This window comes from Streptomyces sp. NPDC085944 (genome assembly GCF_040686295.1).
In the GTDB taxonomy this organism is placed as follows: Bacteria; Actinomycetota; Actinomycetes; order Streptomycetales; family Streptomycetaceae; genus Streptomyces; species Streptomyces salinarius.
Window position 1 is genome coordinate 1 of the sequence record NZ_JBFBJX010000013.1, and the last position, 54,814, is coordinate 54,814.

53 protein-coding genes and 5 pseudogenes (1 of these 58 cut by a window edge) are annotated in these 54,814 nt (G+C 73.1%); 39 read left to right on the forward strand and 19 right to left on the reverse strand.

From position 1 onward, the window contains the following. The first annotated feature begins 101 nt into the window (after nt 1-101). Complete coding sequence (locus tag AB0P07_RS24460; RefSeq protein WP_365553942.1) at nt 102-497, forward strand: ankyrin repeat domain-containing protein; 396 nt, start codon at nt 102-104, stop codon at nt 495-497. A 33-nt stretch (nt 498-530) separates the two neighbouring features. On the opposite strand, the gene AB0P07_RS24465 is transcribed toward AB0P07_RS24460, so the two are convergent. Further along, a complete protein-coding gene (locus AB0P07_RS24465) occupies nt 531-1,310 on the reverse strand; it encodes an NAD(P)H-dependent oxidoreductase (RefSeq protein WP_365553945.1) in 780 nt (259 codons plus the stop codon). A gap of 144 nt (nt 1,311-1,454) precedes the next feature. On the opposite strand from AB0P07_RS24465, the gene AB0P07_RS24470 reads away from it, so the two are divergent. The 22 genes from AB0P07_RS24470 to AB0P07_RS24575 all read left to right on the forward strand — a co-directional run bounded on the left by AB0P07_RS24470 (nt 1,455) and on the right by AB0P07_RS24575 (nt 30,391). Then, nucleotides 1,455-2,303: a helix-turn-helix transcriptional regulator gene (locus AB0P07_RS24470; RefSeq protein ID WP_365553948.1), complete on the forward strand. Its 849-nt coding sequence runs from the start codon at nt 1,455-1,457 to the stop codon at nt 2,301-2,303. Nucleotides 2,304-2,767: 464 nt separating this feature from the next. After that, nucleotides 2,768-4,231, forward strand: coding sequence for a sugar transferase (locus AB0P07_RS24475; protein ID WP_365553951.1), 1,464 nt, complete (start codon nt 2,768-2,770; stop codon nt 4,229-4,231). 70 nt (nt 4,232-4,301) lie between these two features. Further along, a complete protein-coding gene (locus tag AB0P07_RS24480; RefSeq protein WP_365553954.1) occupies nt 4,302-5,627 on the forward strand; it encodes a nucleotide sugar dehydrogenase in 1,326 nt (441 codons plus the stop codon). Beyond that, on the forward strand, nt 5,617-6,900 hold the full coding sequence (locus AB0P07_RS24485; RefSeq protein WP_365553957.1) for a glycosyltransferase family 4 protein: 1,284 nt from the start codon (nt 5,617-5,619) through the stop codon (nt 6,898-6,900). Before AB0P07_RS24480 ends, AB0P07_RS24485 begins: the two co-directional genes overlap by 11 nt. After that, nucleotides 6,897-8,264 (forward strand): Wzz/FepE/Etk N-terminal domain-containing protein, encoded by a 1,368-nt coding sequence (locus AB0P07_RS24490; protein WP_365553960.1) that lies wholly within the window; start codon nt 6,897-6,899, stop codon nt 8,262-8,264. The genes AB0P07_RS24485 and AB0P07_RS24490 overlap by 4 nt, the downstream gene beginning before the upstream one ends. After that, entirely contained in the window at nt 8,261-9,820 is a 1,560-nt protein-coding gene (locus AB0P07_RS24495) for a Wzz/FepE/Etk N-terminal domain-containing protein (protein ID WP_365553963.1), read from the forward strand. Before AB0P07_RS24490 ends, AB0P07_RS24495 begins: the two co-directional genes overlap by 4 nt. A 3-nt stretch (nt 9,821-9,823) precedes the next feature. Further along, the gene (gene asnB, locus AB0P07_RS24500) at nt 9,824-11,758 is read left to right on the forward strand and encodes an asparagine synthase (glutamine-hydrolyzing) (RefSeq protein WP_365553966.1); all 1,935 of its coding nucleotides are present in this window, start codon (nt 9,824-9,826) and stop codon (nt 11,756-11,758) included. Between the two features lie 71 nt (nt 11,759-11,829). Beyond that, nucleotides 11,830-14,016, forward strand: coding sequence for a bi-domain-containing oxidoreductase (locus tag AB0P07_RS24505; RefSeq protein WP_365553969.1), 2,187 nt, complete (start codon nt 11,830-11,832; stop codon nt 14,014-14,016). Further along, nucleotides 14,013-15,974, forward strand: a complete 1,962-nt coding sequence (locus AB0P07_RS24510; protein WP_365553972.1) for an alginate lyase family protein — start codon at nt 14,013-14,015, stop codon at nt 15,972-15,974. Before AB0P07_RS24505 ends, AB0P07_RS24510 begins: the two co-directional genes overlap by 4 nt. Nucleotides 15,975-16,015: 41 nt before the next feature. Next, nucleotides 16,016-17,551: a right-handed parallel beta-helix repeat-containing protein gene (locus AB0P07_RS24515; protein ID WP_365554563.1), complete on the forward strand. Its 1,536-nt coding sequence runs from the start codon at nt 16,016-16,018 to the stop codon at nt 17,549-17,551. A gap of 1 nt (nt 17,552) precedes the next feature. Next, nucleotides 17,553-18,791 (forward strand): O-antigen ligase domain-containing protein, encoded by a 1,239-nt coding sequence (locus tag AB0P07_RS24520; protein WP_365553974.1) that lies wholly within the window; start codon nt 17,553-17,555, stop codon nt 18,789-18,791. A gap of 2 nt (nt 18,792-18,793) precedes the next feature. After that, nucleotides 18,794-20,038 (forward strand): glycosyltransferase, encoded by a 1,245-nt coding sequence (locus AB0P07_RS24525; protein WP_365553977.1) that lies wholly within the window; start codon nt 18,794-18,796, stop codon nt 20,036-20,038. Then, nucleotides 20,035-21,285, forward strand: a complete 1,251-nt coding sequence (locus AB0P07_RS24530) for a class I SAM-dependent methyltransferase (protein ID WP_365553980.1) — start codon at nt 20,035-20,037, stop codon at nt 21,283-21,285. The genes AB0P07_RS24525 and AB0P07_RS24530 overlap by 4 nt, the downstream gene beginning before the upstream one ends. After that, complete coding sequence (locus AB0P07_RS24535; RefSeq protein ID WP_365553982.1) at nt 21,282-22,091, forward strand: glucose-1-phosphate cytidylyltransferase; 810 nt, start codon at nt 21,282-21,284, stop codon at nt 22,089-22,091. The genes AB0P07_RS24530 and AB0P07_RS24535 overlap by 4 nt, the downstream gene beginning before the upstream one ends. Then, nucleotides 22,088-22,735, forward strand: coding sequence for a PIG-L deacetylase family protein (locus AB0P07_RS24540; protein WP_365553986.1), 648 nt, complete (start codon nt 22,088-22,090; stop codon nt 22,733-22,735). Before AB0P07_RS24535 ends, AB0P07_RS24540 begins: the two co-directional genes overlap by 4 nt. A 6-nt stretch (nt 22,736-22,741) precedes the next feature. Continuing rightward, nucleotides 22,742-23,767 (forward strand): SDR family oxidoreductase, encoded by a 1,026-nt coding sequence (locus tag AB0P07_RS24545; protein WP_365553989.1) that lies wholly within the window; start codon nt 22,742-22,744, stop codon nt 23,765-23,767. Beyond that, entirely contained in the window at nt 23,764-25,038 is a 1,275-nt protein-coding gene (locus AB0P07_RS24550) for a DUF4910 domain-containing protein (protein WP_365553992.1), read from the forward strand. The genes AB0P07_RS24545 and AB0P07_RS24550 overlap by 4 nt, the downstream gene beginning before the upstream one ends. A 5-nt stretch (nt 25,039-25,043) precedes the next feature. Beyond that, entirely contained in the window at nt 25,044-26,333 is a 1,290-nt protein-coding gene (locus AB0P07_RS24555) for a hypothetical protein (protein WP_365554566.1), read from the forward strand. Further along, a complete protein-coding gene (locus AB0P07_RS24560; protein ID WP_365553995.1) occupies nt 26,330-27,280 on the forward strand; it encodes a glycosyltransferase family 2 protein in 951 nt (316 codons plus the stop codon). Before AB0P07_RS24555 ends, AB0P07_RS24560 begins: the two co-directional genes overlap by 4 nt. Beyond that, the gene (locus tag AB0P07_RS24565) at nt 27,277-28,509 is read left to right on the forward strand and encodes a polysaccharide pyruvyl transferase family protein (RefSeq protein ID WP_365553998.1); all 1,233 of its coding nucleotides are present in this window, start codon (nt 27,277-27,279) and stop codon (nt 28,507-28,509) included. The genes AB0P07_RS24560 and AB0P07_RS24565 overlap by 4 nt, the downstream gene beginning before the upstream one ends. Continuing rightward, the gene (locus tag AB0P07_RS24570) at nt 28,506-29,057 is read left to right on the forward strand and encodes a dTDP-4-dehydrorhamnose 3,5-epimerase family protein (RefSeq protein ID WP_365554002.1); all 552 of its coding nucleotides are present in this window, start codon (nt 28,506-28,508) and stop codon (nt 29,055-29,057) included. The genes AB0P07_RS24565 and AB0P07_RS24570 overlap by 4 nt, the downstream gene beginning before the upstream one ends. 8 nt (nt 29,058-29,065) lie before the next feature. Next, the gene (locus tag AB0P07_RS24575) at nt 29,066-30,391 is read left to right on the forward strand and encodes a glutamate-1-semialdehyde 2,1-aminomutase (RefSeq protein ID WP_365554005.1); all 1,326 of its coding nucleotides are present in this window, start codon (nt 29,066-29,068) and stop codon (nt 30,389-30,391) included. Between the two features lie 94 nt (nt 30,392-30,485). Here the strand turns inward: AB0P07_RS24575 and AB0P07_RS24580 are convergent, their stop codons facing one another. Beyond that, a complete protein-coding gene (locus AB0P07_RS24580) occupies nt 30,486-31,241 on the reverse strand; it encodes a phosphatase PAP2 family protein (protein ID WP_365554008.1) in 756 nt (251 codons plus the stop codon). Between the two features lie 231 nt (nt 31,242-31,472). Between AB0P07_RS24580 and AB0P07_RS24585 the strand changes: the two genes are divergently transcribed. Beyond that, nucleotides 31,473-31,907, forward strand: coding sequence for a VOC family protein (locus AB0P07_RS24585; RefSeq protein WP_365554011.1), 435 nt, complete (start codon nt 31,473-31,475; stop codon nt 31,905-31,907). Nucleotides 31,908-31,924: 17 nt separating this feature from the next. On the opposite strand, the gene AB0P07_RS24590 is transcribed toward AB0P07_RS24585, so the two are convergent. Then, the gene (locus AB0P07_RS24590) at nt 31,925-32,740 is read right to left on the reverse strand and encodes an SAM-dependent methyltransferase (RefSeq protein WP_365554014.1); all 816 of its coding nucleotides are present in this window, start codon (nt 32,738-32,740) and stop codon (nt 31,925-31,927) included. A 98-nt stretch (nt 32,741-32,838) separates the two neighbouring features. Here AB0P07_RS24590 and AB0P07_RS24595 point away from each other — a divergent pair, with 98 nt between their 5' ends. The 3 genes from AB0P07_RS24595 to AB0P07_RS24605 are packed head-to-tail and all read left to right on the forward strand — an operon-like array spanning nt 32,839 to nt 35,323. After that, nucleotides 32,839-33,513 (forward strand): HEAT repeat domain-containing protein, encoded by a 675-nt coding sequence (locus AB0P07_RS24595; RefSeq protein ID WP_365554016.1) that lies wholly within the window; start codon nt 32,839-32,841, stop codon nt 33,511-33,513. 3 nt (nt 33,514-33,516) lie between these two features. Beyond that, a complete protein-coding gene (locus AB0P07_RS24600) occupies nt 33,517-34,605 on the forward strand; it encodes a MerR family transcriptional regulator (RefSeq protein ID WP_365554019.1) in 1,089 nt (362 codons plus the stop codon). Next, complete coding sequence (locus AB0P07_RS24605) at nt 34,577-35,323, forward strand: class I SAM-dependent methyltransferase (protein WP_365554022.1); 747 nt, start codon at nt 34,577-34,579, stop codon at nt 35,321-35,323. Before AB0P07_RS24600 ends, AB0P07_RS24605 begins: the two co-directional genes overlap by 29 nt. 43 nt (nt 35,324-35,366) lie before the next feature. Here the strand turns inward: AB0P07_RS24605 and AB0P07_RS24610 are convergent, their stop codons facing one another. After that, nucleotides 35,367-36,458 (reverse strand): NAD(+)/NADH kinase, encoded by a 1,092-nt coding sequence (locus AB0P07_RS24610; protein WP_365554025.1) that lies wholly within the window; start codon nt 36,456-36,458, stop codon nt 35,367-35,369. Nucleotides 36,459-36,607: 149 nt separating this feature from the next. Between AB0P07_RS24610 and AB0P07_RS24615 the strand changes: the two genes are divergently transcribed. Further along, entirely contained in the window at nt 36,608-36,847 is a 240-nt protein-coding gene (locus tag AB0P07_RS24615) for a hypothetical protein (protein ID WP_362345518.1), read from the forward strand. Further along, entirely contained in the window at nt 36,847-37,230 is a 384-nt protein-coding gene (locus AB0P07_RS24620; RefSeq protein ID WP_365554029.1) for a toxin Doc, read from the forward strand. Before AB0P07_RS24615 ends, AB0P07_RS24620 begins: the two co-directional genes overlap by 1 nt. Nucleotides 37,231-37,246: 16 nt before the next feature. Here the strand turns inward: AB0P07_RS24620 and AB0P07_RS24625 are convergent, their stop codons facing one another. Continuing rightward, a complete protein-coding gene (locus AB0P07_RS24625) occupies nt 37,247-37,849 on the reverse strand; it encodes a GPP34 family phosphoprotein (RefSeq protein ID WP_365554032.1) in 603 nt (200 codons plus the stop codon). Between the two features lie 40 nt (nt 37,850-37,889). After that, nucleotides 37,890-38,198, reverse strand: a pseudogene (locus tag AB0P07_RS24630) (RNA polymerase subunit sigma-24); the annotation flags it as partial. A gap of 9 nt (nt 38,199-38,207) precedes the next feature. On the opposite strand from AB0P07_RS24630, the pseudogene AB0P07_RS24635 reads away from it, so the two are divergent. Beyond that, nucleotides 38,208-38,423 (forward strand): annotated as a pseudogene (locus AB0P07_RS24635) (hypothetical protein); the annotation flags it as partial. A 20-nt stretch (nt 38,424-38,443) separates the two neighbouring features. On the opposite strand, the gene AB0P07_RS24640 reads toward AB0P07_RS24635, so the two are convergent. The 3 genes and pseudogenes from AB0P07_RS24640 to AB0P07_RS24650 all read right to left on the reverse strand — a co-directional run. Beyond that, nucleotides 38,444-39,034: a DUF998 domain-containing protein gene (locus AB0P07_RS24640; protein WP_365554034.1), complete on the reverse strand. Its 591-nt coding sequence runs from the start codon at nt 39,032-39,034 to the stop codon at nt 38,444-38,446. Between the two features lie 51 nt (nt 39,035-39,085). Beyond that, nucleotides 39,086-39,832 carry a DUF1838 domain-containing protein gene (locus AB0P07_RS24645; protein WP_365554037.1) on the reverse strand — a complete coding sequence of 249 codons (747 nt, stop codon included), beginning with the start codon at nt 39,830-39,832 and terminating at the stop codon, nt 39,086-39,088. Nucleotides 39,833-39,933: 101 nt separating this feature from the next. Next, nucleotides 39,934-40,278: pseudogene (locus AB0P07_RS24650) on the reverse strand (CDP-glycerol glycerophosphotransferase family protein); the annotation flags it as partial. On the opposite strand from AB0P07_RS24650, the pseudogene AB0P07_RS24655 reads away from it, so the two are divergent. After that, nucleotides 40,276-40,416: pseudogene (locus AB0P07_RS24655) on the forward strand (zinc-binding dehydrogenase); the annotation flags it as partial. The pseudogenes AB0P07_RS24650 and AB0P07_RS24655 overlap by 3 nt on opposite strands. Nucleotides 40,417-40,454: 38 nt before the next feature. Here the strand turns inward: AB0P07_RS24655 and AB0P07_RS24660 are convergent. The 3 genes and pseudogenes from AB0P07_RS24660 to AB0P07_RS24670 form a co-directional block, all read right to left on the reverse strand. Beyond that, a complete protein-coding gene (locus AB0P07_RS24660) occupies nt 40,455-41,471 on the reverse strand; it encodes a homoserine dehydrogenase (RefSeq protein WP_365554040.1) in 1,017 nt (338 codons plus the stop codon). Nucleotides 41,472-41,501: 30 nt separating this feature from the next. Further along, a pseudogene (locus tag AB0P07_RS24665) lies at nt 41,502-42,241 on the reverse strand (cupin). Beyond that, nucleotides 42,235-43,221, reverse strand: a complete 987-nt coding sequence (locus tag AB0P07_RS24670) for a PmoA family protein (RefSeq protein ID WP_365554043.1) — start codon at nt 43,219-43,221, stop codon at nt 42,235-42,237. The pseudogene AB0P07_RS24665 and the gene AB0P07_RS24670 overlap by 7 nt, the downstream one beginning before the upstream one ends. Before the next feature lie 227 nt (nt 43,222-43,448). Between AB0P07_RS24670 and AB0P07_RS24675 the strand changes: the two genes are divergently transcribed. The 3 genes from AB0P07_RS24675 (at nt 43,449) to AB0P07_RS24685 (ending at nt 45,154) form a co-directional block, all read left to right on the forward strand. Next, entirely contained in the window at nt 43,449-43,679 is a 231-nt protein-coding gene (locus tag AB0P07_RS24675) for a hypothetical protein (protein ID WP_102928589.1), read from the forward strand. An 82-nt stretch (nt 43,680-43,761) separates the two neighbouring features. After that, on the forward strand, nt 43,762-44,598 hold the full coding sequence (locus AB0P07_RS24680; RefSeq protein ID WP_365554047.1) for an alpha/beta hydrolase: 837 nt from the start codon (nt 43,762-43,764) through the stop codon (nt 44,596-44,598). A gap of 22 nt (nt 44,599-44,620) precedes the next feature. Continuing rightward, a complete protein-coding gene (locus tag AB0P07_RS24685; protein ID WP_365554569.1) occupies nt 44,621-45,154 on the forward strand; it encodes a TetR/AcrR family transcriptional regulator in 534 nt (177 codons plus the stop codon). A 47-nt stretch (nt 45,155-45,201) separates the two neighbouring features. On the opposite strand, the gene AB0P07_RS24690 is transcribed toward AB0P07_RS24685, so the two are convergent. After that, nucleotides 45,202-46,146, reverse strand: coding sequence for an aldo/keto reductase (locus tag AB0P07_RS24690; protein WP_365554050.1), 945 nt, complete (start codon nt 46,144-46,146; stop codon nt 45,202-45,204). A gap of 84 nt (nt 46,147-46,230) precedes the next feature. Here AB0P07_RS24690 and AB0P07_RS24695 point away from each other — a divergent pair, with 84 nt between their 5' ends. After that, nucleotides 46,231-46,854, forward strand: a complete 624-nt coding sequence (locus AB0P07_RS24695; protein WP_365554053.1) for a TetR/AcrR family transcriptional regulator — start codon at nt 46,231-46,233, stop codon at nt 46,852-46,854. 13 nt (nt 46,855-46,867) lie between these two features. Here AB0P07_RS24695 and AB0P07_RS24700 read toward each other — a convergent pair whose 3' ends face one another. After that, complete coding sequence (locus tag AB0P07_RS24700; protein WP_365554056.1) at nt 46,868-48,196, reverse strand: SGNH/GDSL hydrolase family protein; 1,329 nt, start codon at nt 48,194-48,196, stop codon at nt 46,868-46,870. Between the two features lie 295 nt (nt 48,197-48,491). Here AB0P07_RS24700 and rpmF point away from each other — a divergent pair, with 295 nt between their 5' ends. Then, on the forward strand, nt 48,492-48,662 hold the full coding sequence (gene rpmF / locus AB0P07_RS24705) for a 50S ribosomal protein L32 (protein ID WP_365554059.1): 171 nt from the start codon (nt 48,492-48,494) through the stop codon (nt 48,660-48,662). Nucleotides 48,663-48,681: 19 nt separating this feature from the next. Here the strand turns inward: rpmF and AB0P07_RS24710 are convergent, their stop codons facing one another. The 4 genes from AB0P07_RS24710 to AB0P07_RS24725 all read right to left on the reverse strand — a co-directional run bounded on the left by AB0P07_RS24710 (nt 48,682) and on the right by AB0P07_RS24725 (nt 52,127). After that, nucleotides 48,682-49,707, reverse strand: a complete 1,026-nt coding sequence (locus AB0P07_RS24710) for a DUF2891 domain-containing protein (protein ID WP_365554062.1) — start codon at nt 49,705-49,707, stop codon at nt 48,682-48,684. Then, a complete protein-coding gene (gene pcp / locus AB0P07_RS24715; protein WP_365554065.1) occupies nt 49,707-50,357 on the reverse strand; it encodes a pyroglutamyl-peptidase I in 651 nt (216 codons plus the stop codon). The genes AB0P07_RS24710 and pcp overlap by 1 nt, the downstream gene beginning before the upstream one ends. A gap of 79 nt (nt 50,358-50,436) precedes the next feature. Then, complete coding sequence (locus AB0P07_RS24720) at nt 50,437-51,411, reverse strand: DUF979 domain-containing protein (RefSeq protein ID WP_365554068.1); 975 nt, start codon at nt 51,409-51,411, stop codon at nt 50,437-50,439. Continuing rightward, complete coding sequence (locus tag AB0P07_RS24725) at nt 51,408-52,127, reverse strand: DUF969 domain-containing protein (RefSeq protein ID WP_061440564.1); 720 nt, start codon at nt 52,125-52,127, stop codon at nt 51,408-51,410. The genes AB0P07_RS24720 and AB0P07_RS24725 overlap by 4 nt, the downstream gene beginning before the upstream one ends. Before the next feature lie 217 nt (nt 52,128-52,344). Between AB0P07_RS24725 and AB0P07_RS24730 the strand changes: the two genes are divergently transcribed. From AB0P07_RS24730 to AB0P07_RS24740, 3 genes are read left to right on the forward strand one after another with little or no spacing between them, the layout of a single operon-like run. Next, complete coding sequence (locus AB0P07_RS24730) at nt 52,345-53,097, forward strand: 5-oxoprolinase subunit PxpA (RefSeq protein ID WP_365554071.1); 753 nt, start codon at nt 52,345-52,347, stop codon at nt 53,095-53,097. Further along, the gene (locus AB0P07_RS24735; protein ID WP_365554074.1) at nt 53,094-53,831 is read left to right on the forward strand and encodes an allophanate hydrolase subunit 1; all 738 of its coding nucleotides are present in this window, start codon (nt 53,094-53,096) and stop codon (nt 53,829-53,831) included. The genes AB0P07_RS24730 and AB0P07_RS24735 overlap by 4 nt, the downstream gene beginning before the upstream one ends. After that, nucleotides 53,828-54,685: a biotin-dependent carboxyltransferase family protein gene (locus tag AB0P07_RS24740; protein WP_365554077.1), complete on the forward strand. Its 858-nt coding sequence runs from the start codon at nt 53,828-53,830 to the stop codon at nt 54,683-54,685. The genes AB0P07_RS24735 and AB0P07_RS24740 overlap by 4 nt, the downstream gene beginning before the upstream one ends. Here AB0P07_RS24740 and AB0P07_RS24745 read toward each other — a convergent pair. Then, nucleotides 54,672-54,814: the 3' portion of a DUF2809 domain-containing protein gene (locus AB0P07_RS24745; protein ID WP_365554080.1), read on the reverse strand. Its footprint extends 256 nt past the window's final position; the window shows 143 of its 399 coding nt (coding positions 257-399); the start codon falls outside the window, past its right edge; its stop codon occupies nt 54,672-54,674. The genes AB0P07_RS24740 and AB0P07_RS24745 overlap by 14 nt on opposite strands.

The window sequence follows — 54,814 nt, forward strand, 5'->3', positions numbered from 1 at the left end:
GTGGGGGGTGGGGGGGGCGAGGATGCCGCCCCCGCCCCCCCGGGGGCGGGCCCCCCGGTGGGGCCCCCGCGCCGGCGGGGGCGTACCGCCACGGAGACTTCATGGACAAGCACAACAGCGGTGGGCTGACCGCCGAGCAGACGGAGCGCGTCGTCGCCATCGCCATGGACCTGGCACGGGAGGGCGACACCGGGCAACTGGTGGAGTTCGTGACCCACGGGCTGCCGGTGGACGTGCGCGACCCGGCCGGCAACACCCTGCTCATGCTCGCCGCGTACCACGGTCACGCCACCACCGTTCAGGCCCTGATCGGGCACGGCGCCGACCCCGACCTGCGCAACGACAGGGACCAGTCCCCCGTCGCCGGGGCCCTGTTCAAGGGCGCCGACGACGTGGTGGCCGTACTGCGCGAGGCCGGCGCGGACCTGGACTCGGGCACCCCGACCGCGCGCGCCGCCGCGTCCATGTTCGGCCGGACCCACCTGCTGACGAGCTGATCCCACCACCGGGAGCCGCACCGCCCCCGCCTCCTAGCTCCGCACGTGCAGGCCGAAGCCCTGGCGGCCCGGCGCCTCCAGGCCCTGCTTCAGGCGCAGTGACGGGATGTCGTAGTCACCGAGGTTCTGGGGACGGAAGGCGATCGGCTCCGTCGTCTCCAGGGACAGCAGCCGCTCCCTCCACGCCTTGGCGGCGTCCTCGAAGCCGCCCTCGGTGAGCCGGTCGGCGCCGTGGAGCACGAACGGCGGCAGCACCTCCAGGCCGGGGTAGTACAGGATCCCGTGGTGGATCGGGAACAGCAGGTCCTCGATCGGGCCGTTGATCCCCCGGTCGGTGTAGTGGGACTCGGGGCCGCCGACCGTGACCGACAGGATCGCCCGCCGTCCCCGCAGCATCCCCTCCCCGAAGCGCTCGCCGTACCGGGTCTCGTCGTGCACTCCGACGCCGTACGCGAATCGGTGGGTGAACACGCGGTCCACCCAGCCCTTCAGGATCGCCGGCATCGTGTACCACCACAGCGGGAACTGGAAGATCACCGTGTCGGCCCACAGCAGCTTCTCCTGCTCGGCCGCCACGTCGGGCGTGAGCGCGCCGGCCTCGAACGCCCGGCCGGAGTTCTGCACCACCTGCAGCGGGCTCGTGGCATGCTCGCCGTAGTCCGCCGCGTCCACCACGGCCTTCCAGTCCATCGCGTACAGGTCGCTCACCCGCACCTCGTGTCCGCCGGCCTCGAGCGTGGACACGGCGAGGTCCTTCAGCGAACCGTTCAGTGAGCGCGGCTCCGGGTGGGCGTGGACGATGAGCGTCTTCATGGCTGTTCCCTTCGACGGCGTCGGTCGCCACCGATGTTCGGCCGGCCCGTCCGCGTTGTTCAGGGGCGCCGCTTCCGTCGGACGGGACTTCCTGGTATCGGCAGGGCCACCCTCACGCGCGGTGCCGGAGCCATACTGAGGGCCATGGACGATCTCGCGGGCTTCCTGCGCACCCGGCGCTCCCGGGTCGACCCCTCCTCCGTCGGTATCCCCGTCGACAGCCGTCGCCGTGTCGAGGGGCTGCGCCGCGAGGAGGTCGCTCACCTGTCCGGGGTCAGCGTCGACTACTACGTACGCCTGGAGCAGGGGCGCGCCACCCAGCCCTCCGAGCAGGTCCTCGACGCCCTCGCCCGGGTACTCGGCCTCGACGAGACCGAACGCGGGCATCTGGGCCGGCTCGCCTGCCAGCGCCGCCGCGCGAAGTCGCCCGGCGGACGCCTGCGCCCCGAACTGCTGCGTGTGCTGGACCTGGTCGCCGACGCACCCGCCTTGATCATGAATCACCGCCTGGACGTGGCCGCCGGGAACCGTCTCGCCGGGCTTCTCTACGGCCGTCGGCCGCAGGGGCTGAACACCGCCCGGCACATCTTCCTCGAGGAGACCGAGCGCGGCCTGTACGCCGACTGGGAGACCTGCACCCTGGACGTGGTCGGACACCTGCGTCTCGCGGCCGGCAAGTACCCCGACGACCCGCGCCTGGCCTCGCTCATCGGCGAGTTGGCGATGGGCAGCGACCGCTTCCGCCGCCTGTGGGCCCGCGCGGACGTACGCGCCCGCACCCATGGGCGCAAGGCGTACCGGCACCCGCTGGTCGGGCTGCTGGAACTGCACCAGGAGAACTTCGCGCTGCCGGACGAGTCGGGCATGGAGCTGCTGGTGCTGTCCGCGGCGCCCGGGAGTCCCACGGAGGACGGGTTGCGTCTGCTGGAGACGCTCGGCGGTGACGTCGCGCCCGGTACCGGGAGCCGGGCCTTCGGTCCCCACATGGCGTGATGCCGCGCCGGCTCGGGCCGTCCGCCGTGGCTTGATCCATCGGTGCGTGCGCGCAGGAGAAGCGGAAAGCGGGCGCCGAACTCGCCGCACTGAAAGGGGTGTGGCGCAAAGACATCCATGGGCTTTCACGAGTTCATTGATCAACTCCCAAAGCTTGACCATGAATTGCACACATTCCCTCTACACGGTGGCCGCGATGGTCTAGATTGACCGTGCTTCAGCTGTTCAGGCATGAGGCCACCAAGAATGATCTTTAGGTCGGGGGCAGGGGGGTCTGCTGCTACCACTGCGAGCTGTTCACGTTTCTGTGACACGTCCAGAACGCCGTGCGCGGGCAGGCGGGGGCCGCCCGTGGGGAGGAACAGCGCGGCGCGGGAGGCGGGGACCTCCCGAGGGGGAGGAACAGTGCTAGGCGAACACGTCGAACCACTGGGAACCTGGGGGGTTCTGTGCGGCAAGGGGGATTGGTCAGCGCGTTTCCGTCGACACGCGAGCAGCTGGCGGAGGGGGCCATCGACCGGCCCGCGATCGACTGGGAGCAGCGGTACCGCCGTACCGTGATCACCAGCGATACCGTGGCCACGGCCGTCGTGGTGGCGGGCATAGGAAATTTCTTCGGGGTTCGGGACGCGGCCAACTGGCACGAGAAGTGGGGAATTCTCGCGTTCGGCACCGAACTGCTGGTGCTGGGGGCACTGGCGGTCAGCCGGTCGTGGTCCCCGGCGGTACTCGGTCAGGGAGCCGAGGAATTCCGCCGGCTCGGACGCTCACTGTTCATGGCAACCGTCGTACTGGCGCTCGGCGGAATCGCCCTCACCTCGCGCAACATCAAATTGTGGATCTTCGTCGCCGTCCCCGCGATCGCGATCGTGACCATGATCGCGCGGTATCTGCTGCGTCTGTGGCTGCACCGGCAGCGCAAGGAGGGACGCTGCCTGAGACCGGTGCTCGCGGCCGGCAGTCCTGCCACCGTGCGCGACCTGATCACCCGCACCCGGCGTTTCCCGCACCTCGGTTGGCGGGTGGACGCGGTGTGCACCGACGGCGCGGAACCGGAGGACGGTGACCAACTGGACGGCGTGCCGGTCGTCGGTCCGCTGTCGGACGTCGCCGACCACGTCCGCCGCGACGGCTACCGGGTCGTCGCCGTCACCCCGGACCCGCACTGGTCACCGCACCGGCTGCAACGGCTGGCCTGGAACCTGGAGGGCAGCGACGCCGAGATGGTCGTGGCACCGGTGCTGATGGAGGTGGCCGGACCCCGGCTGCACGTCGACGCGGTGCTCGGGATACCGCTGCTGCGGGTCAGCATGCCGACCTTCACCGGAGGCCGCCGGGCGGTCAAGGCGGTCGTCGACCGGATGGGCGCGGCGATCCTGCTGACGCTGTTCATGCCGCTGATGGTGTTCGTCGCCCTGCTCATCCTGGTGGACAGCCGGGGCGGGGTGCTCTACCGCCAGCGCAGGGTCGGCAAGGACGGCCGCGAGTTCACCATCGTCAAGTTCCGCACCATGGTCGCCGGGGCCGACCGGGCGCGTGCCGCGCTGGCCGACCGCAACGAGGGCGCGGGCCTGCTGTTCAAGCTGCGCCGGGATCCACGGGTGACCCGGGTGGGCACGGTGCTGCGCCGGTACTCGATCGACGAGTTGCCGCAGCTGTTCAACGTGCTCACCGGATCGATGTCGCTCGTCGGTCCGCGACCGCCGCTGCCCGAGGAGTCCGCGGCCTACGGTCCGGACATCCGAAGACGGCTGCTGGTCAAGCCCGGCCTCACCGGCCTGTGGCAGATCAGCGGGCGCAGCGACCTGCCGTGGGAGGAAGCGGTCCGGCTGGACCTGCGGTACGTGGAGGACTGGTCGCTCGCCCTGGACACGGTGATCTTGTGGAAGACGCTCCGTGCGGTGCTGCACGGGCAGGGGGCCTATTGATGCGCGGTGGTCGTCGGACCGGCGTGCGGACGGCAGGCCGTCGGGGCCTGCCCGGGGGGAGGAACGGGTCATGAGGGTCAGTGTTTTCGGCCTGGGCTATGTGGGCTGCGTGTCGGCCGCGTGCCTGGCCGGCAAGGGGCACGAGGTCATCGGGGTCGACGTGAACCAGGTGAAGGTCGACCTGGTCAACGACGGCAAGGCCCCGGTGGTCGAGGAACGGATCGGCGAACTGATCGCCGAGGTCGTGGACAGCGGTGCGCTGCGCGCCACCCGTGACGTCCGCGAGGCGATCACGGACAGCGACATCTCCCTGATCTGCGTGGGCACGCCGTCGGAGCCCAACGGCAGCCTGTGCACGACCTACTTGGAGCGGGTCACCGAAGAGATCGGCGCCGCGCTGGCGGAGCGTGGCGGGAGCGGCGGGCGGCACACCGTGGTGTTCCGCAGCACCATGCTCCCGGGCACCTGCGCCAACCTGCTGATACCGATCCTGGAGAAGTACGTCGGCGGCACCGCCGGGGTCGACTTCGGGGTCGCGGTCAACCCGGAGTTCCTGCGCGAGGGCACCAGCGTGCGGGACTTCTTCGACCCGCCCAAGACCGTCGTCGGCGAACTCGACCCGGCGAGCGGCGACGCGGTGCTGGGGCTGTACGAGGGCCTGCCCGGCGAGGTGTTCCGGGTGCCGGTCTCGACGGCCGAGGCGATCAAGTACGCGGACAACGCCTTCCACGGCCTCAAGATCGGTTTCGCGAACGAGCTGGGTGCGGTGTACCGGGCGCTCGGGGTGGACTCGCACCAGGTGATGGACGTGTTCCTGGCCGACCGCAAGCTGAACATCAGCCCCGCCTACCTGCGGCCCGGCTTCGCCTTCGGCGGCTCCTGCCTGCCCAAGGACCTGCGCAGCCTGGTCCACGCGGCGCAGCGGGCCGACGTCTCGGTGCCCATCCTCTCCCACGTGCTGCCTTCCAACTCGGCGCACCTGGAGCGTGCGGTGGAGCTGGTGGAGCGCACCGGGAAACGCCGGGTGGGCCTGTTCGGGCTGTCCTTCAAACCCGGCACCGACGACCTGCGCGAGAGCCCGCTCGTCGAGCTGGCGGAGCGGCTCTTCGGCAAGGGCTACGACCTGAGGATCCACGACGCCAACGTGAGCCTGTCCCGGCTGCTCGGCGCCAACCGCGAGTACGTCGAGACCCGGCTGCCGCACCTCGCGCAACTGCTCGCGGACTCCGTCGACGAGGTCCTCGCGCACGCCGAGGTGTGCCTGGTCGGCACCAGGGACCCGGACGTGCTGTCCGCGCTCCCCCACGGCGCAGACCCGCTGCTGATCGACCTCATCCACCTTCCCGACGCCGACGCGCGCCGGACCGAACCGGGGTACATGGGCCTTGCTTGGTGACACGACGTCCGGCGGCGCGACCTCCGGCGACACCCCGCACACCGGCGGCGACGGCGACCGGCGGGGGCGGCGCGCGCTGATCCTGGTGGAGAACCTGTCGGTGCCCTTCGACCGGCGGGTGTGGCAGGAGTGCACGACCCTGCGCGACGCGGGCTGGACGGTGGACGTCATCTGTCCCCGGGGCACCAAGCGGGACACGGAGGCGGAGATCGAGATCGACGGGGTGCGCATCCACCGCTACCCGCTGCGGGCGGCCACCGGAGGACCGGCCGGGTACCTGCGGGAGTACGGGGCGGCGCTCTGGCACACGGCCCGGCTGGCCCGCAGGGTCGGACCGGTGCACGTGGTCCACGCCTGCAACCCGCCCGATCTGCTGTTCCTGCCGGCGCTGTGGCTCAAGCGGCGCGGCGCGCGGTTCGTCTTCGACCAGCACGATCTGATCCCCGAGCTGTACCTCTCCCGGTTCGGCCGCGGCAAGGACCTGCTCTACCGCGGCGTGTGCGCGCTGGAGCGGACGACCTACCGGGCCGCGGACATCGTGCTCGCCACGAACGAGAGCTACAAGGCCGTCGCGGTGCACCGGGGCGGACGGCGCCCGGAGGACGTCTTCGTGGTGCGCAGCGCGCCCGCCACCGACCGGTTCCAGCCGGTGCCGCCCGAGCCGGACCTGAAGCGGGGCAAGCCCCATCTGCTGTGCTATCTCGGCGTCATGGGCCCCCAGGACGGCGTCGACTACGCGCTGCGGGCGCTCGCGAAGCTGCGCGACGAGCTCGGACGGACCGACTGGCACGCCGTCTTCGTCGGCTCCGGTGACGCCTTCGAGGCGATGGTCGAGCTGTCCCGGTCGCTGGGGCTCTGCGACCAGGTGCAGTTCACCGGGCGCATCCCGGACGCCGACCTGGTGCGCTACCTGTCCACCGCGGACGTGTGCCTCTCCCCCGACCCGCGCAATCCGCTCAACGACGTGTCGACCATGAACAAGGTCCTGGAGTACATGGCGATGGGCCGGCCGATCGTCTCCTTCGACCTCCGGGAGGCGCGGGTCTCCGCCGGTGAGGCCGCCGTGTACGCGCCCGCCAACGACGAGGGCGCGTTCGCCGCACTGGTCGCGCAGTTGCTGGACGACCCGGAACGGCGGGCCCGGATGGGCAAGATCGGCGAGGAGCGGATCAACGGACAGCTGTCCTGGCGGAACTCGCAGGCGTCACTGCTCGCCGCGTACGCCGCCGCCTGCCGTACGGCGATCGACGCGGGGAGAAGGCAGCGCCGTTGAGTGACGACACGATACGCCTGGTCACGGTCGGGCGGATTCTCCGCAGGCGTCGACGGCTGCTCGCCGTCCTCGTCGTGGTGGGCGCCCTCGTCGGCTACGGCGTCTCGGTCCTGTTCCCACCGCGCTACACCGCGTCGGCCTCGGTCCTGCTGCCGGGGCAGTGGGAGCAGCGCGAACTGCTCACCCAGGTGGAGATCGCGACCAGTTCGTCGGTCGTCGACAAGGCGGGCGACGCGCTCCGCTGGAGCGACGTCGGCGACAAGGAACTGCGGGACAGGGTGAGCGCGAAGATCACCGACGGCAACATCATCAAGATCTCCGGGAAGGCCGACACCCCGGAGCGCGCGCAACGGCTCTCCGACGAGGTGGCCCAGCAGTTCGTGGCGTACGCGGCGCGCATCGCCACCGGCACCACCGATCCCGACGGTGCGACGGGGCCCGAGGCACTGCGGCAGCAGGTGGCGCGGACCAACCAGCGCATCACCGACCTCGCCAACGCGGCCGACCCCGGGCAGACGGTGGAGAGCGTGCAGGCCCGCACCGAGCTCGAGAAGCTGCGCACCGCGCTGCAGGATGCCATGCACAAGCTCGACGAGGCGGACCCCGCGACCAACAGGGCCGGCCTGGTCGTCATGGGCCCCGCCCCCCGGCCGACCGGCGAGGCGCCGCCGACCAGGTGGCAACTCGTCGGCGGCGGAGCGCTGCTGTTCTTCGTCCTCGCGATCGTCGGCCATCTCGCCGCCGCGCGGGTGAACCGGCGGCCGCGCTCCGAACCGGAGATCGCGGCGGCGCTGGGCGCGGCGCTGCTGGGGACCGTCGACGTAGCCGCCGAGCGGCGTGCGAGCCAGTCGAAGGCGCGCGGTGTACGGGCCCGCCTGGGGCGGCTGCTGGGCGTCGACACGCGCTGGGACCTGCCGGCCCCGCGGTCCTCCGGCGACGAGGCCGGCCGGCGGATCCGCTACCGGCGGGTGTGCGCCCGCCTGCGGGAGCGCCTGCCTGCGGCCCGGCGGGTGCTGGTCGTGGTCCCGGACGACGACGAGGTCGCCCGCCGGGCGGCCGGCCGGCTCGCCGCCGAGGCCGAGGGCGATCCGCTGCTGCGGGTGGTGGAGGTCTCGGTGTCCCGGCCGTTGGTGCCGGACCGCGATGCCGAGTCCGGCGCCCTGGTCGTGCTGAGCGCGGGCGTCCGGACCGCCGAGGAGCTCGCCGGTGTCGCCGGGGCGTGCGCGGACGGCGGGCACGAGGTCGTCGGCGTCGTCGTCGCCGGCGCCGTCCGGGCCCGGACTCCGGGGCCGGCCAACCGGCCCGTGGAGCCCGCCACCGCGGCGGCCGCGGTGCACGACCATGCGACGGGAGGTTCCGCATGACGACGCGTACGGACGCCGGTTCGTCGGCCTCCGCCCCGCTCCTCGACCTGCAGTCCCTGGTGGTGGCGGTGCGCAGGCGGCGCCGTCTGTGGGGCGCCCTGGCCCTGCTGGGGCTGCTGGCCGGTGCGGCCGTGGCGGTCCTGCTGCCGCCCCGGCCCGCGGCGGTGACCAAGGTACTGGTCGCGCACAAGGAGGACCAGCCCAACGACACGGGAACCCTGATCCGCACCGATGTCGAACTGCTGGCCACCTCAAGGATCGCCGAGCAGGCCCTGCGCACCCTCGGCTCCCGGGAGAGCCCGGAGGACTTCATGGAGGACTACCGGGGCACCGGCCTGACCAACAACCTGATGCGGATCGACGTGACGGGTGACAGCAACGCCGAGGCGGTGGCCCGGGCCAAGGCGCTGGCCGACGCCTTCGTCGCGGACCACGTACGGCGGATGCGGCAGTCCGCCGAGGCCGAGGCCGAGTCCCTGCTCGACCAGCGCGACCGCATGCGCAAGGAGCTCGCCGAGGTCAACGAGGCGATCGGGGACCGCTCACCGGACGACGACCCGAAGGCGTCGGCGAGCATCGAGTCCCTCTACGCCCGCCGGGCCGAACTCGACTCGCGGATCGCCGAGTTCGACCAGCGGGCTGCGGAGGCGCGCACCGGCACCCCGGAGGTCGTCGCCGGTACGCGGATCGTGGACGCCCCGCACGCGGTACGGCACTCGCTGTCCAAGGCGGTGGGCGTCGACGCCGCGATCGGGCTCGTCCTCGGGCTCGTCCTCGGGCTCGCGCTGGCCGCGGTCGGCGCGGTGGTGGCGGACCGTCCCGTGCTGCGCCGGGAGATCGCGGCGAACCTGGGCGCCTCGGTCCTCGCGGAGCTGCGCCGCGGGCCGCGCCGCAGGGCGGGGCGGTGGCAGCGCCGGCGGACCCGGGTGGCCCGCGAACGGCTCACCACCACCCTGGGCCGCATCGTGCGCGGCTCCCCCGAACCGGTGTCGCTCCTGGAACTCGGCTGTGCGCGCGCCGCCGCGGTGATCGCCCTGGACCTCGCCGGGGCGCTGGAGGCCGACGGGCCCGTGGCCGTCGTCGACGGCCTGCCCGGCACACAGCTCGCCGACAGCCGGCGGGGGTCCCCGGGGCCGACCGTGCTCAGCGGCGAACGTGCCGCGGCCGAACCGACCGGGGGGCGTCGGCTCGGCGTCGGCTCGGTGGCGCCCGGGACGGCGTGGACGGATCTGCGGTACCTCGGCGGTCGTACGGTGCTCGTCGTGCGGGCCGGGCACGGCAGTGCCGCCTGGCTGCACACCGTGGCGCGGCAGCTCGCGGACCAGCGCATCACGGTGATCGGCGTGGTGCTGATCGACCCGGATCCGCGGGACCGGACCGACGGCACCCTGTGGGACGTCCCGCGTCCGACGCCGCGCGGCATCGACGAACGGCCCGGGCGGGCGGGCAGGGGCACCTCCCGCGCCGTCCACGCGGTGGCGGAAGGGCGGCCGAGGACGGAACGACCGTCGATGTCGGCCGCGCGGGTCCCGGACAGCGACCAGGAGGCGCGGTAGCACATGTGTGGCATCGCAGGCACGTACCACTGGCCGGACGGCAAGGCCGTGACCGACCGGCTCACCGACGTCCTCGCCCACCGCGGTCCCGACGGAGCGGGCCGGTACAACCACCCCGCCGGGGACGGCGAGGTGCATCTCGGGCACCGTCGGCTGGCCATCCTCGACCTGTCCGGGACCGGCGCCCAGCCGATGGTGTCGGACGGCCTCGCCCTGACCTACAACGGCGAGCTGTACAACGCGCCCGCGCTCCGCGGCGAGCTGGAGTCCGCGGGGGTGGGCTTTCGCGGTACGTCGGACACGGAGGTGGTGCTGGAGGCCTGGCGGCGCTGGGGCACGGACTGCCTGCCCCGGCTGCGCGGCATGTTCGCGTTCGCGGTCTTCGACGAGCGCACGGGTGAGCTGGTGCTGGCCCGCGACCAGCTCGGCATCAAGCCGCTGTTCCTGCTCCGGCGCGGCGGGGGCCTGGTGTTCGCCTCCGAACTCAAGGCGCTCGCCGCGGTGACCGGCGGGAAGCTGGAGGTGGACCACGCGGCGCTGGTGGCGTCGCTGCTGTACTACTGGGTGCCGGACTCGCGGTGCGCGTTCCGTGAGGCGGAGAAGCTGCCGCCGGGCAGCTGGCTGCGGTGCCGGCCCGACGGCCGGGTGGAGCGCGGCCGGTACTGGAACCTGAAGGACGTCGCCGCCGAGGGCCGGGAGCGGGCCCGCGGCGGCGAGCTGCCGGACCTGGCGGCCGTCGTCGAGGAGTCGACCCGCCACCACCTGCTCTCCGACGTGCCCGTGGCGACCTTCCTGTCCGGCGGGCTCGACTCCAGCTATCTGACCGCGCTGGCGGCCCGTCACCGGCCCGGGATCTCCGCCTACACCATCGGGTTCCGCGCCGAGGACGCCCGGTTCGAGGCGATGCCGGACGATCTGCGCTACGCCCGGCAGGTGGCCGCGCGGTTCGGCGTCGAGCTGCACGAGATCGAGATCGCCCCGGACGTGCTGGAACTGCTGCCACGGATGACGTACCACCTGGACGAGCCGATCGGCGACCCTGCCGCGATCAACACCTTCCTGATCTGTTCGGCCGCCCGGGAGGCCGGGGTCAAGGTGATGCTCTCGGGGATGGGCGCCGACGAGCTGTTCGCCGGTTACCGCAAGCACCTGGCCAACCTGCTGGCGCTGCGCTACCAGCGCGTCCCTCGGCCGCTGCGGCGCGGGGTGTCCGCGGCGGTGGACCGGCTGCCGGTCGCGACGAGCCGCCGGGGACTGCGGTCGGTGCGCTTCGCCAAGCGGTTCCTCTCCTTCGCCGATCTGCCGGAGGAGACCGCGTTCCGGCGCAGCTACACCATGTACGACCGGGAGGAGCTGCTGGGCCTGATCGACCCGGATCTGGCGGGGACGGTCGACGAGGTGCTGACCGAGCACGCGGACGTCTACGCGGACAACGACCTCGACGACTTCGTGAACCGCATGTGCCTGGGCGACGCCCGGATGTTCCTGCCGGGTCTGAACCTCGCCTACACGGACCGCTCCAGCATGGCCGCGTCGACCGAGGTGCGGGTGCCGTTCGTGGACGTCGAGGTGGTGAAGGCGGCGTTCGCCGTGCCCGGTGACCGCAAGATCGTGGGCCGGCAGGGCAAGGCCGCCCTCAAGGAGGCGGCCACCTCGATTCTGCCCAGGGAGATCGTGTACCGGCCCAAGGGCCTGTTCAGCGCCCCGCTGCGGGCCTGGATGAGCCGGGACCTCGCGCCGCTGGTGCGCGAGGTGGTCAACGACGGGGAGCTGGTCCGTTCCGGGTTCCTGCGCCGGGACGCGCTGCGGCGGCTCGTCGCCGAGGACGCCGCCGGGCAGCGGGACTTCTCCAAGCACCTGTGGCACGTACTGACCCTCGAGTACTGGTATCGCGGCGCGATCTCCGGGGAGGGCCGGAACACTTCGTCGGCCGCGTAGGGGTCTCCCGGCGCGGACCGGCACACGGACAACGGGCACGGGCAACCGGCACAGAGACAAGAGGACTTCGGGTGAAACAGGTCGTACAGAACTACAAGAGCGGCGAGTTGGCGCTGCTCGACGTGCCGGTGCCGGGCTGCAAGCCGGGCGGCGTGCTGGTGCGGACCGCCTACTCGCTGATCTCCACCGGCACCGAGCTGATGAAGGTGTCCGAGGCCGGCATGTCGATGCTGGGCAAGGCGCGCTCCCGGCCGGACCAGGTGGCCAAGGTCGTGCAGAGCGTCGCCACCAACGGGGTGCCCGCCACCTATCGCAAGGTGATGGGCAAGCTGGACTCCTACACGCCGCTGGGCTATTCGCTGTGCGGGGTGGTCGAGCAGGTCGGCGCCGGGATCGACGACGTGAAGGTCGGCGACCTCGTGGCCTGCGCCGGCAACGAGCACGCGCTGCACGCCGAGCTGAACTGGGTGCCGAAGAACCTCTACGCCCCCGTGCCGGACGGTCTCGCACCCCGGGACGCGGCCTTCGGCACCGTCGGGTCGATCGCCCTGCAGGGTGTGCGGCAGGGCGAGTCGCGGCTCGGTGAGGTGGCGCTGGTCGTGGGGCTGGGGCTGATCGGGCAGCTGGTGGTGCAGCTGCTCGCCGCCTCGGGAGTCCGGGTGGTGGGCGCGGATCCCGACCCGGTGCGCTGCGAGCTGGCCGAGCGGCTGGGCGCGGCGGCCTGCGGGGACCCGGCGTCCCCGGCCGTGGAGAGTGCCGTGGCCGAACTCACCGACGGTCACGGCGTGGACCAGGTGTACCTGGCCGCCGGGGGCGGCAGCAACCAGCCCGTCGAGCTGGCCGCGCGGCTGTGCCGGGACCGCGGCCGGGTGGTCGACATCGGCAAGTGCCGCCTGGACCTGCCGTGGAACGCGTACTACGAGAAGGAACTCGACGTACGGTTCTCCCGCTCCTACGGCCCCGGGCGCTACGACCCGGAGTACGAGCTGGAGGGGCGGGACTACCCGATCGGGTACGTGCGCTGGACCGAGCGCCGCAACCTGGCGTGCTTCCTCGATCTCGTCGCCCGCGGCCGTGTCGACGTGGCGCCCCTGATCTCCCACACGGCCGCCTTCGACGACGCCGTCGAGACGTACCGGCGCCTCAAGGACGGCGACCTGAAGGCCGTGGCCGTGCTGTTCCGGTACCCGGAGCAGGCCGACGGGGCGGGAACACCGGCCGAGGCGCCCGCGGTGACGGTGCCCGCCGTGCGGGCGAAGCGGAGTCAGGCGCGCGCGGCGGGGACACCGGTGCGTCTCGCGTTCGTCGGCGCGGGGAACTACGCGAGCTCGATGCTGCTGCCGCACCTGGCCGGGCGCGACGGCGTCGAGCTGTCGACGGTCGTGACCACCACGGCGCTGTCCGCGGCCAACGCCCAGCGGAAGTTCGGCTTCGCCGAGGCCACCACCGACCTCGACGCGGTGCTCGGCGACGCGTCCGTCGACGCGGTGTTCGTGGTCACCCGGCACAGCTCGCACGCCGAACTGACCCGGAAGGCGCTGCTGGCGGGCAAGGCCGTGTTCGTGGAGAAGCCGCTGGCGCTCACCGAGGAGGAGCTGGCCGGGGTGCTCGCGGCGGTGGAGGAGTCCGGCAACGACCGGCTGCAGGTGGGCTTCAACCGCCGCTTCGCGCCGCTGCTGCGGGAGGCACGGCAGCGGCTCGGCGACCGCACCGGGCCGGCGAGCCTGCGCTACCTGGTCAACGCGGGCCGCCTCGACCACGGCAGCTGGTACCTGAGGCAGGACACCGAGGGTTCGCGGTTCGCCGGTGAGGGCGGGCACTTCGTCGACACGGCGAGCTGGCTGCTCGGCGCCGACCCGGTCTCGGTGTACGCGGTCGCCGCGTCCGGCAACGAGGACCTGCAGGTCGTGCTGGGCTACCCGGACGGGTCCACCGCCACCGTCAGCTATGTCACGACGGGGGCGGCCGGCTTCCCCAAGGAGAAACTGGACCTGGTCGCGGACGGCAGGGTGTTGCAGCTCGACGATTTCGTCCGCACCTCCGTCTACGACGGCCGCAAGCGGTGGGTCAGTTCGCGGCTGCCCAAGGCCCGGGACAAGGGCCAGTCGGCCGAACTGGCCGCGTTCGTCAAGGCGGTGCGCACCGGCGGCCCGATGCCGGTGCCGCTCGAATCACTGGTGGCCACCACGGCGGCCACGCTCGCCGTCCGGTCCTCGCTGGCGGCCGGCGCTCCGGTGACCCTGGCGGAGGCGCGGTGACCCTGGGCACGGGCTGGTACCTGCGACGGCTGTCCCGGATGGGCCCGCGCGAGGTCGGCGGACGGGTGGGCGACGCGGTGCGCAGACGCCGGTGGCGGTCGGCGCCGCCCCTCGCCCCTGGTGCGACCGGCGCCCGGTTCACCGCGGTGCTGCCCGCCGGGGCGGTCGCCGCGGTGCCGACGGACGCCGTGAAGCGTCTCGTCGCCGAGGCGGACCGGCTGATGGCCGGGCACGCCGAGTACTTCGGCGTGCCCCGCGACGACCTGGCCGACCCGGACTGGTGGTACGACCCGAAGACCGGCCGCCGGGCTCCGGGCGGCTACGCCTTCGACGTGCCGTACCGCGACGAGGACGCGGCCGGTGACATCAAGCAGATCTGGGAGCCGTCCCGGCACCAGTACCTCACCGTGCTCGCCGCCGCCTACGCGGTCACCGGGAACGAGCGGTACGCCGAGCGGGTGGCCGAGCACCTGCGCTCGTGGTGGTCGGCCAACGCGCCGCTGCGCGGGGTGCACTGGATCAGCGGCATCGAGCTGGGGATCCGGCTGCTGTCCTGGGTGTGGATCCGCCGGCTGCTCGACGGCTGGCCGGGCGCGGCCGCCCTGTTCGAGGAGAATCCGGTGGCGCGGAAGCAGGTCTGGCACCACCAGCGCTGGCTGGCGGGCTTCCCCAGCCGGGGCTCCTCGGCGAACAACCATGCCGTCGCCGAGGCCGCCGGGCAGTTCGCCGCCGCCTGCGCCTTCGGGTGGTTCCCCTCCTCGGCGCACTGGCGGGACGACGCGCTGCGGTCGCTGGAGCGGCACCTGCGCGGCAACACGTTCCTGTCCGGTCTCAACCGTGAACTGGCCACCGAGTACCACGGCCTCGTGCTCGAACTCGGCCTGGCCGCGGTGGCGGAGGCGGACGCCGCCGGTGTGCCGGTTCCCGCGACGGTCCGGCTGGTGCTGCTGCGGATGACCGACGCGCTCGCCGCCGTCGTCGACGACCGGCTGCGGCCGCCGCGCCAGGGGGACGCCGACGACGGACACGGCCTGGTCGTGGACGGTGCGGGCACCGACCGCTGGGCCTCGCTGCTGGCCACCGGGCACGCCGTGTTCGGCGCGCTGCCCTGGTGGCCGACGGTGACCGGCACCGATGTGCGCACCCCGCTGCTGGCCGCGCTGATCCGGCCGTACGCGAAGGAGGGCACCGGCCCGGCCGTGGCCCGGCCGGCGAGGCGCCCGGCCCACTTCGCGGACGCCGGGCTCACCGTCCTGCGCGGCCCTGGGGGGATCTGGTGCCGCTGCGACGGCGGCCCGCACGGCTTCCTGTCCATCGCCGCCCACGCCCACGCCGACGCCCTGTCGGTGGAGGTGCGGCACGACGGGGTCGACGTGCTCGCCGACCCGGGGACGTTCTGCTACCACGGGCAGCCCGAGTGGCGGCGGTACTTCCGCTCGACCCTCGGCCACAACACCCTGGAGCTGGACGGCGCCGACCAGTCCGTGCCGGGCGGCCCGTTCCTGTGGACGCGGCACGCCCGCAGCCGCGTCCTGGCCTGGGACACGTCCGACGCCGAGGTGTCGCGCTGGTGCGCCGAGCACGACGGGTACGGGCCGTCCGTGCACCGCCGCCGGGTGGAGATGAGGGCCGGGACCCGTGAGGTGCGGGTGGTGGACGAGGTGCGCGGCCCGCGGCGGGCCGTGCGGCTGGCGTTCCACCTCGGTCCGGCGGTCTGCGCCGCTCTGGAGGACCGCCGTGCCGTGCTCACCTGGCGGCGGGACGGCGAGGAGCAGGGCGCGGTCCTCGACCTGCCCGGCGAGCTGTCCTGGCGGGCGCATCGCGGGGAGACCGACCCGCCGCTGGGCTGGTACTCCCCCGGCTTCGGGCGCAAGGAGCCCGCCACCACGCTGGTCGGCACCGGCTTCACCGACGGCGCGCGGGAGTTCACGACCGTGCTCGGGTTTCACGACCGGTAACACGAACCAGGAAAAGGAAGGGGGGAGGACGTATGGAGATCATGTGGAGGGATCGGGTGCGGTCGGCCGCGGCGCCGCTGGCACTGGCAGTGGCACTGCTGGTGACCGGCTGCGACGGCGCACCGGACGATCCGGCGCCGAAGCCGTCCACGTCGTCGTCCTCCTCGTCCGGTGCGAAGTCCGTGGCACGGGTGTGCGAGAAGCCCGCTCCCGGACCGGCCGAGGCACCCGGGTCGGCGGTGACCGTCGACCCGGCGGTCGCCGGCGACCTGGCCGCCAAGACCCGCAACAGCCCCGCACACACCACTTTCTGGCTCCTGCCGGGCAAGCACCGGCTCGAGTCCGACCGCTACTCCCAGGTCGTCCCCAAGGAGGGGAACCGGTACATCGGCGCGCCGGGCGCGGTGCTCGACGGTCGCGGGACCAACCAGTACGCGTTCGGCGGCACCGCGCGCGACGTCACCATCGGCCATCTCACCGTGCAGAACTTCGCCGCACCGCACGACGAGGGCGTGGTCAACCACGACTCCGCCGACGGGTGGGTGATCGAGCACGCCACGATCCAAAACAACTCCGGCGCCGGACTGATGGCCGGCGACCGGCAGGAGGTCCGCGCCAGCTGTCTGCGCGACAACGGCCAGTACGGCATGAACGCGTACAAGGGCGACGGCGTCATCAACGACCTGGTGGTCGAGGGCAACGAGATCACCGGCAACAACACCGGCGACTGGGAGCGCAGGCGGCCCGGCTGCGGCTGCACCGGGGGCATCAAGTTCTGGGCCGTCCAGGGCGCCGACGTCCGGGGCAACTGGGTGCACGGCAACCGCGGGACCGGCCTGTGGGCGGACACCAACAACAACGACTTCCTCATCGAGAACAACGTGCTGGAGTCCAACGACGGTGCCGCGCTGATCTACGAGACCAGCTACAACGCGGTCGTCCGGAAGAACACGATCCGGCGCAACAACTGGGTCGAGGGCCGCGAGAACACCGACGGCGGCGACAACTTCCCCTACGCGACCGTCTACATCTCCGAGTCCGGCGGCGAGCCGCGGGTCGAGGCCCGCACGGACAGGATCGAGATCCACGCGAACCTGCTGGAGGACAACTGGTCCGGTATCACCCTGTGGGAGAACGCCGACCGGTTCTGCAACAGCCCGGCCAACACCTCGTCCGGAGACTGCACGTTGCTGGTCGAGGACACCGACCGCTGCGCGCGGCCGGGCATCACCAAGGCGCCCCTGTACGCCGACTGCCGGTGGAAGACCCAGCGGGTGGACATCCACGACAACCGCTTCGTCCTGGACAAGACCGTCGTCGAGTGCACGGACGGCTGCGACCGCATGGCGCTGCTGGCCAACTACGGCACCTACCCGGACTGGTCCCCGTACCAGGGCGAGAAGGTGGCCAAGGCCGTCACGCACCTGCAGGACAACCGCTGGCACGACAACGTCTACGTCGGACCGTGGCGGTTCGTCGCCCACGACCCGAGCCGGGTCCTCGACTTCGAGACGTGGCGGGCCGCGCCCTACCGGCAGGACGCCGGCAGCACCTTCCGTGCGCGAGGAGGTGACTGAGATGGACGCGGACGCGAACCGCACGCCGAAACCGGTCGGGACGGTCTGGGGACTGCTGATCCTCAACACGCTCGGTTCCACGGGGGCAGAGACCGTCGTCCCGCTGCCCCGCTCGCTGATCCAGATGGTCACCATGGGCGCGCTGGCCGTCGCGTTCACGCTGGCGCTCGCGCTCAATCTCCGGCTGCGGGTGCGTCCCAGCGCCTACCTGCTCCTGCTCACCCTGCTGCTGATGCCGAGCGTGATCTCCAGCGCCGACCTGCAGTCCGGGTTCGGCGCGCTGTTCCGCTGCGCCCGGATGGCTCTCTTCGTCGGCACCCTGTGGCTGCTCAGCCGCTGGTGGGACGGCGGCACCACGTTCGTGCGGCAGCACATCCGGTGGTACTTCGTGGTCCTGTGCTCGGTGGCCGCCGGGGTGCTCGTCTCGCCGGGCGCGGCCCTGCCCGACCTCTACGGCGGGCGGCTGGTCGGCGCGCTGTGGCCACTCACCCCGCCGCAGATCGGGCAGTACGCCGCGGTGATCATCGGGCTCTCCGTGCTGCTCCTGCTCAGCGGCCGCACCGACCGGCGCAGCGCGGCCCTCGTGATCGTGCCCTCGCTCGTCCTGCTGCTGCTGACCCACACCCGTACGGCCACGCTCGGTCTGCTCGTCGGTCTGGCGCTCGCGATCGGCTCGCTCACCCTGACCAGTGCCGCCGCCCGCCGGTTCTTCTCCTGGGCGGTGCTCACCGCGGCGGTGGCCGCGGTGGTGTTCGCCTCGGCGCTCCAGGCATGGTTCCTGCGGGGGCAGAGCGAGGAGAACTTCAGCAACCTCACCGGCCGGGCCAAGGTCTGGGACGCGCTGCTGGCGGCGCCCCGGACGACCGGGGAGAAGGTGTTCGGCATCGGCCTGGGCGACAAGTCGTTCGACGGGCTGCCGATCGACAACAGCTGGCTGGCCGTCTACCACGAGCAGGGCCTGATCGGCGTCGCCCTGGTGGCGGCGGTCTTCGCGGTGCTGGGCGGCGTCGCGCTGCTGCGGCCCCCGTCGCCGGCGAGGGCCTGCGCGATCTTCCTGATCAGCTACTGCGCCCTCGCGTCGTACACCGAGGCGGGCCTCGGCGACGCCTCGCCGTATCTGCTGCACCTGGCCGTGGCCGCCTCCCTGCTGACGGCACCGGCCCCGGCCGCGCCCCTGACGGCCACCGAACTCCCTCGGCGCCGCGTCCCGCGCTGGGCCCGCACCTCGGAGGTGTCCTGAGCATGCACGTCCTCGTGGTGCACAACCGCTACAACTCGGCCCAGCCGAGCGGCGAGAACAACGTCGTCGACCAGGAGGTGGCGCTGCTGCGCGGCGCCGGCCACCGGGTCGGGGTGTTCGAGCGACGCAGCGACGACATCGCCGGCCGGTCCCTGCCCGGCAAGGTCGCGGTGCCGCTCCTGGTGCCGTGGAATCCGGCGGTCCGCAGGGAGCTGGCCGCCCGGTTGCGTGCCGAGCGGCCGGACGTGGTGCACGTGCACAACGTCTTCCCGCTCCTGTCGCCCGCGGTACTGGCCGCCTGCGCCGACGCGGGCGTGCCCGCCGTGGCCACGCTGCACAACTACACGCAGGTCTGCCCGCCCGGCACGCTGCAGCGCGAGGGCCGGTCGTGCACCGAGTGCGTCGGGGCGGCGGCGCCGCTGCCGGCCGTACGGCACGGCTGCTACCGGAACTCGCGGCTGGCGACGGTGCCGCTCGCGGTCGGCCTGGCGGTCAACCGGCGGCGCTGGTGGTCCGGGGTGGAGCGGTTCTTCTGCATCTCGGCGGCGCAGCGCGACGTCCTGGTGGCAGCGGGCATGCCGGCCGAACGGCTGGCGGTGAAGCACAACTTCGTGCCCGAGCCGGACGCCCGCCGCTCGGGCACGGGAGAGCACGTGCTGTATCTGGGCCGGCTCGCGGAGGCCAAGGGCGTACGGCTGCTGATGGCGGCGTGGGACGAGGTCGCCGCGGGCGGCGGGGTCGGGGTGCCGCTCGTCATCGCCGGCGCGGGGCCGCTGGAGCGCGAGGTGACCGCGTGGGCGGCGGGCCGGGACGACGTGCGCCATGTCGGCCTGTACGACCCGGAGCAGTGCCGTCGGGCGGTCGCGCGTTCGGTGGCCGTGGTGGCGCCGTCGACATGGCTGGAGGCGTTCGGCCTGGTGGTCGTGGAGGCGATGGCGGCGGGCGTTCCGACCGTCGCCGCCGGACACGGCGCCTTCGTGGAGCTCGTCGAGGACGGGGTGACCGGCTTGCTGCACCGGCCGGGCGAGACGGCCTCGCTCGCCGCGTGCCTGCGCCGGATCACGGCGGAGCCGGACCGGAACCGGCGGATGGGCCTGGCGGCCCGGCGCCGATACGAACAGGGTTTCAGCCCGGCCGTCGGGCTGGAGCGCCTGGTGGAGGGGTACCGCGCCGCGATCGCGGGGCGGTCGGCGAAGGCTCGCGGCGGGGACACCCCCGCGGGCAGGGGGGATGGGGGCAGGAGATGACACGATGCCGACTCTGCGGCTCGGCGGCGATGGAGAGCGTCGTCGACCTGGGAGCGACGCCGCCGTGCGAGAGTTTCCTCGCCGCGGACCAACTGGACCGGCCGGAGCCGGCGTACCCGCTGCACCTGCGGGTGTGCACCGACTGCTGGCTCGCGCAGATACCCGCGCTGATCACGCCGGAGGAGACGTTCACGCAGTACGCGTACTTCTCCTCCTACTCGACCTCCTGGGTGGAGCACGCGCGGACGTTCGTCACCGGTGCCGTGGAGCGGCTGGGCCTCGGCCCGGACTCCTTCGTGGTGGAGGTCGCGAGCAACGACGGGTATCTGCTGAGGCACCTGGTGGACCGCGGGATCCGCTGCCTGGGCGTCGAGCCGTCGGTGAACGTCGGGGCGGCGGCGCGGGAGGCGGGCGTGCCCACGCTCACGGAGTTCCTCAGTCCGGACACCGGCGCGGGGGTGCGCGCCGAGCACGGTCCGGCAGACCTGGTCGTGGCCAACAACGTGTACGCGCACATCCCGGACGTCGTCGGCTTCACCAAGGGGCTGCGTGCCCTGGTCGCCGACGACGGCTGGGTCTCCGTCGAGGTGCAGCACCTGCTGACGCTCATCGAGGAGAACCAGTACGACACGATCTACCACGAGCACTTCCAGTACTACACGGTCGCCTCCGCGATCCGGGCGCTGGCCAGTGGCGGACTGGCGCTCGTGGACGTCGAGTTGCTGCCCACGCACGGCGGTTCGATCCGGCTGTGGGCCCGCCCGGCCGAGGTGGCCGGCGAGCCGAGCGGGCGGGTGGCCGACGTGCTCGACCGGGAGAAGGCGGCCGGGCTGCGCGAACTGTCCGGGTACACCGAGTTCTCCGCCCGGGTGGCCAAGGTGCGCCGGGACCTGCTGCGGTTCCTGATCGAGGCGGCCGAGCGGGGCGAGACGGTGGTGGGCTACGGCGCCCCGGGCAAGGGCAACACCCTGCTCAACCACTGCGGCGTCCGGCCCGACCTGCTCGCGTACACGGTCGACCGCAACCCGTACAAGCACGGCAGGTTCACCCCCGGCACCCGCATCCCGATCCTGGCGCCCGAGCGGATCGCCGCCGACCGTCCGGACTACGTCCTGGTCCTGCCGTGGAACCTGCGGGCCGAGCTGGTCGAGCAGCTCTCCTTCGTGCACGAGTGGGGCGGCCGGCTGGTCTTCCCCATCCCGGAACTGAGCATCGTCGAGGCCGCGTCCCGAGAGGTCACAGCATGAAGGTCGTCCTGTTCTGCGGCGGTTACGGGATGCGGATGCGCGAGGGCGCGTCCGACGACGTGCCCAAGCCGATGGCGATGGTCGGTCCGCGGCCGCTGATCTGGCACGTGATGCGCTACTACGCGCACTTCGGGCACAAGGAGTTCATCCTGTGCCTGGGCTACGGGGCCCATCACATCAAGGACTTCTTCCTCAACTACGAGGAGACGACGTCCAACGACTTCGTGCTCCGGGGCGGCCGGACCGAGCTGCTGTCCACCGACATAGCCGACTGGACGATCACGTTCGCGCAGACCGGTATCGAGTCGCCGATCGGGGAGCGGCTGCGCCGGGTGCGGCACCATCTGGACGGCGACGAGATGTTCCTCGCCAACTACGCCGACGTGCTCACCGACGCACCGCTGCCCGAGATGATCGACTCCTTCGCCCGGCGGGACGCCGGTGCCTCGATGATGGTGGTGCCGCCGCAGTCCTCCTTCCACTGCGTGGACCTCGGCGAGGACGGCCTGGTGGGGGGCATCACGGCGGTGAGCGACCTGCCGCTGTGGGAGAACGGCGGCTACTTCGTGCTCCGCCAGGAGGTCTTCGACCACATACCGGAGAACGGGGACCTGGTCGCCGACGGCTGCACCCAACTGGCCAAGCGCGGAAGGCTGGTGGCGCACCAGCACCGCGGCTTCTGGAAACCGACCGACACCGTGAAGGAGCGGGCCGCGCTGGACGCCGCCTACACCCGGGGCGAGCGTCCGTGGGCCGTGTGGGAGCGGGACGACGCCGAGGCGCGTGCCGGGGTGAGGACCGCGTGATCGGGCTCGCTGCCGGGCGCCCGGACCGGGTCGTCGCGGTGGGCGCGCACTGCGACGACATCGCCATCGGCGCCGGCGGCACCCTGCTGACGCTGTGCCTGGCCCGGCCGGGGGTGCGCGTCGACGCGCTGGTGCTCTCCGGCGGTGGCGGCGAACGGGAGCAGGAGGAGCGGGCCGCGCTCGCCGCCTTCTGTCCGGGCGCCGACCTGCGGCTGACCGTGCTCAAGCTGCCGGACGGCCGGATGCCGGCGCACTGGGAGGAGGCCAAGGCCGCGGTCGAGGAGCTGCGCGGGCGCACGGAGCCCGACCTGGTGCTGGCCCCGCGCACGGACGACGCGCACCAGGACCACCGCGGCCTGGCGAAGCTGATGACGACCGCGTTCCGCGACCATCTCGTCCTCCGCTACGAGATCGTCAAGTGGGACGGCGATCTGGGCCGCCCGACGGCCTACCAGCCGCTGTCTCAGGACGTCGCCGAACAGAAGGTGCGGCTGCTGCAGGAGCACTACCCCTCGCAGCGGCACCGGCCCTGGTACGACCGGGAGGCCTTCCTCGGGCTGGCCCGGATCCGCGGCATCGAATGCCACGCGCGCTACGCCGAGGCGTTCGACGTCGCCAAACTCACTCTCAACCTGGGGGGTTGAACCACTTTGCGCGTACTGCTCACCGGACACCAGGGCTACCTGGGCACCGTGATGGCCCCGGTCCTCACGGCCGCCGGACACGAGGTCGTCGGCCTCGACGCCGGCCTGTTCGCCGACTGCGTCCTGGGCCCGGTGCCCGACGACCCGCCCGGCCGCCGGGTGGACCTGCGGGACATCACCGCCGAGCACGTGGCCGGGGTGGACGCGGTGATCCACCTGGCCGCGCTCTCCAACGACCCGCTGGGCTCACTGGCGCCCGAGCTCACCTACGACATCAACCACCAGGCGTCCGTACGACTGGCCCGGCTGGCCCGGGACGCCGGGGTGCAGCGCTTCCTGTACGCGTCGACGTGCTCCGTCTACGGCGCCGCGGGCGGCGGCGGGCTGGTGACCGAGGACGCGCCGCTGCGCCCGGTGACGCCGTACGCGGAGTCCAAGGTGCGGGTGGAGGACGACCTGCACGCGCTCTCCGACGGCGACTTCAGCCCGGTGTACATGCGCAACGCCACCGCCTTCGGCTTCTCGCCCCGGCTGCGCGCGGACATCGTGCTGAACAACCTGGTGGGACACGCCCTGTTGTCCGGTGAGGTGCTGGTGCTCTCCGACGGCACCCCGTGGCGGCCCCTCGTGCACGCCGCCGACATCGCCCGGGCCTTCACGGCCGCCCTTCAGGCCCCGCGCGAGGCGGTGCACGACCGGGCGTTCAACATCGGCAGCGAGGTCAACAACGTGACGGTCGCCGAGATCGCCGAGGAGGTGGCCGCGGCGGTGTCCGGCTCGAAGGTGGTGATCACCGGGGAGACGGGGGCCGATCCGCGCTCGTACCGGGTGGACTTCTCCCGCTTCCGTGTCGCGATCCCCGGCTTCGACTGCGAGTGGACGGTGAAGCAGGGCGCGCTCGAACTCGCCGACGCCTACCGCAGGCACGGGCTGACCCGGGAGAACTTCGAGCAGCGCTTCACCCGCCTGGCCGTACTGCGCGAGGCCTCCGCGACCGGCGCCGTCGACGACACCCTGCGGTGGCGCCGATGACCCGGCCCGGAGAGGAGATGTACGCGCTGGTGGAGCGGATGTACCCGCTGTGCCGGAGCATCACGGGCGACGGTGTGCGCGCGACCCTGCGGATCGTCGACGAGTACATCCCTCTGCACGTGCACGAGGTACCGACCGGGACCCGGGTGCTGGACTGGACGGTGCCGCAGGAGTGGAACATCCGGGACGCGTACGTCGCCGACGGCACGGGCCGCCGGGTCGTCGACTTCGCGGCGTCCAGCCTGCACGTGCTCGGCTACAGCGTGCCGGTGTCGGCGACGATGCCGCTGGCCGAGCTGCGTGAGCACCTGCACACCCTGCCGGACCAGCCGTCCCTCGTGCCGTACCGCACGAGCTACTACCGGCCGGAGTGGGGCTTCTGTCTGGCCCAGGAGACCCTCGACGCGCTGCCCGAGGGCGACTACGAGGTCCGGATCGACTCCACGCTGGCGGACGGCCACCTCACCTACGCCGAGCACGTGGTCCCCGGGCAGGTGCCCGAGGAGGTGATCGTCTCCTGCCACGTCTGCCACCCGTCGCTGGCCAACGACAACCTGGCCGGCGTCGCGGTGGCCGTGTTCCTGGCCCGGGAGCTGGCCGAGCGGCAGCCGTACTACACGTACCGGTTCATCTTCGCGCCCGGCACCATCGGGGCGATCACCTGGCTGGCCCGCAACCGGGAGCGGGTGGACCGGGTCAAGCACGGCCTGGTGCTGGCCTGCGCGGGCGACCCGGGGCAGCTGACGTACAAGCAGAGCAGGCGCGGTGACGCGGAGATCGACCGTGTCCTGCGGCACGTACTGAACGACTCCGGACGCCCGCACCGGATCACGGAGTTCACGCCGTACGGCTACGACGAGCGGCAGTACTGCTCGCCCGGGTTCGACCTCGGTGTGGGCTCGCTCACCCGGACCCCGTACGCGGGCTACCCCGAGTACCACACGTCGGCCGACAACCTGGACTTCGTCTCCCCGGCGGCGATGGCGGACACCCTCGCCGTCTGCCGTGAGGCGTTCGGCCTCCTCGACCGCAACCGGCGGTACGTCAACCTCAGTCCCTACGGAGAGCCGCAGTTGGGGCGGCGCGGGCTGTACGACTCGCTGGGCGGTCGCAGCGACGCGAAAGAGGCCCAGATGGCCGTGCTGTGGGTGCTGAGCCTCTCCGACGGCGAGCACAGTCTGCTGGACGTGGCCCAGCGCTCGGGGCTGCCGTTCGACACCGTCGCCGCCGCGGCCGAGGCCCTGCGCGGCGCCGGGCTGATCAAGGCATGACGCCGATGACCGTCGAGGGGGAGGAGTCCACGGCGCCGGCGGGGCGCGCGCGGCGGGGCGTCCTCGGCCGGCTGTCGTGGGGGCTGGCCGACCAGGCGGCCTCCAGCCTGTCCAACTTCGTGGTGGGCATCTACGTGGCGCGCTCGCTGGGGCTGACCGCCTTCGGCGTGTTCAGCCTGGCCTGGGTGACGTACGGCGTGGTGCTCAACGTCTCCCGCGGGCTGGCCACCGACCCTCTCGTGGTCCGCTTCAGCGGCGTGCCGGACACGTCCTGGCGCGGGGCGGTGGCCCGGTCCTCGGGCACCGCGCTCCTCGTCGGCACCGGCATCGGCACGGTGTCACTGGTCGCCGGGCTGTGCATCGGCGGCCAGGTGGGTGCCGCGTTCGCCGCCCTCGGCGTGATCCTGCCAGGGCTGCTGCTCCAGGACGCCTGGCGGTATTCGTTCTTCGCCGCAGGCGTCGGCCGCAAGGCGTTCGTCAACGACGTCGTGTGGGCCGTCGCACTCGTCCCGGCGATGGTGGTGGCGGCCCGCGTGGGCAACGTGACGGCCTTCCTCCTCGCCTGGGGCGGGTCCGCCGCGGTGGCTGCCGGGTACGGCTGCCTGCAGTCCGGCATCCTGCCCCGGCCGGGCGGAGCCCGCGAGTGGCACCGCGACCACCGCGACCTCGGCTACCGGTACCTGGTCGAGAACGTCGGCGTCAGCGGTGCGGGGCAGATCCGGGCGTACGGGCTCGGCGCGATCGTCGGCGTCGGCGCGGTCGGCGTGATCCGGGGCGCGGAGCTGCTGCTCGGCCCGTTCCTCGCGGTACTGATGGGGCTGTCGCTGGTCACCGTGGCGGAGTCGGCGCGGGTGCTGCGGCAGGCGCCGGAGCGGCTCGGCAGGTTCTGCTTCCTGCTCGGCGCGGGCCAGACCGTCGCCGCCGTGCTGTGGGGTGCGGCGCTGCTGCTGGTGCCGGACCGGCTGGGCGAACTCGTTCTCGGTGACGTCTGGAGCGGTGCCTCGCAGCTCATCGTGCCGGTCACGCTCGGCGTCGCGGGCGCCGGGCTCGGCACCGGCGCGGCGGCCGGGCTGCGGGCGCTCGCCGCGGCCCGGCGCAGCCTGCGCTGTCAGTTGTTCGCCTCCGCCTGCTACGTCGCCGGCGGGCTCGGCGGCGCGGTCGCGGGCGGCACGGTCGGCTCGGCCTGGGGCGCCGCCGCGGCGTCCGTCTGCGGTTCCGTCGTGTGGTGGCTGCAGTTGCGGGCCGCCCTGCGTGAGCGCGACCACCATTCCCTTCCCGAAGTGAGGACCACATGACCACCCCCCACCCCCGGCTGAGCATCGGCCTTCCCGTCCACAACGGCGAGGAGTATCTGGCCGAGTCGCTGGACGCCCTCCTCGGGCAGACCTACGAGGACTTCGAACTGGTGATCACCGACAACGCGTCGACCGACGGCACCGAGGACATCTGCCGCCGCTACGCCGCGCGGGACTCCCGCATCCGGTACATCCGGCTGCCCCGGAACATCGGCGCCGCCCCGAACCACAACTACGTGTTCACCCAGTGCCGCGGCGAGCTGTTCAAGTGGGCCTCGCACGACGACCTGTACGCGCGGGACCTGCTGCGCCGTTGCGTCGAGGCGCTGGACGAGCGGCCGGAGGTGGTCCTGGCGCACAGCGGCCAGGCGGTCATCGACGGGGACGGCAAGGTCAAGGTCCCCTACGAGTACGGGCTCGCCACCGACTCGCCGCGCGCCCCGGAACGCTTCCGCAGCCTGTTGTTCGAGCCCGGGGGCGACGACTTCTACGGAGTGATGCGGGCCGACGTGCTGCGCCGGGTGAAGCCGCACGACAGCTACCACCACGCGGACCGCACGTTCGTCGCCGAGATCACCCTGCACGGGCCCTTCCACCAGGTGCCGGAGCTGCTGTACTTCCGCCGCGACCACCCCTCCCGTGCCGAGCGGGCGAACCCCTCCAAGCGCGCCCGGTGCGTCAACCTGGACCCGCGCCGGGCGGGCCCGCTGCACCCGACGCCGCGTCTGCTCGCCGAGTACGTCTGGGGCTTCGTCTCGGCGATCGGGCGGGCGCCGCTGTCGTCGGCCGACCGGCGCGCGTGCCACCGCCATCTGGCCGCGTGGATGACCAGCCGGGTGCGGCCCGGCGCCGGCGAGCGGGTCGAGGACCGCGCCCCCGTCGGCCCCGGCCGGCTCACCGTCTCCGTCGACGCCCTCGTCGCCGGCCGCGAGGGAAGGCAGGGATGAACTCCATGCGCGAGAAGCCTTTGAGCATCGGTGTGTTCGGCCTGCTCGGTGCCGGCAACAGCGGCAACGACGGGTCGCTCGAAGCGGTGCTGGACCACCTGCGTGCCGCGCGTCCCGGGGCGGTCGTGGACGCGATGTGCGGCGGACCCGAGATCGTCGCCACCCGGTACGGAATCCCCGCGACACGGCTGAACTGGTATCGCGGGGAGTACCGGACCGCGTCACGGGTGAGTTCGGTCGCGGCCAAGGGATTCGGCAAACTCGTGGACGTCGTCCGCACCGCCGCCTGGGTGCGCCGGCACGACGCGGTGATCGTGCCGGGTACGGGCGTCCTGGAGACCACGCTGCCGCTGCGGCCGTGGGGCTTCCCGTACTCGCTGTTCCTGCTCTGCGCGATGGGTCGGCTGTTCGGTACCCCGGTCGCGCTGGTCAGCGTCGGCGCCGGGCCGATCGGCAACCGGCCGACCCGGGTCCTGACCCGCTGGTCGACGCGGCTGGCCGCCTACCGGTCCTACCGGGACACCCAGTCGCGTGACGCGATGCGGGCGATGGGCGTGAACACCGCGCGGGACGAGGTCTACGCGGACCTGGTGTTCGCCCTGCCGGCGCCGGCGGGGAACGAGTCCGCGGGCATGCAGGGCCCGGTCTGTGTCGGCGTCATGGACTTCCACGGGAGCAACGACGAACGCGACCGGGCCGAGGAGATCCACCGGCGCTACCTCGACGGGACGACGCGGTTCGTCCGCGCGCTGGTCGAGGAGGGCAGGCCGGTCCGGCTGCTCACCGGCGACGAGCTGGACCGGCCGGTGGCCGCCTCGATCGTCGACACGGTCGCCTCGCCGCTGGTCACCGTCGCCGAGGCGGCCTCGCTGGCCGACCTGATGAAGGAGACGGCGTGTGCAGACAGCGTGGTGGCGACCCGGTACCACAACATCGTCTGCGCTCTGAAGGCCGGCACACCGACGCTCGCCCTCAGCTACTCGGCGAAGAGCGACGTGCTCATGGCGGAGATGGGTATGGGCACGTACTGCCATCCGGCCCGCGAGGCCGACGCCGACCGGCTGCTGGAACAGTTCCGCGAGCTGGAGCGGAACGCGGCCCCGGTGCGACGGACCCTGGCCAAGCGCAACCTGGCCGTCGCCCGGCGCGTCGAGCAGCAGTTCAGCGATCTGGCCGCGGCGCTGTTCCCGGCGGCCGGCCCCACCCACGCCCTGCGGGAGACACCATGAAGGCGACAGAAGTCCCCCCGATCGCCGGCGCGTACCTGTTCGAGCCGACACCGCACGCCGACGAACGCGGCTTCTTCTGCCGCACGTTCGACGCCGACGTGCTCCGCTCGGTGGGCCTCGATCCGGCCGCCTTCGTACAGGACAGCGTGTCCCGCTCGGTCCGGGGCGTGCTGCGCGGCATGCACCTGCGCTCCGGCGCGGGCGAGGCCAAACTGGTCCGGTGCTCGAACGGCAGGATCTTCGACGTCGTCGTGGACCTGCGGCCCCACTCGCCCACCTACCTGGGCCGGGCCTCCTTCGAGCTGTCCGGCGAGACCCAGGCGACCCTGTACGTCCCAGCGGGGTGCGCGCACGGCTTCCAGTCGCTGACGGACCCCTCCGACGTCTCGTACCGGATCGACCGGCCGCACGATCCCGCCGAGGACGTGACGATCGCCTTCGACGACCCGGACCTCGCCATCGACTGGCCGCTGCCGGTCACCTCGATGTCCGAGCGGGACCGGCGGGCACCGAGCCTCGCCGAGGTCCTCAAGCACAGGGAAGGGTGAAGCACCGAGTGAACGCGCAAGAGCCGGGTCTGTCCCGGTCGCGGCAGGCGAACGAGCGGCTGCACGACCTGGTGCCCGGGGGTGCCCACACCTACGCCAAGGGCGACGACCAGTACCCGGAGAACCTGGCCCCGGTGATCAGCCACGGCAGCGGTGCCCACGTGTGGGACGTCGACGGCAACCGGTACATCGAGTACGGCTCCGGCCTGCGGTCGGTCAGCCTCGGGCACGCCCATCCCCGGGTGACGGAGGCCGTGCGGCGCCAACTCGACCGGGGCAGCAACTTCGTCCGGCCGTCCGTCGTGGAGGTCGAGGCCGCGGAGCGCTTCCTGGCGACCGTGCCGAGCGCCGAGATGGTGAAGTTCGCGAAGAACGGCTCCGACGCCACCACCGCCGCGGTGCGCCTCGCCCGGGCGGCCACCGGGCGGTCCCGGGTGGCCGTCTGCGCCGACCATCCGTTCTTCTCCGTCGACGACTGGTTCATCGGCACCACGCCGATGTCCGCCGGTGTTCCGGCGGCGACCGACGAGCTGACCGTGGCGTTCCCCTACGGGGACCTGGCCGCCACGGAGGAACTGCTGGTCCGGTACCGGGACGAGGTGGCCTGCCTGATCCTCGAGCCCGCCACGCACACGGAGCCGCCGCCCGGGTATCTCGCCGGGCTGCGCGCTCTGGCCGACCGGCACGGCTGCGTACTCGTCTTCGACGAGATGATCACCGGGTTCCGCTGGTCGGAGGCGGGCGCCCAGAGTCTGTACGGCGTCGTCCCCGACCTCTCCACGTTCGGCAAGGCGCTGGGCAACGGGTTCGCCGTGTCCGCGCTGGCCGGGCGCCGCGAGCTGATGGAGCGGGGCGGGCTGCGCCACCCGGGCGAGCGGGTCTTCCTGCTGTCCACCACGCACGGTGCGGAGACGCACGCGTTGGCGGCCGCGATGGCGGTGCAGGCCACGTACGTCGAGGAGGGCGTCACCGCGCGGCTGCACGCCCTCGGGGAGCGGCTGGCGGCCGGTGTCCGCGAGGCGGCGGCCGGCATGGGCGTCGGCGACCACGTCGTCGTCCGGGGCCGGGCCAGCAACCTGGTCTTCGCCACCCTCGACGAGAACCGGCGGCCGTCGCAGGAGTACCGCACCCTGTTCCTGCGCCGGCTCCTCGCGGGCGGCGTGCTGGCCCCCTCGTTCGTGGTGAGCGGGGCGCTCAGCGAGGCGGACGTCGATCAGACGGTCGACGTGGTGGCACAGGCGTGCGCGGTGTACCGGAAGGCACTGGACGCCGCCGATCCGAGACCCTGGATGGGCGGGCGTGCGGTGAAGCCGGTGTTCCGCCGCCTGGCGTGACGTGAGGTGCACGGCGGCGGAGGGACGACACCGTCTGTCGGGGCGTCAGCGGCACTGCCGGCGCCCGGCGTCGGCCCTCCGGTCGCCCTGCCGCTCATCCCGTTCGTTCGGCCGGCCGTTCAGCCGTCCGGCCGGCCCCCTGGTCGTTCGTCCGGACGGTGGTCCGGTCGGTCAGCCGGTCGGCCGTCCGGTCGACCAGCCAGGCGGTGACCGGCAGCACCGCCATCGCGGTGCACCAGCCCCCGAGGGTGTCGGTCGCGTAGTGCGAACCCAGGGCGACCTGCGCCCAGCCCATCACCGCGCCGGCCACCAGCCCCGCGGCGAACACCAACGGCACACCCGCCGCCCTGCCCAGGCCCAACCGGCCGGTCGCGAGCAGCGACAGCATGAGGGCGAGGGCGGTGAGGAAGGCGGTGTGCCCGCTCGGGTAGGACAGGTTGTCGCCGTGAATGGTGCGTCCCACCACCGGTTTGAGCAGGGCCGTCGTTCCCACGGTCAGGCCGGAGCCGGTCACGAGGAACATCGCCGCGCGCGGGTCCCGAAGCAGCAGGCAGCCCGTCACGAGGACCGCGACCAGGAGCACGGCTCCCACGGGCTCCCCCAGGAAGTCCGTGACCACGGCGACGTGCCGCCACGGCGGGCCCACCCCGTCCACCGCCGCCCAGATCCGCGTGTCGGTCGCGCTCGGCCCGCTTCGGCCGGCGTACCTGGCCCCGAAGACGACGACCACCAGCGCGGCGAGGAAGGCGATCGGGCCGAACCAGACGCGCAGCGGCGGCGGCAGCACCGCGGACGTCGACCGGTCGGCCGCGCGCCCACCACCCCCGGGGGACCTGCCGTATACTCCCACGTTCTCGTCCACTCCCCCGCGTCGCCCGGCTCAGGGCGGTTCCCACCGATCACCCTCGGGTCGAGGCCACCGTAGTCGTTCCCGCGGACCTGATGACAGCCGATTCGGGCCATTGGAGAAAGGGTGCCGCGAAGTGGTTCGGCACTGTCCCGGAGCTCCCCTCGTACGCGGGTCCGCGGGCCGCCGAAAAAGGGTCGTCGGCGAACTCAACGTCCCTGCTAGGGTGCGCGGATGTCGTCGATCAAGCAGGTCCAGATCACCTTCGACTGTGCGTCGCCCGAGCGCGTCGGCCGCTTCTGGTGCGAGGTGTTGGGGTACGTCGCGGCTTCGCCGCCGGAAGGGTTCGCCACGTGGGACGATTACAACCGCTCCCTGCCCGCCGAGGACCGGGACGCGTGGTTCGGGTGCAGTGATCCCTCCGGGGTCGGCCCGCGCCTGTACTTCCAGCGCGTTCCCGAGGGGAAGGTCGCCAAGAACCGGGTCCATCTCGACGTGCGGGCCGGCACCGGACTGGTGGGGGACGAACGCCTCGCCACGCTAGAGGCCGAATGCGCCCGGCTGGTCGCGCTCGGCGCGGTCAAGCAGCGGGTACTGCCCGCCGACCAGGAGAACGAGTCCTGCATCGTGATGCAGGACGTCGAGGGCAACGAGTTCTGCCTCGACTGAGCATCGCCCTCGCGGCGTCAGGGCTTGCGGGCCATCCCGGCGGCGATGAGACGCTCCCACACGGTCAACTCCCGCTGCCCGCCGTTCCAGGGAGTACCGGCCTCCCCGGAACGCCACAGGGGTGCCGGCACTATCCCGGGCTCCAGGATGTCCAGACCCTCCAGCAGGGCCTCGATCTCCGCGTCGGTCCGCCACCGGCCGCGGCCGAACGTCGCCTGGAGGACCTTCTCGGCCTCCGCCGTCTGCGGGTTGTTCCCGGAACGGAAGTGGCTGACGAAGAAGCAACTCCCGGACGGCACCCGGTCGCGCCAGTAGCGGACGATTCCGGCGGGGTCCTCGTCGTCGTTGACGTGGTGCAGGATGGCGCTGAACATGACGGCGACGGGGCGGTCGAAGTCGATCAGTTCCCGGGTGTCCGGGTGGTTCCTGATCCCCTCGGGGTCGCGCACGTCGACGGGTACGACCCGGGTCCGGTCGTTCTCCTCCAGCAACGCCCGGCCGTGGACGAGCACCTGGGGGTCGGTGTCGACGTACACCACGCGGGCGTCCGGCACCCGCCGCTGCGCGACCTGGTGCACGTTGTCGGCAGTGGGCAGGCCGCTGCCGAGGTCGATGAACTGCCGCACCCCGGTCGTCGTGACGATCTCCGTCACCGCCCGGGTCAACGCCGCGCGGTTGGCGTAGGCGATCGCCACCGAACCGGGAAGGTCCCGTTTGAACACGTCGCCGATCTCCCGGTCCACGGCGTAGTTGTCCTTGCCGCCGAGCAGGTAGTCGTAGACGCGGGCGATGCTGGGCCTGGTGCTGTCGATCGCGGAACTCTCTCCCGTCATGGCACCCATCCTCTCCCCCGAGGCGCCACCCCGACCACCACTTCTTTGACCTTGACACGGTGACAAGGTCTTCACTGGCCGCCGAGGAGGTGGTCCCGATGACCATGACGAGGCAGGGCGGGGACCCGGTGCGGGCGATCCGGGGTCTGGAGGACGGGCATGCGTCCGTACGGCTGCGGGCGGCCCTGGCCGTCGGCTCGGCGCCGGACCCGGGCTTCGTGGACAAGCTCGTCGAGCGGTCCGCGATCGAGCCGGAGTTCTTCGTCCGCGACATGCTGACCTGGGCGCTCACCCGTCACCCGGTGTCCATGACGCTTCCCCTGCTGGTCCGCGAGGTACGCTCGCAGCGCCCGCAGGCCCGGAGCCAGGCCCTGCACACCCTGTCCAAGATCGGGGATCGGCGGGCGTGGCCGGCGATCACACCGGCGGTGCTGTCCGACGCGGACGACGAGGTGGCGCGCAGTGCCTGGCGGGCCGCGGTCGTGCTCGTCCCCGAGGGGGAGGAGGCCGCCCTGGCCGCGGCGCTGGTGGCACAACTGGGGCGCGGCGACCGGGAGACGCAGTTGAGTCTGAGCCGGGCACTGGTCGCGCTGGGCGAGGAGGCGACGGCGGTGGTGCTGGAGGAAGCGGCGGGCGCGCCGGCCGCAACCGTGCGGGCCCACGCCCTCGCCACGCAACGGCTGTTGCGTCACCCCGACACCGGGTTCGAAGCGGCGATCGAGGAGGCGAAGCGCGTCGTGGCTCTCGGCGGGGCGGGTGACGGGGGACGATAGAGCGTGTTGATCGGTGAGGTGGCGCGACGGTCCGGGGTCAGTGCCCGCATGCTCAGGCACTACGAGTCGCTCGGCCTGGTACGGCCCTCGGGCCGTACGGGCTCGGGCTATCGGGAGTACTCCCGGGACGACATCCGGCGGATCTTCCACATCGAGAGCCTGCGCTCGCTCGGGCTGTCGCTGCGCGAGATCGGCCGCGCGCTCGACGAGCCCGGCTTCGCGCCCTCGGCGCTCGTCGACGACCTCGTCCGGCGGACCCGTGAACGCATCGCGGCCGAGAGCGAGTTGCTCACCCGGCTGCGCCGGATCGACGCCGCCGGCCCGGCCGGCTGGGAGGACGTCCTCCAGGTCGTCGCGCTTCTCCAGGCGTTGGGCTCGAAGAGCGCGGACACCCGTCAGCGCGCGGCCCTGTCCTCGGCCCATGAGGCCGCGGTGCCGGTGGAGGCCCTGGTGGAGGCGGTGCTGAGCGAGGCGGACCACAACGTCGCCGGAGCTCTCAGGTGGGCGCTGGCGCGAGCGGGCGACGACCCCGCGGCACTGCTGGCGGAGGGTCTCGCGTCACCGGTGGCCGCGGTGCGGGAGCGTGCCGTCAAGGCCCTCGCCGAGCTGCCCGACGGTGAGGCCGGCGCACGGCTGCGGCACGCGCTCGACAGCCCGGACGCCGTGGTGCGCGGACACGCCGCGCTGGCGCTGGGGACGCGTGGGGCGGGCGAGGCCGTCCCGACGCTGATCGACATGGTCGTGGAGGGGAGGAACGACACCGACGCGGCCGACGCGCTGAGCGTACTGGCGGCCGACACCGCGACGGCGGACCGGATCGCGAAGGGGCTCGTCGGCCGCATCGCCCGCGACACCACCGAAGCACCCGCACGGGGCCGGCTGACCCAGGCGCTGGCGGGCATCCCCGGTGCGAGGGCGTCCGGTGCCCTGGTGGAGCTGACCGAGGACGAGGACCGTGCGGTCGCGCTGACCGCGACGTATCTGCTGCGGCTGCGCGCCGTCGGTGACGCTCCGGCCGAAAAGCCTTCGACAGGGTCCTGCGCGCCCGGCACAATCGCCGACCGTGACGAGCAGCGAACTGTGGACCCGTGAGACCGCCGACCGCTACGACGCCGAGGAGGCCGAGACCGGAATGGCCTCCGCCGCCGTCCTCGGACCGACCCTGGACTTCCTCACCGAACTGGCCGCAGACGGCCGGGCGCTGGAGTTCGCCATCGGAACCGGCCGCGTGGGCGTCCCGCTGCGGGAACGCGGTGTGCCGGTGGTGGGCATCGAGCTCTCCGCACACATGGCGGCGGTGCTGCGCCGGAAGACCGACGAAGAGACCCTGCCGGTGTCCCTCGGGGACATGGCCACGACCGTCGTCCCCGGCGAGTTCACCCTGGTCTACCTCGTCTACAACACCATCACCAACCTGCTCACCCAGGACGAGCAGGTCGAGTGCTTCCGCAACGCGGCACGTCATCTGAGCCCCGGCGGCCGCTTCGTCATCGAGCTGGGCATGCCACCGCTGCGGTTCCTGCCGCCGGGACAGATCGCGGTGCCGTTCGACGTCTCGGAGCGGCATCTGGGCTTCGACACCTTCGACCTGGTCGAACAGGTCCTCGTCTCGCATCACTTCACCCGCGACCCGGACGACGGCACCTACCGTCGCGCCAACTCCCGGCACCGGTACGCCTGGCCGGCGGAGCTCGACCTGATGGCGCGGATCGCCGGCCTCGAACTGGAGCGTCGCGTCGGGGACTGGGACGGGACCCCGTTCACCCAGGACTCCCCGAAGCACATCTCGGTGTGGCGCAAGCCCGCCTGACGCGATGCGGGCTCCGTCGTACGGCGGAGCCCGCACACGAGCTTCACGGCCGTTCGCGAAGCGGGTCGGCGGAGTCACCGTCGGGCGGGGCTACGGGCATCGCCAGGTGTGCCAGGTCTCCGGGCGGGGGTGTGCTGACGGGCCACAGCGGGGCGGGCGTGCCGTCGGCGACCGCGGCCGGGGCATCGGTCAGCCGCATGCGTTCGCGCAGCCGGCCGTAGAAGTCCATGGGGCCCAGCCGCACCGCTCGCAGCCGGCGGGGAGCGGCGTACACGCCGAGCCAGTCGCCCGGATCCAGTACGCCCCGCAGCTGCCCGTCGATGCTCACGGCGGCCCGTCCCGACCGTTCGAGGATCCGCAGTCCGACGGGCTCGTCGGGGGCGGTGACCACCGAGCGGTCGAACGTCATGTGCGGGGCCACCGCCGTGAAGACGAGCGCTTCCGCGCGGGGCGAGACGACCGGGCCGCCCGCGGCGAAACTGTAGGCGGTGGAGCCGGTCGGCGTGGCCACGAGCAGCGCGTCGGCGGAGTAGGAGGCGAGCAGCCGGCCGGCGACGTAGACACCGACGGAGATCTGCCGGTCCCTCGACAGCTTCTCCAGGACCACGTCGTTGAGGGCCGTGACGTGCAGCGCGATCCCCCACTCGTCCCCCCGCTCGCAGTCGGTACGCACGCGTGGGGGCGGCAGCAACGGTCCTCGCCCGTACCGCAGGAGCGCCTCCATCTCCGGCGGGATCTCCAGCATCCGGGAGGCACGCAGAGTGAGCAGCATGCGGGTCTCCGGCTCCAGGTGACCGCCCCGGACGGCGTCGAGCGCGGAGCGCACCGCCGGGGCGGGGACCTCCGTCAGGAATCCGACGCGGCCCAGGTCCACACCCAGGATCAGGGCGTCGTTCTCCGCCGCCAGCCGTGCGCCGCGCAGGAAGGTGCCGTCGCCTCCCAGGGTGACGACGAGGTCCGGGTCGCCCGCCGCGTCCACCTCCTCGCGGGCGCTGCGCCGGCCCTCGCCGCTCCACACGTCGATGTCCGTGCAGACCACGGCGTTCTCTGCGCACCAGTCCCGGACCTGCCGTGCCGCCAGTGCGGCGCCCTCGCGACCTCCGTGGACCACGAGTCCGACCCGTTCGACCGTCACCACTGCCTCCCTGCTTCCGGGCGGCGCCCCTGGAACCGCGATCGACGAAATGGTCGCCGACCGTCGTGGCGGTGCGGGCATCGACATGCCGGGCGGTCCTCCCCCGTCCGATGGTCGCGCATCAGGTACCGAGTAGGTACCATGCCGGTATGCCATCACTGAACGTAACGTTCACCGAGGAAGAAATGGAAGGCGTGCGCGCGGCCGCCGCGGCCGAGGGCAAGAGCCTCAGGCAGTACATGCACGACCTCGGTGTGCGCGAGATGCAGCGCAAGCGGTTCGTCGCCGGCGCCGCCTCGTGGGCGGACCGGCTGCGCGCCGAGTTCGACGAGGCGTTCCCGGACGAGATCCCGCCGTCCCAGCGCGGCGAGGGAGTCAGCGCCGCCTGATGAGCGAGCCCCTGTACATCGATGTCCCGTGGCTCCTGGACGTCCAGGACGCCGCTCTCGACGACGAGGACGTGTCGGTCACGGACTACTCGGCGCTCGTCGCGGCGGTGGCCCGGCACAAGACCCGCATGCCGACCCTGGCCGCTTCCAACCCGGACAGCGCCTGGCGGGCGGCCGCCCTGCTGCACACCGTCGTGCGCCTCGAACCGCTCCCCCACCGCAACAGTCTTTTCGCGGCCTTCGTCACCGGTCAGTACATGGACCAGTCCGGTGAGGGGATCGATCCGCCGTACGGGGCCCTGTCCGACCTGATCAGGAAGGTCCGGGAGACGCGGCTGAGCATCTACGACGTCGCCGAGTCGCTCCGTTCCTGGCGCATCTGACCCGCGCGGCCGACCGTCACATCCCCCTCCAGATGTTGTCGAACGCCGCCTCCTCGATGCTGCGACGCTGCCGGGTGGCGGCCAGTTCCACCACGGCGTCGTGCACGGCGGCGAGCACGCTCGCGATCCCGTCGTCCTCCGGGTCCGCCACCCGGTCGGCCGCCTCGTGCCGGATGCCCACCGCCGCCGCGAGACCCACCAGCACCGGATCGCCGCCCGACCAGCGGTCGGTGGCACGCCGACGGGCCGAGGCGTCGGCCGGGACCGGCCGGTCGGCGGTACGGCGCCTGTTCCAGCGCGAGCGCCTGCGGCCACCGTCGTCCGCGCCCGCCGCGGCGAGGTACCGCGCCGCCAGGCCGTGTCCCCGGCGCCACAGCCAGTCCACCACGGACTCGGACGGTTCCTGACCGATCTGGTCCGCCGCCGTGTCGAGGAGCGCGTCTTCGGACCGTGTCGGCGCCACGGGTCGCAGGAGGGGGCCGTCCAGCGCGACCGTCCCCGCCTCCAGCAGGTCGATCAGTTCGGCTCCGGCCAGGGCCAGCGACAGGTCGCCCCGCTCGACCGGGTAGTCGGAGGGGACCTCGAGAGAGACGATCGTGAGATCGTGCGCTGTGGTCATGGCGGATGCTCCCCGTCTGCCGCGTCGGCTGCGCTCCGGTTCAGCCTACCCACGGCCGCAGCTTCTCGGGGTTGCGGACCGCCCAGATCCGGGTGACGCGCCCTTCGGCGACCTCGAACGCGGCGACGGTCACCACGGCGCCGTCGTGGCGGGCCACGAGGCCCGGTGCTCCGTTGACGGACCGCTCGGCGAGTTCCAGCCCCGGGGTCCTCTCGGCCATGGCGGCCCTGTACTGGGCGATGCACGTACCGCCGTCGACCGGGCGCGGGGCGGCACCGGCCCTGCCACCGCCGTCGGCGGTCGTGACGGCGGCCGGGTCGAGCAGGTCGACCAGGGCCGCGATGTCCTTGCGGGGACGCGGGTGATGTACGGGGCCTCGATGCTGTACGTGCTCGCGGCGGTACTCGCGTGGAAACCGGGCGGTGGTCCGCTCACGCCCGTGTGGCACGCCGCCGGCTTCCTCGTCCTCGCCTCGGTCCGGGTGGTGCTGGGCATCGCGCACGTGCCGTCGGTCCGTCTTCCCCTGGGCGTCCTGATGTTCGGGCTGAGTGTGCCGGCCCTGGTGCGGCGCTGAGCGTCCTGGTGAACAGGGGATCAGCTCTGCTGCCGGGCGTGGCGGAGGCAGGAGGCGGCCACCACGAAGGGCCACACCGACTGGAACGACGTGACGACGCGTTCGGCGACGCCGGCGTCGCCGTGCCGCCGCATCTCGATCAGGAACCACACGCCGCCGGCCGCCATCAGGATCGTCGCCGCGATCGAGGGTGCCAGGCGCAGTGCCCAGGGAGCGGCCGGTCCGCCGTTGACGGCCAGCACCGGCCACATCGCCAGGAGCGTGAACCCGACCACCACCACGGCTCCGTGGTGCAGGGAGCCCCCGCTGCTGGGCGCGGGAAGCGCCACCAGGACGAGCGCCGCGAGTCCGCCGCCGCCCAGCGCGACGCGTCCGGCGGTGGCGGCCGCGCGCAGTCCCCAGGCGGTCAGCAGATGGCAGACGCCCAGGGCCAGGAAGCCGGCCGTCATCACCCAGAACCCGGCGGCTCCGTAGGAGCCCAGGGTGCTGATCGTCTGAGTGACGGGGTCGTAGGAGGATCCCTCGAACCGCGCCGCGCCGGCCCAGCCCGCGATCAGCAGGACGGGCGCGCATCCCGACGAGAGCAGGACCCATCTGGGGACAAATCGCATCGGGCAACCATAAACCGTCCGGGTCGGGTGAGCCCTCGACCGGGCGACGGTTCATGCGGGCGGGTTGAGCCCGCGGAAGTACGTCCAGCTGGTCTCGTTCGGCTCGCTCCACTTGCGCGGGGCCCGCGCGAACTCCGGGTGGTGCTCGGCGATGTGGGCCCGGGTCCGCTCGGGAACCTCGGTGTACGCGGCAAGCTTGCGGCCCCGGCAGTGGTAGGTGAGGCCGCCCGGTCGCCCGCCGCGGGCCATCCACGGCACCCACGGGGACATCCGGGTCCACGACATGGTGGCCGGCACGCCGGGGGCCGGGCCGGCGAGGTCCGCGCGGTGGGCGAAGAACTGGAAGAGCTCCAGGGCCCGGTAGGTGTCGTCGGCCGAGTGCTCGGGGTACTGGGCGACCGGCAGGGGCGAGGGGTAGGCCAGCGGGATCTCCAGGCTGAAGCAGACCTGCCCGCCGAGGTCGGTCGTCGGCACCGGGAAGGGGCGCCACTTCTGGTTCGCCGGGTCGTTCCAGACGTGCACCACCGGCAGGTCCCGCCAGGTCTCCAGGATCTCGCCGGTGACCGGGTCGAGGTAGAAGGCCGCCTCGCGGCCGAGCAGCCGGTAGGAGCCCGGGCCGTCGACGGCGTCGTGGACCAGGCGGGCGACGTTGACGCCCTCGAAGCCGAAGAGGCGCTCGTAGGGTGCGTCGGGTGCCCAGGAGTACACGCTTCCGGACCACCAGTACGTGACGTCCTCTCCGTCGAGGGAGGCCCGGGTACGGGCGAGGGAGCGGAGCGACTGCTCGGGTGTCGTCATGGGCACCACTGTGCGCGGCGCCCGCCCGCGCCGGGCGGGAAAGACCGCGCCCCGCCCCGGAGACGGCCGGAAGAGTTCTTCCGGGGCGTGACGCGTCCTGGTCACCCGAGGGCCGGCGACGGCGCCGGGGTGCGCTGGGCGAGCGGGACCGTCGCCGGCCCGGCCTCCTGTCCGAGGAAGAAGTGGCGCACCACGCGCTCCGCGGCGTGCCCGTCGTCGTACCGGCAGAAGCGTTCGCGGAAGGCGGCGCGCAGCGTGGCGGCCTCGGTCCCGCGCCAACGGCCGCTGCGGAGGGTGTCGACGAGCTCGTGCTCGGTGGTGGCGACGGCGCCCGGTGTGTCGCCGGGGCGGCCGGAGAGGAGGTCGAAGGTGACGCCGCGGACCTGGGAGTAGATCTCCCAGTCGTCGGCGTATGTGACGACGGGCCGGTCGAGGTTGGCGGGCTCGCCGTCACCGCGCTCGTCGACGCCGGGCAGCTCACGCCCGTGATCGGCCGGACCTTCACCCTGACCGGCACCGCGGAGGCGGTACGGCACGTGGAGGAGGGGCACGCCCGAGGCAAGACCGTGATCACCGTGCCGTGAGCGTCCCGCACGTCGAGGCGGCGCCGAACCGTCGTGCTTCAACAAAAGCCGACACGCGGGGCCGTGACCTCGACGGTGTCCTTCACCAGGGCCAGCGCCGCTCCCTGCGGGCTCGACCGTCCGCCGCTCACGGTCACGTCCCCCGCGTCGGGACAGCCGAAGACCACGGCCTTCTCCGGCCCGGTCAGCGTGTACAGCGGGTCACCCGGCCCCGTCTCCTCCAGCCGTACGTGCACGACGCCGGGCTGGTCCGCCGACGCCTCGGCGACCGCGCGCAGCCGACGGGACCGGGAAGCCGCGTCCTGGGCCCGGCCCGCGGTGGTCCCGTCGACCGGCTCCGCCCGCACCCGCACCTTTGAGGGGTCCCAGCCCCAGGCCAGCGCGGCCAGCAGCCGCACCTTGGTGGCGGCGTCCTCGCCGGACAGGTCCGCCGAGGGATCCGCTTCCGCGATGCCCAGGAGCCGCGCCGCCCGGATCGCGTCGTCCAGCGCCCGGCCTTCGGCGAGGCGGTCGAGGACGAAGGTGGCGGTGCCGTTGGGACAGGCGCGGATCGTCCGGCAGTCCAGGCCCCGCAGGGCGGCGCGCGCGAGGTCGCCCGCCGGGAGGGCCGCGCCGGTGGCCCCGGAAATCCTGATCGTGCTGCCGCCCGCCCGCGCGGCCTCGTCCAGTTTCCGCCAGTGCGTGAGCAGGTGGCTCTTGGTGGCGGTCACCACGTGGATGCCCCGGCGCAGAGCGGTCACGGCCTCCTCGGCCGCGCGCGGGCGTAGTTCGGGCGAGGACGGTACGGCCTGGACGAACACGCGGGCGCCGGTGCGGTCGAACGTCTCGCCCAGCGGCTCCGCGGGGCCCCAGTCCGGGCGCGGGGGCACCGAACCGTCGACGGCGGGCCGGCACTGGGCCGCGCTCGCGCGCACGGCGGCAACGAACGGCCGCACGCCATAGCGGTGTTCCAGTGCGGCGCCGTCCCGCGCCAACCGGTCGACGAACGACCGCCCCACCGGGCCGTAGCCGGCGAGGACCACCGGCGTCCGAGTCTCTTCCGTGCCTTCGCCCATGGACCCGGGATCCTCTCACATCGCCGGTGGTCAGAGCCCGGGACAGACGGCCGGCCTGCCGCACATGCCGAAGCGTCCGCGGGCCGCGGGACCGGTCGCGCGGACCCGTGCGGCGGTCAGGTGCGCGTCGTCCCCGCCGCGCAGTGCGTCGAGTTGGGCCCGGGTCGCCTCCGCCGCGGCGTGCGCGCCCTCGCGCCACTGCCGCTCCCACGCCCCCAGCCGCGGCCGCACCAGATCGGCCGCGGCCCGCTGGAACGCCCTCAGCGGCTCCGGATCGCCGTTCTCGGTGGCCTCGCGGAGTTCGAAGAGCGCCGGGTGGCCAGGTCGCGGCGGGTACGCACGGCCTCGGCCCGTTCGGCTTCGGGGCTGCCGGCGGGGACGCGGATCGCGTCGGCGTACGTGCCGGGGTCGGCGAGCAGATCCGGGGGCAGGGTGAGGACGGCGTCGCCCGCCTCGGGCAGGCCGCGGTTCTGCATGACGACGGTGATCTCCAGGCCCTCGTCGTCGTCCCCGCCGTTGACGAGGCGGTGGATCGTGCCGGGCGTGAACCAGGCGACCGTGGCCGGCCCCAAAGGCGTCTCCTCGAAGCCCGAGGTGGTGAGGGTCTGCACCGCTCCCCGGCCCGCCGTGACGACGTAGCCCTCGCCGCACGTCAGGTGGAGGTGCGGGGTGCCGCCGCCGGGCAGTCCGTCGACGGTCGGCCAGTCGTACACGGTCAGGCGGGACACGCCCACCGCGGCAGGGAAGCCGTCGTACGCCGTGCTCACCACGCGAGACTCGCGAGGTGAGCGGCGACCCGCGCGCGGTCCCAGGCGCCGTCGGCGACGACCACGCGGTAGGTCCGGGCGAGGGTCTCGCCGGGCGGCAGGACCAGTTCCTCGTGGAAGGCCCAGGAGGGTGCGACGGCGGCGAAGGGATCGCTGCGCACGAACCAGTGGGCCGGGTGGGCGCCCTTCTCGCCCAAGTGATCGTTGGAGGGGGCGTGTTCGAAGACGAGCGTGGCGTGACCGTCCCGTCCGTCGTGCTCGCCGACGTAGGCCAGCCAGGGGGACTGGGAGCCCATCGGGTCGCCGTCGGAGGGCGCGGAGGACGCCCCGCTCTTGCCGCACTCCTCGGACCCGGCGGCGTGAGCGGAACCGGCCGACTCCGCGGTGAGGACCCGGCCGCCGCGGAAGGCGCGTGGGCCGCGCCAGAACAGCCCGGTGTATCCGGCGGCGGGGCGTCCGTGGGTGGTCGGGCTGCCGAACCGCAGTGGTCCGGCACGCCGGTTGGTCACCGCCGACGTCCAGGTGAGCGTCCAGCTGCCGGTGACCGGGTCGACGTCGCCCGCCTCGATGCGGCGCTCCTCCTCGGCCCACAGGTCGCCGCCGTGCGGGTGCCAGGTCAGCTTCTCGGCGATGACGGCTCGGGTTCCCTCGACGCCGACCTCCTCGAAGGCGACGTGGGCCATCGACCCGACGCGCTCCGGCAAGGCGAGGTAACCCTTGCCGTGGACGTAGGTGTTGCCGCCCCACAGGTTCTGCCCGGAGAGATGGGAGGCGGTCAGCTGCAGGCCCTTGTGCCAGCGGTGGTCGTTGGGCCGGTAGTCCGTGACAAGCGCGCCGGACAGGGTCCGGACCGGGTGGAGGTACGGCTTGGGCGCCTCCCAGTCGGCTTCGGGGCGGTACACGTAGGAGAACAGCTCCGTTCCGGTCGCCCCGTGGGCCACGATGACGCGGTCGCCGTCAACATGGGTGAGCGAGAGCGTCATGCGTGGACCTCTTCCTGGTAGCAACCGCTTACTATCCCGGCTTCCCACGTTCTAACCGGCACGCGTCCACCCGGTCAAGCCCCTCGCGACGGGGGCGCGCCTCCGGGCCCGCGACACCCACCGGGCCGCATGGGCAGCTGCGGGGGCAACGACGAGTGCCCTCGTCAGGAGCACTCCCGCTCGGCGGGACACCGGAGCGAGCGCCGTGCCGCCCTAGGTTTTCGACCATGGAAATCCCGAGACGACTCATCGAACTCAGGCGTGCCGTCGAGGCCGCCGACAACCGCTACCGCAGCAACAGGGGCGAGAACGCCACGGTCGCCCTGGCGGTCTGGTCCGACGCCACCGCCGCCCTCGCCCGGGGCATCGCCGCCTACGCCGAGGAGACCGGCATGCCGCACCGCGAGGTGGAGTCGGCCGTACGGCGTGCGGCGGGACGGCACACTCCCGCCGACTGAGTACCGCGGGTCCGGCATTGACAGCCTTGGCTAACGGCAGTAGCTTTTAGTTAATGACGTTAGCCAGACTGGGGAGTCGGACATGACCGAGTACCTTGCCGTCGACGGCGGCACGATCGCGTACGAGGTGACGGGCTCGGGACCGCTCATCGTTCTCGCGCACGGCATGGGAGACAGCCGCGCCGCCTACCGCGCCGTGATTCCGCGGTTGGTGGCAGCCGGCCACCGGGTCGCCGCGGTGGATCTGCGCGGCTGCGGCGAGTCCGGGGCCGACTGGCCGGAGTGGAGCCGCACCGCCATCGCGGGTGACCTGCTCGCCCTGATCCGTCACCTGGGCGGTCCGGCCGTCCTGATCGGCCACTCGGTCTCGGGCGGCGCCGCCACCATCGCCGCGGCACGGGAACCCTCGCTGATCACCTCGGTCGTGGAGCTGGCGCCGTTCACCCGCAAGCAGTCGGTGCGCCTCGGGGACCTGCGGGTCAGGCGGTTCCGGCAGGGCATGCTGCGGCTGCTCGGCACGGGCCTGTTCGGCAGCCTGCCACTGTGGCGCTCGTACCTCGACGTGGCGTACCCGGGTGTCAGGCCGGCCGACTGGCCCGAACGGCTCGGCCGCATCGAGTCCCTGCTGCGCGAGCCGGGCCGGATGAAGGCCATGCAGGGCATGGGCCGCAGCGCGCCCACCGACGCCGGCGCGCAGCTCGGCAACGTGCGCTGCCCCGTGCTGGTCGTGATGGGCACACTCGACCCGGACTGGGCCGACCCGCACGCGGAGGGCTCCGCGGTCGTCGAGGCCCTGCCGTCCGGGCTCGGCCGCCTGGAGATGATCGAGGGCGCCGGCCACTACCCGCACGACCAGTTCCCCGACCAGGTGGTCTCGCTCGTGCTGGCCTTCCTCCGCTCGGACTCCGCCCGTGCCTAGGGCAGGGCTGGACCCGGCGGCCGTGGTCGCGGCGGGTGCCGCGCTGGCCGACGACGTGGGCTTCGCCCGCCTCACGATGGGGCTGCTGGCCGAGCGGCTCGGGGTGCGCACCCCCTCCCTGTACAAGCACGTCGGCGGACAGGACGACCTCAACCGGCGGATCGCGGCCCTCGCCCTGAACGAGGCCGCCGACGCCGTCGGTGACGCGGTCCGGGGACACGCGGGCCGTGACGCCCTGGCGGCCGCGGCGCGCGCCTTCCGCGCCTTCGTCCTGGCGCATCCCGGCCGGTACGCCGCGACGATCGGCCAGGAACCGTCGGGGCCGGAGGACCCGCTGGCCACCGCCGGGCAGCGGCTGCTCGGCGCGTTCACCGCGGTGCTGCGCGGCTACGACATCCCCGAACACGACGTGAACCACGCCCTGCGTCTGCTCCGCAGCCTCTTCCACGGCTTCGCCACGCTGCAGGCGGCGGACGGCTTCCAGTGGAGCACCGATGTCGACGAGAGCTTCGAGTGGCTCATCGCCTTCGCGGACCGGGGCCTGCGCACCCTGTGACACCGGCGCCGAGCACGTCCGGTCACGTCGCCGGGGCCGGATCGCCGTCAGCCGAGCCGCACGTCCGCGGAGCGGCTCCGCACGGCGTCGAGCGCCGCGAGGGACGACTCGTCCAGGGCGATCCCGCCCACGGCGAGGTTCGCGTCCAGGTGCCCGGGGTCGGCGGTGCCGGGGATGAGGAGCACGTTCGGGGCGTGGTGGAGCAGCCAGGCGAGGCCCACCTGGGTCGGCGTCACGCCGAGCGCCTCCGCGACGGTGTGCACCGCGGGCTCGTCGGCGACCTTGGGCATGGCGGGGAACGCGCCGCCGAGCGGGAAGTACGGCACCCAGGCGATGCCCTCGGCGGCGCAGAGCGTCAGCATGTCCTCGTCGTCCCGGCTCACGACGCTGTACGCGTTCTGTACGCAGACGATGCCCGCCGGAAGGGCCCGGCGCAGTCCGTCCAGGGTCACGCTGCTCAGACCGATCGCGCCGATCTTGCCCTCGTCGCGCAGCCGGGTCAGCTCGCCGAGCTGGTCGTCGAGGTCCACCACCTGGTCGCCCTCGGCGCGCAGGCCGGGGCCCGTGTCGAGGCGACGCAGGTTGACGACCGCGATCCGGTCGGTGCCGAGGCTCTTGAGATTGTCCTCCACGCTCGCCCGCAGTTCCTCCGGTCGCTGGGCGGGCCGCAGCGGAAGGGGGCCGCCCGGGTCGGAGTCGGCGCCGACCTTGCTCACGACGACGACGTCGTCCGTGGGGCGCAGCGCCTCGCGGATGACCTCGTTGACGAATCCGTCGCCGTAGAACTGGGCGGTGTCCAGGTGGTCGACACCTCGGTCCACCGCACGGCGCACGAGGTCGACGGCGGCGGCGCGGTCGGAGTGCAGGCGTTCGAGCTGCATCGCGCCGTAGCCGATCCGGGAGACGGTGCGGCCGGCGAGCGGCCCCGTTCCGCCGGGGCGCGGGGGGCCGGCGTTCGTGGCGCTGGAGGAGGAGGTACCGGTTGACGTCATGAGAAGTCCGTCCTCGTGAGAAGATGACAGAAGCGGAGGACCCTCCGCTTCATCGAATGTAGCACTACCGGAGGATCCTCCGCTTTGAGTCGGGACCAGGAACCGAGCCACGTCACCGATCGGCCCGACGGCCAGACCGGCACCGAACGGCCGTTGCGCGCCCACGCGCGGCGCAACCGCGAGAAGCTCGTCGCCGCCGCACGGGCCGCGTTCACCGCCGCGGACGACACCGTCCCCCTGGACGGCATCGCCCGCGCGGCGGGTGTCGGCATCGGCACGCTCTACCGCCACTTCCCCACCCGGGAGGCGCTGGTCGAGGCCGTCTACGCGGCCGAGCTGGACGACGTCACGACCAGTGCCTCCGCACTGTTGGACGAGTTGCCGCCCGAGCGGGCCCTGCGCGCCTGGATGGAGCGCTACGCGGCGTTCGTCGCGACGAAGCGCTCCATGCTCAACACCCTGCACAGCGCCTGGGCCTCGGGACGCCTCGCGACGCCGGCCACCCGCGAGCGCATCACGGCCGCGATGGGCACCATGCTGGCGGCGGGGGCCCGGGCGGGCACCCTCCGCGCGGACGTCTCAGCCGACGACGTCACCGCGATGCTGCTCGGCGTGTTCCTCTCGACGGCCGCCGACGACGAGCCGGAGCGCACCCACCGGCTGCTCGACCTCGTCGTCGACGCCCTTCGCCCGCCCGGGAGTTCATGACCCCGGCGGGCGGTCACCGGCGGGCCGACGCCGCGAGCATCGGGAGCGAGACGATGTCGGCGAGGGCCTGCTGGCCGGCGATGTTGGCGTGGACACCGTCACCGGTGTCGTACGGCGGGTAGATGCTGTTCGGCCGCACGGGGTCTTCGAGTACCTGGTCGAAGGGGAGGACCCCGTCACAGGTGCCGCCGCAGCTGTTCCACTTCGAGACGAACGTACCGACCGCGTGCCGGTCGCGGTTGTGCTGGTCCGTGTAGCCCGGGCGAGGAGTGATGGGCGTGACGTACACCTTGATGCCCGCGGCCCGCAGCTTCCGGAAGACCTCGCGGTAACTCGCCTCGATCCGCGCGGCGTCGCAGCCGGCCGGGAGGTCGTTGGTTCCGTAGTAGTAGAGGACCCCCGTGACCCCGTGCAGGGACAGGACGTCGCGCTCCAGCCGCGCGGCGGCGTCCAGGCCGCGCACCGGCTCACCGATGCCCGGGCAGGTCGCGGCGCTGGTGGTGCCGCCGATGCCCGCGTTGGCGACGGCGAACTGCCGGGTGGGCGGCAGTTCGGAGGTGATCCGCCGGGCGAGGTCGTCGGTCCACCGCAGGTTGGCTCCGGGACGGCTGCAGTCGGGCCCGCAGTTCGTCGACCCGGTTCCGTCGACGACGGAACTGCCGTAGGCGACGAGGCTGCCCCGCAGGCCCGGGTTGCGCACGTCGACCGCGCTGACGAGGAGGGTCGAGCCGGTCGTCCCGGTGTACGCGGCGCCGGACGGGTCGGCGGTGCGGTCGCCGGAGCCGGGCGGGGTCAGGTAGTTGGTGCGGAACGCGCTGTCGTGCCGCCCCGGTGCCACCGTGCCGGAGACGGAGAGCGACACGGCGACGTCGTCCTGCGCGGCGGTGCGGAGCCCGGTGGTGTCGCTCCACACCTCCCCGCCGGGCGGCACGACCACCCGGCGCCGGCCGTCGAACGTGACGGCGCGCGGACGTCCCTCGGTCGCGGCGCTCTTGCCGTCACTGTGTGCCACGGTCGCCGCGTCGACGGTGAGCGGCGTCTCGCCGAAGGTGTTCTGGACGCGTATCCGTACCGCGTCACCGCCCTGGCTCAGGTGGGTGATCATGCGCAGCGACTGGTCGCGCAGCGGGGTGGGCGCGAGGTTCTGCTGCGAGGCGGCCCAGGACGTGAACCAGGCGCCGCCCCCGGTGTGCCGGCCCGGCCCGGTACCGGCGGGAGCGGCGGCGGTGCTCGTGGACGCGGCGAGGACGGAGGACGCCAGGGCGAGGGCCAGGGCTGCCGCGACACCTCTGGCCAGGGGCGCCCGGGCGGTGGTGAGTGATCGGGCAAGGAGTCGGTGCATCGGCGCCTGCCTTCCGACGGGGCTGGACGGGTGCGGACTGGATCCTCCCCGCCCCTCCCTCGCCTCACGCCACGTGGGGCGTCGTCACCTCTCTCGCCCCGTGGACACCTCAATTCCGCATCGGTGGCCCGGTGTTGTGAGCGGCGACCGCACGGACCGACCGTGAGCGGCGCGGTTCGGCACCGCGGTTTAGTAATGAACACCATTTTCAGGTAGCGTCGGTGCCCCAGCACGGCTCCGCCGCTCCCCGAGCGCACGCGGAGCCGTCCGGCCGTCTGCCGAAAGGACCCTTGCCATGGCCGTTCCCAAGCGGAAGACGTCCCGCGGCAACACCCGTCACCGCCGGGCCCGGTGGAAGGCGAGTGCGCCCGACCTGGTGCCCGTGACGACGGACGGGGTGACGCTGCGGGTTCCGCGGCACCTGGTGGCCGCATACCGGCGCGGCCTCCTGCGCCCGGAGGACTGACGCCCCGGGCTACGCGACGTCAGGGGCGCGGGGCCGCCGAGGCCGGCGGATCGAGCGCGAGCGCGGCGAAGGTCGCCAGCCAGTGGTCGGTGGTGAAGTCACCGCGCTCCACCGCCGGCAGGCCCGCCGTGAGGTGTGCGGCCGCCGCCTCGGCCAGGCGGGCGCGGATGGGACCGTCGGGCAGCGCCTCGGCGAGGGAGCGCAGCGCGGCGGCCCTGCTGAGCGTCAGGCCGAGCAGATGGCCGATCTGCGGGTCCGCGCGGTCGGAGACCACCGGCACGTCCAGCAGTGCGCAGGGAGCGCCGGTGCCGAGCCCGGGCAGGAAGCGGTCCAGCCACGCCGCGAGCCGCTCGGGTGCGAGCACCCTGCGCATCGCGTCGGCCTCGGTGAGCGCCGGGGACAGGAAGTCCTGCCCCGACGGTTCCCAGTGCGCGGGCGCGTCGTGGTCGTCGGCGAACCAGCTCAGCAGGCGGTCCCGGACGGCCCGGTCGGTCCCGTCCGACAGCTCGCCCGAGTCCAGGGCGAGGCTCAGCGCGAAGGCGCTGTTGGGATGGTGGCCGTGCCGAACGGGATAGGTGGCCTTGGGCAGCCAGTCGGCCAGCAGACCGTCGACGGCGTCCACGGCCGGCCGCAGTGCTTCGGTCCAGCGCTCGCCCTCCGCGCCGCCGTGCGCCCGGCACTCGGCGGCGAGCGCGAGCAGCCACGCCCAGCCGTAGGGACGCTCGAAGGAGGGACGGTCGCGCAGGTAGGCGGCCTCGGTGGCGAGGTTGGCGGGGGTGAGGTGCCGGTCGAGGACTTCGAGGACCGCCTCGGTGCCGGGGAGCACGGGGGTGCCGCCGTGCCGGCGGAGCAGACGGACGAGCAGCCAGTGCATGTGCACCGAGGAGTGCCAGTCGTAGGCGCCGTAGAAGGCCGGGTGCAGACAGCGGGGTTCGAGGTGCTCGTCGGCCGAGGTGATCAGGTGAGCGGGGAAGTTGGGGTACTCGCGGGTGATGTTCGCCAGGGCGAGCTGGGCGAAGGTGGCCGCGTGGGCGCTCAGCGGCATCAGTGGGTGGCTCCTTCGGTGACCTTCAGGTCCTGCTCGGCGGGGGTGCGGGCGGCGGTGGACAGCAGGGCGCGCAGGCCGTGGGCGACGGTGGCGGGCGGCAGGGCGGGCGCGGTGCCGTCGGGCACCTGTTCCGGGGCCCAGGGCACGTGCGCGAACCCGCCGCGTATGTGGGGGAACTCGGTGGCGAGGAGGTGGCCGAGGCCGTACGCGACGTGGTTGCAGACGAAGGTGCCGGCCGTGTTGGAGACGGCGGCCGGGACGCCCGCCGCGCGCATCGCGGCGACGCACGCCTTGACGGGGAGGGTGGAGAAGTAGGCGGCGGGGCCGCCCGGGACCACCGGTTCGTCGATGGGCTGTCCGCCGGCGTTGTCGGGGATGCGGGCGTCGTCGACGTTGATGCCGACCCGCTCCACGGTGACGCCCGGGCGCCCGCCCGCCTGGCCCAGGCAGAGCACCAGGTCGGGCGCCCGGTCCCGGATCGCCTCGCGCAGGGCGTCGAGGGACTCGCCGAAGACGCAGGGCAGTTCGACGGCGGTGACGGTGAGCCCGGCGGGGGGTTCGTCGGCCACCAGGGACGCCGCCTGCCAGGACGGGTTCACGCGCTCGCCGCCGAAGGGGGCGAAGCCGGTGATGAGGACACGGGTCATGGGCGTTCCTTGCCTTGCGGGTCGGGTCGTACGGGTGCCGGCGCCGGCGGGCCCGGGTCGGCGGTCGCCGGGCGGCTGGTCAGAAGGCGAAGAGCGCCATGATGACCGTGCAGCAGCCGAGCAGTGCGATGCCCGTCGGCAGCTGTGCCTTGATCGGCCCGTACTGGTCCTTCAGTTCGAGCAACGTGGCCGGGACGATGTTGAAGTTCGCGGCCATCGGCGTGCAGAGGGTGCCGGCGAAGCCGGCCAGCATGCCGATCGCGAGGACGGCGGGCTCGTTGCCGTGCATCTGCTGGATGAGGACCGGCCAGCCGACCGCCGCGGTCATCACGGGGAAGGCGGCGAAGGCGTTGCCCATGATGACGGTGAACAGGAACATGCCCACGCAGTAGGCGACGACGGCGAAGTACTTGGAGTCGTCGGGCAGGACCTTGTTCATGATGTCCCCGACCTGGTCGCCGACCCCGGCGGCGGCGAAGATCGAGCCCAGCACGGCCAGAAGCTGGGGCAGCAGCAGGGCGGAGCCCATCGCCTCCAGCATGGAGCGGCCGGAGTGGATCGGGACGGAGATCTTCTTCTCGCCGGTCACCAGCATCCCGACGACGAGCGCGGCGATGCAGCCGAGGCCGAGCCCGAGGAGGGTGGCCTTGCCCGACTCGAAGAGGCCGGACTCGTCCAGTACGGAGGCGCATACGATCGCGACGAGCGGGATGGTCAGCGCGGGAATGAAGATCTTGCTGCCGAGCCGGGAGGCGGCGGCCTCGCGCTGTTCGCCGGTGGTGGTGACCGGGACGCCCTTGCCGAGGAAGTTGAAGCCGGCCAGCACGATCAGGGCGAGGACGGCGACGCCGAGCGGTTCGGCGGGCAGGGTCCAGCCGCCGTTGCCCGCGGTGGCGTTGGCGACGCCGGTGCCGTAGGGGAAGGTGAGTCCGAGCAGGCCCCAGAAGGCGGCGGACGTCCACCGCTTGGGGTTGCTGCGGTCCGCGGCCATCTGCACGGCCATGACCACGAAGACGAGGCCTATCAGCCAGTACAGCCATTCGACCTTGATCACTTGTCGGCCCCCTCGGGAAGCGGAAGGTCGTGTTCGGCGGCGGCCTGCGCCATCTCACGCTCGAGCTGCCTGTCCATGAGCAGCAGCCGGGCGCCGTGGATGAGGAAGGCGCAGACGGCGAGCGGGATCGCCCACAGGGCGAGCTGGGTCGGCTCGATGTCCTGGTGGTAGGTGGAGTTCACGAAGCCGGTGATCAGCAGGATGGAGCCGATGGCGATGAAGCAGTCCTCGCCGAAGAAGACGCCCACGGTGTCGGCCGAGGCCGAGTAGGAGCGGACCTTCTCGCGCAGCTTGTCGGGCAGCTTGGCCCCGGTGGAGCGCTCGGCGGCGGCCTCGGCCATCGGTGCCACCAGGGGCCGCACGGTCTGCGCCGGGCCGCCGATGCTGTTCAGGCCGAAGGCCGCGGTGACCTGCCGGACCAGCAGGTAGACGGTGAGGAACCGGCCGGCGCTGAGCTTGCCCAGGCGGCCGATGAGATTGCGGGCCTGCTCGCGCAGGCCGTAGCGCTCGAGCAGCCCGATCACCGGGAGCACGATGGCGTAGACGGTGACCGAGCGGCTGTCGGCGAAGGACCGGCCGAAGGCCGCGAGGACCTCCAGCGGGTCCATCTTGCCGAGCAGTCCGGTGACGATACCGGCGACGCCCACCACGAGGACGGGGTTGCGGCGCGTGACGAATCCGAGGATCACCACGACCACACCGAGGAGAACGATCATTCGGTGGCCTTCTTCAGGCATGAGGGGGCAGGGCACGGATCCGGAGCTTCGGAACGTGACTCATCGGTCCCGGGGACCATAGCTCCAGATACGTGGCAGATGCACGGACACTAGCGATCGTTGAACGATCTAACAAGAGGTGAATCCTCACCGATTCGGAATCGGACAAGCCGGGAGTCTCTTGTCGGATTGTTCAACGATCGTCTACGTTCAAGGGGTGATCGACCTCAACGCAGATCTCGGTGAAGGCTTCGGCCGCTGGACCCTCACCGACGACGACGCCCTGCTCTCCGTCGTCACCAGCGCCAACGTCGCCTGCGGATTCCACGCGGGCGACCCCTCGGTGATGCGCCGCGTCTGCGACCTCGCCGCGGAGCGCGGGGTGCGGATCGGGGCGCAGGTGTCCTACCGCGACCTGGCGGGCTTCGGACGGCGCGCCATGGACGTACCCGCCGACGAGTTGACGGCCGAGGTTGCGTACCAGATCGGCGCGCTCCGGGTCTTCGCCGAGGCCGCCGGGGCCACGGTCGCCTACGTCAAGCCGCACGGCGCGCTCTACAACCGCACCGTCCACGACGAGGGGCAGGCCCGTGCGGTCGTGGCCGGGGTACGGCTGGCGAGCGGCGCGCTGCCGGTGCTGGGCCTGCCCGGCTCGCGGCTGCTCACGGCCGCCGCGGACGCCGGGCTCACCGGCGTCCCGGAGGCCTTCGCGGACCGCGCCTACACCGCGCGGGGCACCCTGGTCCCCCGCCGCGAGCCGGGCTCGGTGGTGACGGACGAGGACGCGGTGGTACGCCGTGCGGTGGCCTTCGCCGTGGAGGGCTCCGTCGAGTCGGTGGACGGCACGACCGTCTCGGTCACCCCCCGCTCCCTGTGCGTGCACGGCGACACCCCGAACGCCGCCCGGATCGCGGCCCGGGTGCGTGCGGCGCTGGAGAGCGCCGGGGTCGGGATCGGGGCCTTCGCATGAGCGGTGCCCGGTCCCTCACGGCGCGTCCCGCCGGCGTCCACGCCCTCCTCGTCGAGTTGTCCGACGCCGAGCACACCGCGGCCTTCCACGCCGAGGTGCTGCGCCGCCGCGCCGCCGGCACGCTGCCGCCGGTCACCGAGGTGGTGCCGGGGGCGCGGACCGTCCTGCTGGACGGGGTGGCGGACCCCCGGGCGCTGGCCCGCTCGGTCGCCGGCTGGGAGGTGCCGCCGGTCGCGGACGACACGGGCGACGTGGTGGAGATCCCCGTGCGCTACGACGGACCGGACCTGGCCGACGTGGCGGCCCTGTGGGGGGTCGCGCCGGACGAGGTCGGCGCGCGCCACCGCGCGCACACCTACCGGGTCGCGTTCTGCGGCTTCGCGCCCGGATTCGGCTATCTCATCGGGCTGCCGCCCCGGCTGCACGTCCCGCGCCGGTCCACACCGAGGACCCGGGTGCCGGCCGGCGCGGTGGCCCTCGCCGGTCCTTACAGCGCCGTCTATCCCCGCGCCACTCCGGGCGGCTGGCAGCTGATCGGCACCATGCCCGACCCGCGTCCGCTGTGGGACCCGGCGCGGGAGCGGGCCGCGCTCCTCACGCCGGGGACGCGCGTGCGGTTCGTCACAGCGGACGCCGTCACGGCCACCGGCGTCCCGGCGGACGGCGCCACGGCGGACGGCGCCACGACCGGCGCCGGCGTCGCGGCCGGAACGAGCCCGGAGGCCGGGGCATGACGGCCGGGCTGACGACGGTGCGCGCCGGTGCGCTCACCACGGTGCAGGACGCCGGCCGCGCCGGCCACGCCCACCTGGGCGTCCCCCGCTCCGGCGCGCTGGACGCGCCCGCGATGCGGCTCGCCAACCGCCTCCTCGGCAACGACCCCGACGCCGCCGTCCTGGAGACGACGGTGACCGGCTGCGCCCTGCGGGCCGACCGGGACGTCGCCGTCGTGGTCGGCGGGGCGCCCTGCCCGGTGACGGTCGGCGGCAGGCCGGCCGCCTGGGGCTCCCCGGTGCGGGTGCCGGCGGGCGCGGTCCTGGACGTCGGGACGGTGACCGCGGGCGTCCGCTCGTACGTCGCCGTCGCGGGCGGCGTCGCCGCCCGACCCGTCCTGGGCAGCCGCTCGACGGACCTCCTGTCGGGGCTGGGCCCCGCCCCCCTGCGCGACGGTGACGTCGTGTCGGTGGGCGCTCCCCCGGCGCCGGTGCCGCTGGCCGTCGCCGCACCCTGGCCGGGGCCGCCCGCCGAACTGGTCCTGCCGGTGCGCCCGGGTCCCCGCGCCGACTGGTTCGCCCCGGCCGCGCTGCGCACGCTCACCTCGGCCGCCTACCGTGTCTCCCCGCACAGCAACCGCATCGGCCTGCGCACCGAGGGGCCGCCGCTGCAGCGCACGTCGACGGGGGAACTGCCCAGCGAGGGCATGGTCCTGGGCGCCGTACAGGTCCCGCCGGACGGCCGCCCGGTGATCTTCCTGCACGACCACCCGACGACGGGCGGCTACCCGGTGATCGCGGTCGTCCCGGAGCCCGCCCTCGCGGCGGCGGCCCAGGCCGCGGTCGGGACACCGGTGCGCTTCACCGTCGCCTGACGACCAGCGGGCCGGTCACCGCGCCGACCGCGTACCAGAACAGATCCGGTGCGTTGAAGGTGGACCCCAGGGCCAGACGCGCCGCCGTGCTCTGCCGGGCGAGACGCGCCGGCCCGTCGGTGAGCTGGA

Excerpts from the sequence above, each read along its gene's own strand:
- AB0P07_RS24740 (WP_365554077.1), top strand. The coding sequence starts at position 53,828 with ATGACGGCCGGGCTGACGACGGTGCGCGCCGGTGCGCTCACCACGGTG.
- AB0P07_RS24535 (WP_365553982.1), top strand. The coding sequence starts at position 21,282 with ATGAAGGTCGTCCTGTTCTGCGGCGGTTACGGGATGCGGATGCGCGAG.
- AB0P07_RS24480 (WP_365553954.1), top strand. The coding sequence starts at position 4,302 with ATGAGGGTCAGTGTTTTCGGCCTGGGCTATGTGGGCTGCGTGTCGGCC.
- AB0P07_RS24525 (WP_365553977.1), top strand. The coding sequence starts at position 18,794 with ATGCACGTCCTCGTGGTGCACAACCGCTACAACTCGGCCCAGCCGAGC.
- AB0P07_RS24520 (WP_365553974.1), top strand. The coding sequence starts at position 17,553 with ATGGACGCGGACGCGAACCGCACGCCGAAACCGGTCGGGACGGTCTGG.
- AB0P07_RS24640 (WP_365554034.1), bottom strand. The coding sequence starts at position 39,034 with ATGCGATTTGTCCCCAGATGGGTCCTGCTCTCGTCGGGATGCGCGCCC.
- AB0P07_RS24700 (WP_365554056.1), bottom strand. The coding sequence starts at position 48,196 with ATGCACCGACTCCTTGCCCGATCACTCACCACCGCCCGGGCGCCCCTG.
- AB0P07_RS24595 (WP_365554016.1), top strand. The coding sequence starts at position 32,839 with ATGACCATGACGAGGCAGGGCGGGGACCCGGTGCGGGCGATCCGGGGT.
- AB0P07_RS24460 (WP_365553942.1), top strand. The coding sequence starts at position 102 with ATGGACAAGCACAACAGCGGTGGGCTGACCGCCGAGCAGACGGAGCGC.
- AB0P07_RS24560 (WP_365553995.1), top strand. The coding sequence starts at position 26,330 with ATGACCACCCCCCACCCCCGGCTGAGCATCGGCCTTCCCGTCCACAAC.
- AB0P07_RS24470 (WP_365553948.1), top strand. The coding sequence starts at position 1,455 with ATGGACGATCTCGCGGGCTTCCTGCGCACCCGGCGCTCCCGGGTCGAC.
- AB0P07_RS24645 (WP_365554037.1), bottom strand. The coding sequence starts at position 39,832 with ATGACGACACCCGAGCAGTCGCTCCGCTCCCTCGCCCGTACCCGGGCC.
- AB0P07_RS24690 (WP_365554050.1), bottom strand. The coding sequence starts at position 46,146 with ATGACGTCAACCGGTACCTCCTCCTCCAGCGCCACGAACGCCGGCCCC.
- AB0P07_RS24585 (WP_365554011.1), top strand. The coding sequence starts at position 31,473 with ATGTCGTCGATCAAGCAGGTCCAGATCACCTTCGACTGTGCGTCGCCC.
- AB0P07_RS24615 (WP_362345518.1), top strand. The coding sequence starts at position 36,608 with ATGCCATCACTGAACGTAACGTTCACCGAGGAAGAAATGGAAGGCGTG.
- AB0P07_RS24625 (WP_365554032.1), bottom strand. The coding sequence starts at position 37,849 with ATGACCACAGCGCACGATCTCACGATCGTCTCTCTCGAGGTCCCCTCC.
- AB0P07_RS24550 (WP_365553992.1), top strand. The coding sequence starts at position 23,764 with ATGACCCGGCCCGGAGAGGAGATGTACGCGCTGGTGGAGCGGATGTAC.
- AB0P07_RS24725 (WP_061440564.1), bottom strand. The coding sequence starts at position 52,127 with ATGATCGTTCTCCTCGGTGTGGTCGTGGTGATCCTCGGATTCGTCACG.
- AB0P07_RS24495 (WP_365553963.1), top strand. The coding sequence starts at position 8,261 with ATGACGACGCGTACGGACGCCGGTTCGTCGGCCTCCGCCCCGCTCCTC.
- AB0P07_RS24570 (WP_365554002.1), top strand. The coding sequence starts at position 28,506 with ATGAAGGCGACAGAAGTCCCCCCGATCGCCGGCGCGTACCTGTTCGAG.
- AB0P07_RS24710 (WP_365554062.1), bottom strand. The coding sequence starts at position 49,707 with ATGCCGCTGAGCGCCCACGCGGCCACCTTCGCCCAGCTCGCCCTGGCG.
- AB0P07_RS24530 (WP_365553980.1), top strand. The coding sequence starts at position 20,035 with ATGACACGATGCCGACTCTGCGGCTCGGCGGCGATGGAGAGCGTCGTC.
- AB0P07_RS24555 (WP_365554566.1), top strand. The coding sequence starts at position 25,044 with ATGACCGTCGAGGGGGAGGAGTCCACGGCGCCGGCGGGGCGCGCGCGG.
- AB0P07_RS24465 (WP_365553945.1), bottom strand. The coding sequence starts at position 1,310 with ATGAAGACGCTCATCGTCCACGCCCACCCGGAGCCGCGCTCACTGAAC.
- AB0P07_RS24735 (WP_365554074.1), top strand. The coding sequence starts at position 53,094 with ATGAGCGGTGCCCGGTCCCTCACGGCGCGTCCCGCCGGCGTCCACGCC.
- rpmF (WP_365554059.1), top strand. The coding sequence starts at position 48,492 with ATGGCCGTTCCCAAGCGGAAGACGTCCCGCGGCAACACCCGTCACCGC.
- AB0P07_RS24680 (WP_365554047.1), top strand. The coding sequence starts at position 43,762 with ATGACCGAGTACCTTGCCGTCGACGGCGGCACGATCGCGTACGAGGTG.
- AB0P07_RS24620 (WP_365554029.1), top strand. The coding sequence starts at position 36,847 with ATGAGCGAGCCCCTGTACATCGATGTCCCGTGGCTCCTGGACGTCCAG.
- AB0P07_RS24515 (WP_365554563.1), top strand. The coding sequence starts at position 16,016 with ATGTGGAGGGATCGGGTGCGGTCGGCCGCGGCGCCGCTGGCACTGGCA.
- AB0P07_RS24675 (WP_102928589.1), top strand. The coding sequence starts at position 43,449 with ATGGAAATCCCGAGACGACTCATCGAACTCAGGCGTGCCGTCGAGGCC.
- AB0P07_RS24590 (WP_365554014.1), bottom strand. The coding sequence starts at position 32,740 with ATGACGGGAGAGAGTTCCGCGATCGACAGCACCAGGCCCAGCATCGCC.
- AB0P07_RS24660 (WP_365554040.1), bottom strand. The coding sequence starts at position 41,471 with ATGGGCGAAGGCACGGAAGAGACTCGGACGCCGGTGGTCCTCGCCGGC.
- pcp (WP_365554065.1), bottom strand. The coding sequence starts at position 50,357 with ATGACCCGTGTCCTCATCACCGGCTTCGCCCCCTTCGGCGGCGAGCGC.
- AB0P07_RS24565 (WP_365553998.1), top strand. The coding sequence starts at position 27,277 with ATGAACTCCATGCGCGAGAAGCCTTTGAGCATCGGTGTGTTCGGCCTG.
- asnB (WP_365553966.1), top strand. The coding sequence starts at position 9,824 with ATGTGTGGCATCGCAGGCACGTACCACTGGCCGGACGGCAAGGCCGTG.
- AB0P07_RS24670 (WP_365554043.1), bottom strand. The coding sequence starts at position 43,221 with ATGACGCTCTCGCTCACCCATGTTGACGGCGACCGCGTCATCGTGGCC.